The sequence below is a fragment of the Pseudosporangium ferrugineum genome (genome assembly GCF_003002065.1).
GTDB classification, from domain to species: Bacteria; Actinomycetota; Actinomycetes; order Mycobacteriales; family Micromonosporaceae; genus Actinoplanes; species Actinoplanes ferrugineus_A.
In genome coordinates this window covers 342,360-387,219 of sequence record NZ_PVZG01000007.1, presented here as the reverse complement: position 1 = coordinate 387,219, position 44,860 = coordinate 342,360, and the positions used below count along the sequence as shown (strand labels likewise).

Annotated in this window: 46 protein-coding genes and 1 pseudogene (1 of these 47 running past the window's edge); 30 read left to right on the top strand and 17 right to left on the bottom strand. The window is 70.0% G+C overall.

The features are described from left to right. The first annotated feature begins 287 nt into the window (after positions 1 to 287). The 3 genes from CLV70_RS17885 to CLV70_RS17875 all read left to right on the top strand — a co-directional run bounded on the left by CLV70_RS17885 (position 288) and on the right by CLV70_RS17875 (position 3,111). A complete protein-coding gene (locus CLV70_RS17885) occupies positions 288 to 1,142 on the top strand; it encodes a CPBP family intramembrane glutamic endopeptidase (protein WP_106127634.1) in 855 nt (284 codons plus the stop codon). A gap of 118 nt (positions 1,143 to 1,260) precedes the next feature. Continuing rightward, entirely contained in the window at positions 1,261 to 2,253 is a 993-nt protein-coding gene (locus CLV70_RS17880; RefSeq protein WP_106127633.1) for an SEC-C domain-containing protein, read from the top strand. 69 nt (positions 2,254 to 2,322) lie between these two features. Next, a complete protein-coding gene (locus CLV70_RS17875) occupies positions 2,323 to 3,111 on the top strand; it encodes an SAM-dependent methyltransferase (protein WP_106127632.1) in 789 nt (262 codons plus the stop codon). Here the strand turns inward: CLV70_RS17875 and CLV70_RS17870 are convergent. Beyond that, positions 3,081 to 3,467 (bottom strand): hypothetical protein, encoded by a 387-nt coding sequence (locus CLV70_RS17870; protein ID WP_106127631.1) that lies wholly within the window; start codon positions 3,465 to 3,467, stop codon positions 3,081 to 3,083. The two genes, CLV70_RS17875 and CLV70_RS17870, sit on opposite strands and share 31 nt — an antisense overlap. 549 nt (positions 3,468 to 4,016) lie before the next feature. Here CLV70_RS17870 and CLV70_RS17860 point away from each other — a divergent pair. The 7 genes and pseudogenes from CLV70_RS17860 to CLV70_RS17830 all read left to right on the top strand — a co-directional run bounded on the left by CLV70_RS17860 (position 4,017) and on the right by CLV70_RS17830 (position 9,033). Further along, positions 4,017 to 4,346: a YbaB/EbfC family nucleoid-associated protein gene (locus tag CLV70_RS17860; protein ID WP_106127629.1), complete on the top strand. Its 330-nt coding sequence runs from the start codon at positions 4,017 to 4,019 to the stop codon at positions 4,344 to 4,346. A 49-nt stretch (positions 4,347 to 4,395) separates the two neighbouring features. Continuing rightward, complete coding sequence (locus CLV70_RS17855; RefSeq protein WP_106127628.1) at positions 4,396 to 4,728, top strand: type VII secretion target; 333 nt, start codon at positions 4,396 to 4,398, stop codon at positions 4,726 to 4,728. Beyond that, positions 4,721 to 5,917 carry an eCIS core domain-containing protein gene (locus CLV70_RS17850; RefSeq protein ID WP_106127627.1) on the top strand — a complete coding sequence of 399 codons (1,197 nt, stop codon included), beginning with the start codon at positions 4,721 to 4,723 and terminating at the stop codon, positions 5,915 to 5,917. The genes CLV70_RS17855 and CLV70_RS17850 overlap by 8 nt, the downstream gene beginning before the upstream one ends. After that, the gene (locus tag CLV70_RS17845) at positions 5,914 to 6,174 is read left to right on the top strand and encodes a hypothetical protein (RefSeq protein WP_106127626.1); all 261 of its coding nucleotides are present in this window, start codon (positions 5,914 to 5,916) and stop codon (positions 6,172 to 6,174) included. Before CLV70_RS17850 ends, CLV70_RS17845 begins: the two co-directional genes overlap by 4 nt. A 64-nt stretch (positions 6,175 to 6,238) precedes the next feature. Further along, positions 6,239 to 7,549 (top strand): annotated as a pseudogene (locus tag CLV70_RS17840) (protein adenylyltransferase SelO); the annotation flags it as partial. A gap of 160 nt (positions 7,550 to 7,709) precedes the next feature. Then, entirely contained in the window at positions 7,710 to 8,438 is a 729-nt protein-coding gene (locus CLV70_RS17835; RefSeq protein ID WP_106127625.1) for a polyamine aminopropyltransferase, read from the top strand. A gap of 289 nt (positions 8,439 to 8,727) precedes the next feature. Further along, a complete protein-coding gene (locus CLV70_RS17830; protein ID WP_106127624.1) occupies positions 8,728 to 9,033 on the top strand; it encodes a helix-turn-helix domain-containing protein in 306 nt (101 codons plus the stop codon). A gap of 44 nt (positions 9,034 to 9,077) precedes the next feature. On the opposite strand, the gene CLV70_RS17825 is transcribed toward CLV70_RS17830, so the two are convergent. After that, complete coding sequence (locus CLV70_RS17825) at positions 9,078 to 11,324, bottom strand: MMPL family transporter (protein ID WP_106127623.1); 2,247 nt, start codon at positions 11,322 to 11,324, stop codon at positions 9,078 to 9,080. Between the two features lie 367 nt (positions 11,325 to 11,691). Here CLV70_RS17825 and CLV70_RS17820 point away from each other — a divergent pair, with 367 nt between their 5' ends. Genes CLV70_RS17820 through CLV70_RS17805 form a run of 4 tightly spaced genes read left to right on the top strand, consistent with a single transcriptional unit; the run spans position 11,692 to position 15,647 of the window. Continuing rightward, positions 11,692 to 13,446 carry a phosphatidylglycerol lysyltransferase domain-containing protein gene (locus tag CLV70_RS17820; RefSeq protein ID WP_106127622.1) on the top strand — a complete coding sequence of 585 codons (1,755 nt, stop codon included), beginning with the start codon at positions 11,692 to 11,694 and terminating at the stop codon, positions 13,444 to 13,446. Next, a complete protein-coding gene (locus CLV70_RS17815; RefSeq protein ID WP_106127621.1) occupies positions 13,437 to 14,087 on the top strand; it encodes a hypothetical protein in 651 nt (216 codons plus the stop codon). Before CLV70_RS17820 ends, CLV70_RS17815 begins: the two co-directional genes overlap by 10 nt. Beyond that, positions 14,084 to 15,106, top strand: coding sequence for an alpha/beta hydrolase (locus CLV70_RS17810; RefSeq protein WP_106127620.1), 1,023 nt, complete (start codon positions 14,084 to 14,086; stop codon positions 15,104 to 15,106). The genes CLV70_RS17815 and CLV70_RS17810 overlap by 4 nt, the downstream gene beginning before the upstream one ends. 52 nt (positions 15,107 to 15,158) lie before the next feature. Beyond that, entirely contained in the window at positions 15,159 to 15,647 is a 489-nt protein-coding gene (locus CLV70_RS17805) for a MarR family winged helix-turn-helix transcriptional regulator (RefSeq protein WP_106127619.1), read from the top strand. Positions 15,648 to 15,761: 114 nt separating this feature from the next. Here the strand turns inward: CLV70_RS17805 and CLV70_RS17800 are convergent, their stop codons facing one another. Both CLV70_RS17800 and CLV70_RS17795 read right to left on the bottom strand, forming a co-directional pair. After that, entirely contained in the window at positions 15,762 to 16,529 is a 768-nt protein-coding gene (locus tag CLV70_RS17800) for a CPBP family intramembrane glutamic endopeptidase (RefSeq protein WP_425440178.1), read from the bottom strand. An 8-nt stretch (positions 16,530 to 16,537) separates the two neighbouring features. Then, positions 16,538 to 17,143 carry a DNA mismatch repair protein MutL gene (locus tag CLV70_RS17795; protein ID WP_106127617.1) on the bottom strand — a complete coding sequence of 202 codons (606 nt, stop codon included), beginning with the start codon at positions 17,141 to 17,143 and terminating at the stop codon, positions 16,538 to 16,540. A 36-nt stretch (positions 17,144 to 17,179) separates the two neighbouring features. Between CLV70_RS17795 and CLV70_RS17790 the strand changes: the two genes are divergently transcribed. The 7 genes from CLV70_RS17790 (at position 17,180) to CLV70_RS17760 (ending at position 24,589) form a co-directional block, all read left to right on the top strand. Further along, a complete protein-coding gene (locus CLV70_RS17790; protein WP_106127616.1) occupies positions 17,180 to 17,866 on the top strand; it encodes a response regulator transcription factor in 687 nt (228 codons plus the stop codon). After that, a complete protein-coding gene (locus CLV70_RS17785; RefSeq protein ID WP_106127615.1) occupies positions 17,863 to 19,167 on the top strand; it encodes a HAMP domain-containing sensor histidine kinase in 1,305 nt (434 codons plus the stop codon). Before CLV70_RS17790 ends, CLV70_RS17785 begins: the two co-directional genes overlap by 4 nt. Positions 19,168 to 19,256: 89 nt before the next feature. After that, positions 19,257 to 20,060 carry a lytic polysaccharide monooxygenase gene (locus CLV70_RS17780; protein ID WP_106127614.1) on the top strand — a complete coding sequence of 268 codons (804 nt, stop codon included), beginning with the start codon at positions 19,257 to 19,259 and terminating at the stop codon, positions 20,058 to 20,060. A 35-nt stretch (positions 20,061 to 20,095) separates the two neighbouring features. Further along, a complete protein-coding gene (locus CLV70_RS17775; RefSeq protein ID WP_425440177.1) occupies positions 20,096 to 20,635 on the top strand; it encodes a DUF305 domain-containing protein in 540 nt (179 codons plus the stop codon). Between the two features lie 214 nt (positions 20,636 to 20,849). Next, positions 20,850 to 21,845, top strand: coding sequence for a methyl-accepting chemotaxis protein (locus CLV70_RS17770; RefSeq protein ID WP_106127613.1), 996 nt, complete (start codon positions 20,850 to 20,852; stop codon positions 21,843 to 21,845). 187 nt (positions 21,846 to 22,032) lie between these two features. Continuing rightward, positions 22,033 to 23,265 (top strand): MFS transporter, encoded by a 1,233-nt coding sequence (locus tag CLV70_RS17765; RefSeq protein WP_106127612.1) that lies wholly within the window; start codon positions 22,033 to 22,035, stop codon positions 23,263 to 23,265. Between the two features lie 151 nt (positions 23,266 to 23,416). After that, positions 23,417 to 24,589: a NaeI family type II restriction endonuclease gene (locus tag CLV70_RS17760; RefSeq protein ID WP_106127611.1), complete on the top strand. Its 1,173-nt coding sequence runs from the start codon at positions 23,417 to 23,419 to the stop codon at positions 24,587 to 24,589. A 139-nt stretch (positions 24,590 to 24,728) separates the two neighbouring features. Here the strand turns inward: CLV70_RS17760 and CLV70_RS39145 are convergent, their stop codons facing one another. From CLV70_RS39145 to CLV70_RS17745, 4 genes are all read right to left on the bottom strand, one after another. Next, positions 24,729 to 25,589, bottom strand: a complete 861-nt coding sequence (locus CLV70_RS39145; RefSeq protein ID WP_146164084.1) for a protein NO VEIN domain-containing protein — start codon at positions 25,587 to 25,589, stop codon at positions 24,729 to 24,731. A gap of 7 nt (positions 25,590 to 25,596) precedes the next feature. Then, the gene (locus tag CLV70_RS40430) at positions 25,597 to 26,187 is read right to left on the bottom strand and encodes a helicase-related protein (RefSeq protein ID WP_211303798.1); all 591 of its coding nucleotides are present in this window, start codon (positions 26,185 to 26,187) and stop codon (positions 25,597 to 25,599) included. Beyond that, positions 26,187 to 27,272 (bottom strand): SNF2-related protein, encoded by a 1,086-nt coding sequence (locus CLV70_RS40425; protein WP_211303797.1) that lies wholly within the window; start codon positions 27,270 to 27,272, stop codon positions 26,187 to 26,189. Before CLV70_RS40425 ends, CLV70_RS40430 begins: the two co-directional genes overlap by 1 nt. Before the next feature lie 154 nt (positions 27,273 to 27,426). Then, positions 27,427 to 28,836 carry a ParB/RepB/Spo0J family partition protein gene (locus CLV70_RS17745; RefSeq protein WP_106127609.1) on the bottom strand — a complete coding sequence of 470 codons (1,410 nt, stop codon included), beginning with the start codon at positions 28,834 to 28,836 and terminating at the stop codon, positions 27,427 to 27,429. 110 nt (positions 28,837 to 28,946) lie between these two features. Here CLV70_RS17745 and CLV70_RS17740 point away from each other — a divergent pair, with 110 nt between their 5' ends. Further along, positions 28,947 to 29,636, top strand: a complete 690-nt coding sequence (locus tag CLV70_RS17740) for a hypothetical protein (RefSeq protein WP_211303796.1) — start codon at positions 28,947 to 28,949, stop codon at positions 29,634 to 29,636. Positions 29,637 to 29,756: 120 nt separating this feature from the next. Here CLV70_RS17740 and CLV70_RS17735 read toward each other — a convergent pair whose 3' ends face one another. Beyond that, positions 29,757 to 30,215, bottom strand: a complete 459-nt coding sequence (locus CLV70_RS17735; protein ID WP_245908295.1) for a very short patch repair endonuclease — start codon at positions 30,213 to 30,215, stop codon at positions 29,757 to 29,759. 101 nt (positions 30,216 to 30,316) lie between these two features. On the opposite strand from CLV70_RS17735, the gene CLV70_RS17730 reads away from it, so the two are divergent. The 4 genes from CLV70_RS17730 (at position 30,317) to CLV70_RS17715 (ending at position 35,938) form a co-directional block, all read left to right on the top strand. Further along, positions 30,317 to 31,558 carry a DNA cytosine methyltransferase gene (locus CLV70_RS17730; RefSeq protein WP_106127608.1) on the top strand — a complete coding sequence of 414 codons (1,242 nt, stop codon included), beginning with the start codon at positions 30,317 to 30,319 and terminating at the stop codon, positions 31,556 to 31,558. Between the two features lie 144 nt (positions 31,559 to 31,702). Continuing rightward, positions 31,703 to 32,536, top strand: coding sequence for a phosphoribosylaminoimidazolesuccinocarboxamide synthase (locus CLV70_RS17725; RefSeq protein WP_106127607.1), 834 nt, complete (start codon positions 31,703 to 31,705; stop codon positions 32,534 to 32,536). A 205-nt stretch (positions 32,537 to 32,741) separates the two neighbouring features. Further along, positions 32,742 to 34,445 carry an integrin alpha gene (locus tag CLV70_RS17720; protein ID WP_106127606.1) on the top strand — a complete coding sequence of 568 codons (1,704 nt, stop codon included), beginning with the start codon at positions 32,742 to 32,744 and terminating at the stop codon, positions 34,443 to 34,445. Positions 34,446 to 34,456: 11 nt separating this feature from the next. Then, the gene (locus CLV70_RS17715) at positions 34,457 to 35,938 is read left to right on the top strand and encodes a calcium-binding protein (protein WP_106127605.1); all 1,482 of its coding nucleotides are present in this window, start codon (positions 34,457 to 34,459) and stop codon (positions 35,936 to 35,938) included. A gap of 48 nt (positions 35,939 to 35,986) precedes the next feature. On the opposite strand, the gene CLV70_RS17710 is transcribed toward CLV70_RS17715, so the two are convergent. From CLV70_RS17710 to CLV70_RS17690, 5 genes are read right to left on the bottom strand one after another with little or no spacing between them, the layout of a single operon-like run. Further along, positions 35,987 to 36,577, bottom strand: coding sequence for a DUF6518 family protein (locus CLV70_RS17710; RefSeq protein WP_106127604.1), 591 nt, complete (start codon positions 36,575 to 36,577; stop codon positions 35,987 to 35,989). Between the two features lie 17 nt (positions 36,578 to 36,594). Next, a complete protein-coding gene (locus tag CLV70_RS17705; protein WP_106127603.1) occupies positions 36,595 to 36,780 on the bottom strand; it encodes a hypothetical protein in 186 nt (61 codons plus the stop codon). Further along, a complete protein-coding gene (locus CLV70_RS17700; protein WP_106127602.1) occupies positions 36,777 to 37,874 on the bottom strand; it encodes an FxsB family cyclophane-forming radical SAM/SPASM peptide maturase in 1,098 nt (365 codons plus the stop codon). Before CLV70_RS17700 ends, CLV70_RS17705 begins: the two co-directional genes overlap by 4 nt. Before the next feature lie 23 nt (positions 37,875 to 37,897). Then, on the bottom strand, positions 37,898 to 38,092 hold the full coding sequence (locus CLV70_RS17695) for a hypothetical protein (RefSeq protein ID WP_106127601.1): 195 nt from the start codon (positions 38,090 to 38,092) through the stop codon (positions 37,898 to 37,900). Further along, entirely contained in the window at positions 38,089 to 38,412 is a 324-nt protein-coding gene (locus tag CLV70_RS17690; RefSeq protein ID WP_106127600.1) for a hypothetical protein, read from the bottom strand. Before CLV70_RS17690 ends, CLV70_RS17695 begins: the two co-directional genes overlap by 4 nt. A gap of 325 nt (positions 38,413 to 38,737) precedes the next feature. On the opposite strand from CLV70_RS17690, the gene CLV70_RS17685 reads away from it, so the two are divergent. Then, positions 38,738 to 39,628, top strand: coding sequence for a helix-turn-helix domain-containing protein (locus CLV70_RS17685; protein ID WP_106127599.1), 891 nt, complete (start codon positions 38,738 to 38,740; stop codon positions 39,626 to 39,628). Positions 39,629 to 39,698: 70 nt separating this feature from the next. On the opposite strand, the gene CLV70_RS17680 is transcribed toward CLV70_RS17685, so the two are convergent. Further along, positions 39,699 to 39,935: a DUF397 domain-containing protein gene (locus CLV70_RS17680; protein WP_106127598.1), complete on the bottom strand. Its 237-nt coding sequence runs from the start codon at positions 39,933 to 39,935 to the stop codon at positions 39,699 to 39,701. A gap of 250 nt (positions 39,936 to 40,185) precedes the next feature. On the opposite strand from CLV70_RS17680, the gene CLV70_RS17675 reads away from it, so the two are divergent. Both CLV70_RS17675 and CLV70_RS17670 read left to right on the top strand, forming a co-directional pair. After that, complete coding sequence (locus tag CLV70_RS17675; protein ID WP_106127597.1) at positions 40,186 to 40,428, top strand: hypothetical protein; 243 nt, start codon at positions 40,186 to 40,188, stop codon at positions 40,426 to 40,428. Beyond that, entirely contained in the window at positions 40,406 to 40,780 is a 375-nt protein-coding gene (locus CLV70_RS17670; protein WP_245908294.1) for a hypothetical protein, read from the top strand. The genes CLV70_RS17675 and CLV70_RS17670 overlap by 23 nt, the downstream gene beginning before the upstream one ends. A gap of 414 nt (positions 40,781 to 41,194) precedes the next feature. Here the strand turns inward: CLV70_RS17670 and CLV70_RS17665 are convergent, their stop codons facing one another. Continuing rightward, complete coding sequence (locus CLV70_RS17665) at positions 41,195 to 42,016, bottom strand: SAM-dependent methyltransferase (RefSeq protein WP_342750374.1); 822 nt, start codon at positions 42,014 to 42,016, stop codon at positions 41,195 to 41,197. Positions 42,017 to 42,458: 442 nt separating this feature from the next. Next, positions 42,459 to 44,051, bottom strand: a complete 1,593-nt coding sequence (locus CLV70_RS17660; protein ID WP_245908293.1) for a tetratricopeptide repeat-containing diguanylate cyclase — start codon at positions 44,049 to 44,051, stop codon at positions 42,459 to 42,461. Between the two features lie 194 nt (positions 44,052 to 44,245). Between CLV70_RS17660 and CLV70_RS17655 the strand changes: the two genes are divergently transcribed. Continuing rightward, on the top strand, positions 44,246 to 44,860 hold the 5' portion of the coding sequence (locus tag CLV70_RS17655) for a TetR/AcrR family transcriptional regulator (RefSeq protein WP_245908292.1). 45 nt of this gene lie beyond the right edge of the window; the window shows 615 of its 660 coding nt (coding positions 1-615); the start codon lies at positions 44,246 to 44,248; its stop codon lies off the right edge, out of view.

Below are 44,860 nucleotides of genomic sequence, written 5' to 3'. Positions count from 1 at the left end.
GGCCCACCACCATGCCCGGACCGCCACACCCATCAACACCGATCGATCAAAGCGGTCCGGCCGAACCAGCAGCCATCACCTGCGAATCATCGAGGTTAGGCTGAAGCCGATTCGATCTTTGCGCCCGGCCCCGGGTCCGAGGCCGCCCGCCGTGCTCGGCGCTCGATGTCCCCCGTGCGAGCTACCCGCGAATGTCCACCGCGCGGTGACGTTTTCCCGCAGCGAATTCCATAGCGTTCTCTGCATAGCCGCGGTGGTCGGGCCGCGAACTTGACGAGGGAGTAGTCATGCGTCTGTTGAAGCAGCTGGGGGCCGTCGCGGTGGTGGCGATCGTCGGAAGCCAGGCCGTCAACGCGGTGCAGGGGAACGCGTGGCTGACGCTGGTCGTCGGGGCCCTCGCCGCCGCGCTCATGGTGGTGGCGTACCGGTGGGTGGTGCGCCGCACCGAGCGCCGGGACGTCAGCGAGCTGGCCGGGCGCGGGGCCGTCGGGGGGACGTTCCGAGGCCTGCTGATCGGGTTCGCGATGTTCGCCGCGGTCGCCGTCAACATCGCCTTCAACGGCAAGTTCGACGTTCACGGGATCGGTTCGGTGTCGGGCGCGATCTCGATGCTCGGGTTCACGGCCGCCGCGGCGGTGAGCGAGGAGCTTCTCATCCGCGGTGTGCTTTTCCGCGTCATCGAGCAGCGCATCGGTACGTACCTGGCGCTGCTGGCGAGCGGTGTGCTGTTCGGCGCGATGCACCTGGCCAACGCCGACGCCACCCTGTGGGGCGCGACCGCCATCGCGATCGAGGCCGGGTTCATGCTGGCCGCCTGCTACGCCGCGACCCGGAACCTGTGGGTGCCGATCGGGCTGCACTTCGGCTGGAACTTCGCGCTGGGCGGCATCTCCGGCCTGGTCGTCTCCGGCAACGGCGAGACCAAGGGCCTGCTGGACGTCACGATCTCGGGTCCGGAGCTCTACACCGGCGGCGCCTTCGGCCCGGAGGGCGGCATCGCGACCCTCGGCGTCGGCATCCTGCTCACCGTGGTCTTCATGGTGATCGCCCACCGTCGCGGCAACATCGTCCGGCGGGGCAACCACCGTACGGTCACCGCCGCGCAGTCGGCCCCGGTCGTCGCCGTGCCGGCGGCCCGGTGACCGAACTCCCCGACCCTTCCGGGCCCGCGACGTCGAGACGTCGCGGGCCCGCTTGCTGTCCGTGTCAAGTGACGCAGATCAAGGGCCGCCGGCGTACGGGGCGCAGTACGGTTTCCCCGTGCCGTTGAAAGCCGATTTGACCAGCGCAGACCTCGACGAGATCCGGCAGTCCGCACTCGGGGCGGCCGATCCGCTCGGGGTCGCGGCCTCGCTCGCCGACGCCGTGAATTCCGGAGGGCTCGCGGACCCGGGCGACTCCGGGTATGCCCTCACCCTCGCCGCCGAGATCGCCGAGAGCCGGTCCAAGCTCGGCGCCGCCCTTCAGTACGTGGAGTCGGCCATCGACGCGTACGGGACGCGGGACGACAGCCAGGTCGCTGCCGCGCGGGCCCTGCGCGCGCGGATCCTGTTCCGCACGGGCCGCGGGGACGAGGCGACGACCGCGCTCGAGGCCCTGCGCCCGGCGCTCACGCGGTTCCCGGACGCCGCGGCGTACGTCAGTGCCGCCCTGGTCGCCGGCGGGCGCAACCGCGTCGCCGAGCAGTGGCTGAGCGAAGCGGTGCGGATGGCGCTGGCCGAGCGCGCCGGCTCGAGCGATCCGGCCGACGCCGAGGACGCCGGGCTGCTGTTCTTCCTGCTCCAGCAGCGGCACCGGATCCGGCACCTGCTCGGCCTTCCGCACGACGTACACGACAATCTCGCGGAGCGGCTCGAGACCAAGCTGGCCGACACCGCAGCGGCCGAGGCCGACGAGGATCCGCTGTTCTGGCCGCAGGCCGAGTTCGACCGGGCGCTGGCGCAATGGCCCGCGCTGGCCGAGTCCTACGGCAAGAGCTGGGACGAGCACCGCGCGCACCTCGAGAGGGAGCTCACCCGGCTGACCGGCGCCGGCCGGACCGGCCTCACCCTGCTGCCCGGCACGGTCGCCGGCTTGACGCGACACGCCGGATCCGACGGCGACCCGGCCGACCCGACGGTGCGGGCGGGCTACGCGCGGAGCCTCGCCGCCGGCCCGGGACAGATTCCCTGGCCGCCCGAGCGGAACGCACAGTGCTGGTGCGGCTCGGGCAACAAGTACAAGAAATGCTGCCTTCCGAGGTCCCGCGGATAGGTCCGGCGGGGGACGGGAGCCCCTATGCTTACGCGAACGATCGTCGCTGTCCGATGAGGAGGGTCGTCCGTGTCGAACGAGGCTCAAGAGTCCCCCAAGCTGGACACCACCGTGCCGCAGACCGCACGGATCTGGAACTACCTGCTGGGCGGCAAGGACAACTTCGCCGTGGACCGCGCGGTCGGTGACCAGATCCTGGTCGGCCAGCCCGAGCTGGCCGAGAACGCCCGGCTCAGCCGGGCCTTCCTGGTCCGGGCGGTGCGCTACCTCGCGGGCGAGGCCGGCGTACGCCAATTCCTGGATATCGGTACGGGTCTGCCCACCGCCAACAACACGCACGAGGTGGCCCAGTCGGTGGCCCCCGACAGCCGCATCGTCTACGTCGACAACGACCCGCTGGTGCTCGCCCACGCCCGCGCCCTGCTGACCAGCAAGCCCGAGGGCGTCACCAGCTACATCGACGCCAACATGTTCGACATGGACCTGGTCCTGCGCGAGGCCGGCCGCACGCTCGACCTCTCCCAGCCGGTCGCCGTCCTTTTCATGGGCGTCCTCGGCCACGTCGAGGACGACGCCGTGGCCCAGGCCATGGTCCGCCAGGCCCTGGCAGCGGTCCCCTCCGGCAGCTACCTCGCGCTCTACGACGGCACCGACCTCAGCCCCGAGGTCGTCGAGGCGGCTCGCCTCTGGAACGAGTCGGCGGCGCTGCCCTACCACCTGCGCAGCCCCGCCCGCCTGGCCCAGTTCTTCGACGGCATGGAACTGGTCGATCCCGGCCTGGTCGCGGTCACCCGCTGGCGGCCGGACACCGAAAAGCCCGAGATCGATCAGTACGGCGGCGTCGGCCGCAAGCTCTGACTCACCCGCCGGGGGCCCTCCCACGGCAGCGGGCGCGGGATGCGGCGCCACCACCAGCGATCCCCGGGAACGGGACGTCCGGTGGCCGCCGCCAGCGCCTGTCCGCCGTCGTCCACGGTCGCCTCCCGGAACCGTCGGTCCACTTCGGCCAGCGCCGGGACCAACTCCGCGTCGGCGACATCGGCCAACTCGTCGCGCGTCCCGAGGTCCTCGCGGTAGTACGTGGCCGGATACCAGCCGTCCGGCGGCCAGCCCTCGACAAGCCGGTTGACCATGCCCTCCCACGCGCCCAGGCGACCGAGAACACGCCGATCCGCGAACCCCGCGCGCAGCCGATCCGTGACGGGCGTCGGCATCCGAAACCCGCGATCACCTCCGGCAGCGGCGCGACCCGCAACCCCGGCAGCGCCGCCACCGGACGCTCCACCGCATCGATGCGATAAACGGCCCGGTCGCCGGCGTCCTCCTCGTAGATCCGCGCCCTGGTCCGTTCCCCACCCGGCCCGACCAGCCAGTACGCACTGGGCGGCAGCGGCAACGCGGCGTAGGCGACAACCGTCCGAAGCCGCCCGGCGAGCCACGCGGCGGCAACGGTTTCCGGCGGCGGGCCGGGTATGCCAGCGTCAAGGTAGACGTCAGATGCCAGTGAAGCTCGCCGCCGACGGCCCGCACGGTGCAATTGACGGGCGCCCCCAGTCGCGCTCGTCGTCACCCTCATCACCGACGTCGACCGGTTGCCGCAGGAGAGCGGACAGGGCCGCTCCGACCCCGGCCCGGTCCAGCGGGCCGCGGATCAAGAAGCCGTAACCCGGCGTCGGCATCGGTGACAGCGTATGTCGACATGCGCCCCCGAAGGTGACCGCAGCCCGCCTAGACTTGCGGGGCCATCGATGAAAGCGGGTCCCATGAACGACATCGATGCCGCCGAGGAGTGGTTGGACTCCTGGGTCGGCCAGGTCAACGCCCAGGCCCAGCGCAGCGTGGAGCTGTCGCGGCGAGTGGCGGCGTTGACCGGATCGGCCGAGGGCAGGAGCGGCGCCATCCGGGTCTCCGTCGAGTCCACCGGGCGGATGAAGAGCCTCGAGCTGGATGACCGCGTGCACGAGCTGTCCGGTATGCGGCTTGCACAGGAGATCATGGCGGTGATGCAGCGGGCCCAGGCCGCTCTGGCCGCCCAGGTCACCGAGGAGTGCAGGCCACGGTCGGCGCGGATACCGAGACCGGCCGGGCGGTGATCGACTCGTTCGAAAGCCGGTTCCCGCCTCCGCGTGACGAGCACGAGCGATGAGCGACGGCATCGAATTCCTGGTCGGGTCCGTGCTCGGCCATGCCGGGGCGGTAAGCGAGGCTTCGGGTCGGCTGGCGCAGGCCCGGTCCGCGATCGGCGAGGTGACGATGGACAGTCAGGCGTACGGACAGCTCTGCCAGTTCCTGCCGGGCCTGCTCAGTCCCGTGTTCGACGATGCCTTCGAGGTGATCAGCGAGGCGGTCGAGGCGCTGGACGAAACGGCGGCGAAACTGCGGACGACCGCGTCGGCCATGGAGATGACCGACGCCGGTAGCGCCCGCCGGCTGGAGGGGCGGCGCGACCGATCCTCGATCTGCCGCTGTGAGTGACAACCCGCTGGTCGCGGAGGCGCAGAACTCGACCACCTGGTACACGGGATTCGGGCTGGCCGAGGACGCCGCGCAGATCAGCGCCGGTATTCACGACAACAGCTGGGTCGACACCACGCTCGGTGGGGTCGGCGGCAGTCTCGATGTTCTCGGTCTGGCGCTGGACCCGCTCGGCTCGTTGGTGGCGTGGGGTGTCGGCTGGCTGATGGAGCACGTCAAGCCCTTGAAGGAAGCGCTCGACTGGCTCGCGGGCAACCCGGACGAGGTGGCCGCGCACGCTGCGACCTGGCGGAACGTCTCCGCCTCCACGGCCGCCACCCAGCAGAATTACGCGGATGCCGTCCGGTCCCAGACCGCGGGCTGGTCGGGGGCGTCCGGGGAGGCGTACCGGGCTCACGCCGCGAGACAACTCGACGCGATCGGTGGCATCGCCACGGCGTCGGCGGCGATCTCGTACGCCGTCGAAGGCGCCGGCCTGCTGGTGGGGCTGGTTCGCGGCATCGTGCGCGACCTGATCGCCCAATTCGTGGCCACCCTCGCGGCGCGGCTGCCGCAGTGGCTCGCCGAGGCCGGCTTGACGGTCGGGCTGGCCACCCCAGTCGTCGTGGCGCAGGTCGCTTCCCTGGTCGCCAAGTGGGTCAACAAGATCCAACACTTCGTGCGGGCATTGCTGACGAGCTTGCGCCGGCTGAACGGCCGGCTCGGCGACCTGACCGGCGTGCTGGGCGCGCTCAGGCAGGCGTTGCGGCGGCTCGGCCGCTCGGACCCGGTGGAGGCGGTGCCGGACTTCTTCAGCAAGAGTCCTGCGCGGAGCAATCGCGATGTGCTGGACAACGGGCCGGGCACCCCGATGACGCTGGACAATGTGCGTGACGTCGCCGGCCGGATGGACATCGACCTCGAAGACGTCGACGTAGTGATCATCAGTGACCCGGAAGAGATTCGGTATCTGGATCACATGGACGCCGGTGCCTACACGCCGTCCGAGCTGAACGGCGCCCAGATCCGGCTGGGTCCGGCCAGCTTCGCCGACGACGAAACGCTCGCGGCTACGATCGCTCACGAGCACACGCACGTCCGGCAGCAGCGTGCCGGCGAGCACCTGAACCGGCCGCTGAAAGAGCTCGAGGATCAGGCGTACGACAGCGAGATACCCGCCCTGGAACGGTATAGGAACAGGCCACCATGACCGCAGTGGAGTTTCACGTCAACGAGGTCTTCGATATTGCTGCCCGGGGCGGGCTCATCGTGGTCGGGTCGACGCGCAATGGGGACTTCGTGGGTATTCCGCGGCTGCGGGACGTGGCCAGTGGGGCGCCGATCCGGGTGCTCGGTGTCGACCATCCCACGCCGCGTACCCGCCGTACGGGCGAAACGATTTTGGTCGTGGATCGGGCCGACGGCGATCATGTCGCGGTCGGGCGGCTCTGGACCGCCGAGGCGTAGTCGTCGGGCCGGGGCGGCGAGGATAAGGCTGCCGGGGACGCCGGGCGCCGGGCTACCGTGAGGGATGGGGCCGGCGCGGGGGTGGCCGGGGCGCGTCTGGAAGGGGATCGAGATCCAGCACAGCTTTGCCGATGAGCTTTCCGAGATGGCCGTGGTGTGGGAGGCCGAGCCCGCGCCCCGGCCGGATCTTCTGGTTCTTGATGAGGGTCTTGCGGGGGAGCTCGGGTTCGAGCCCGGGTGGTTGCGCAGTGACGACGGGGTCGGGCTGTTGGTCGGGGCGCGGGTTCCCGAGGGGGCTGTGCCCGTTGCTCAGGCCTATGCCGGGCATCAGTTCGGGGGGTTCGTGCCGCGGCTCGGTGATGGGCGGGCGCTGCTGCTCGGTGAGGTGGTCGATCGGCGGGGCCGGGTGCGGGATCTGCATCTCAAGGGGTCCGGGCGTACGCCCTTCGCCCGCGGTGGTGACGGGCTGGCCGCGGTCGGGCCGATGCTGCGGGAGTACGTGGTCAGCCGGGCCATGCATGCCCTGGGGATTCCGACCACGCGGGCCCTTGCCGTGGTCGCGACCGGGCGCACGGTTCATCGGGAGGGCGCGTTGCCCGGCGCGGTGCTCGCCCGGGTCGCCGCGAGTCATCTGCGGGTCGGCAGTTTTCAGTATGCGCGGGTCGCCGGGGATCCGGGGCTGCTGCGGCGGCTGGCCGATCATGCGATCCGGCGGCATCATCCCGGTGCCGCCGGGGCGGATCGGCCGTACCTCGCGCTGCTCGATGCCGTGGTGGCGGTGCAGGCTTCGCTGGTTGCCCGGTGGATGCTGGCCGGGTTCGTGCACGGGGTCATGAACACCGACAACATGACGATCTCCGGGGAGACGATCGACTACGGGCCGTGTGCGTTCATGGAGGCCTTCGATCCCGCGACCGTGTTCAGCTCGATCGATCATGGCGGGCGTTATGCGTACGGTAATCAGCCGTTGGTCGCGCAGTGGAATTTGGCCCGGCTCGCCGAGGCGCTGCTGCCCCTGATCGACGACGACACGGACGCGGCGGTCGAGTCGCTTGGCGGCTTCCGGAGCCGGTACGACGCCGCGTGGTCGGCCGGCATGGCCGCGAAGCTGGGGCTGACCGACCTGGCCGAGGACGTGGCAGGGGAGTTGCTCGGGCTGTTGCGGGAGAGCCACGTCGACTACACATCGTTCTTCCGGGCGCTGGCCGAGGCCGCCCGCCGCAACGACGGGCCGGTGCGGCGGCTGTTCGTCGACGAGGTGGCCTTCGGCGGGTGGCTGGGCCGGTGGCGGGCCCTCGGGCCGGACCCGGACGCCATGGATCGGGTGAATCCGCTCTACATCCCGCGGAACCATCTGGTCGAGGAGGCGCTGGGCGCGGCGACCAACGGTGACCTCGCGCCGGTGGGCAGGCTCGTGGAGGCGGTGACCGAGCCCTGGGCGGAACGTCCGGGTTTCGAGCGGTACGCCGCGCCGGCACCGCAAACTTTGGCGTGTACCGGACGTTCTGCGGGACCTGAGCCGGGAGCATGGCGGCATGAGCATGCGGTTCGAGGAATTGGCGTGGCGGGACACCCCGATGGGCGAGATCAGCCTGCGCCGGCGGCGGGATCCGATGCTCGACACCGAGGTGTACGAGGTGAAGCTCGGCGACGAGTTCCTCATGTCGAGCCTGTTCCCGGTCGCCGAGATCGAGCTGGCCCGCCTGGGTCTGGCCGAGCTGGACGCCGCCGGGGACCTGGACGTGGTCGTCGGCGGGCTGGGGCTCGGGTACACGGCCCGCACGGCGCTGGAGGACGGCCGGGTGCGGTCGGTGCTGGTTGTCGACGCCCTCGAGGAGGTGATCTCGTGGCATCGGCGGCGCCTGCTGCCGTTCGCCGAGGCGGTGGCCACCGATCCGCGGTGCCGGCTGCGGCACGCCGACTTCTTCGAGGTGACCGCGGATCCCGCAGGGTACGACCCGGAGCACCCCGGCCGGCCCGTGCACGCGGTGCTGCTGGACATCGACCACAGCCCCAGCCACCTGCTGCATCCGCGGCACGCCGGGTTCTACACCGCGGACGGCCTGCACCGGCTGGCGGCGCGGCTGCATCCGGGCGGGGTGTTCGCGCTGTGGTCCAACGATCCGCCCGACGACGCGTTCACCGCGTTGCTCGGTGACGTCTTCGCTTCGGCCCGCGCCGAGGTCGTCCCGTTCGACAACCCGATCCAGCGGCGTACCTCGACGAACACCGTGTACGTGGCGCGCAGAAAATCTTCGGTCTAAGAGCTAGATTTCCTCGGCGCCGTCGGTTAACGTTCTTCTTGTCGAAGACAGAGAGACGGCAAAGACGCAGACGTACGGCCGGTAGCGACGTCATTCACGGCACCGGCTCGCGACACCAAAGCACCAGCAGGCATGGCCGAGGTGGTTTTCGGGGCTGTGCCTGATCAGCGATCCACGCACCCGGAAGCCGCCTTCCACGGCTGGTGCGCCCACAACCGCATTGGTGTTTCTGACCCGTAAACCCTGGGCCCCGGCGCTGAGCGCCGGGGCCCTCGACCTGGATGGTGGTATGGCCCAACCCGACGACATGCTGGACGATGACGACTACCCCGCCTACACGATGGGCCGCGCCGCCGACATCATCGGCGTCTCGCAGGACTTTCTCCGCCGGCTCGGCGATGCCGAACTGATCAGCCCGCTGCGCTCCGCGGGTGGGCACCGCCGCTACTCCCGCGCTCAGCTCCGGCTCGCGGCCCGGGTCCGGGAGCTCTGCGACCACGGTACGGACATGGCCGCCGCCTGCCGGATCATCACCCTCGAGGACCAGCTGGCCGCGGCGCTGCGGCAGAACGAGCAACGCCCCTCCACCGACTGACCGGCCGGGAGCCCAGTGACTCCCGGCCGATCTCGTCTTCTCCGCTACCTCACGCCGACGAGCTCGCCGGTGGGTTCGTCCGCGTCCTCCGCCGGGAGGTCGTCCCGCTTGCCGGCGGCGTGCTTACCGCTGCCCCGCAGCAGGCGCGGAGCCCACCAGTTCGCCGCGCCGAGCAGCGTCATCAGCGAGGGCAGCACGACCGCCCGGATCAGCGTGGCGTCCAGCAGGATCGCCGCCGCCAGGCCGACGCCCAGCTGCTTCATGTCGATCGTGGACAGCGTCGCGAAGATCGAGAACACCGCGACCATCACGATGGCGGCGCTGGTCACCACGCCCGCCGAGCCGGTGATGCCCTCGGCGACCGCCTCCCGGTTCGGCACGCCGCGCTGGACCGCCTCGCGGATCCGGGTGACCACGAAGACGTGGTAGTCCATGGACAACCCGAACAGCAGCACGAACAGCAGCAGCGGCAGCCAGGTGACGATCGCGCCCATCGAGGTGAAGCCCAGCACGCCCTCGGCCCAGGTGTTCTGGAAGATCAGGACCAGCAGCCCGTACGCGGCGCCGGCGGACAGCAGGTTCAGCAGGATCGAGGTCAGGGCCACCACCACCGACCGGAACGTCCACGCCATCACCAGGAACGTCAGCAGCAGCACGAACCCGACGACGAGGGGCAGCTTCTTCCAGACGTTCGCGGCGTAGTCGTCGCTCTCCGCGACACCGCCGCCGACCGCGTACGACGCGCCGCTCAGGCCGCCCAGCGCCGCCGGCACCAGGTCGTCGCGGAGCCGGTTCAGGGACTGCTCGGCCTCGTCGCTGCGCGAGGAGAACGGGGTGGGAACCGTCAGTACGCTCACCCGCCCGTCCGGCGACACCTTGAGGTCCGGGCCGGTCTGCTCCTCGGCGGCGAACAGACGGTCGCCCTGGGTGCTGGCGGCGAGCCGGGTCAGCGCGGCCTTCACGGCGGGCGCCTGGTCGGCGGGGGCCTCGACGGCCACCAGGTGGGTGGTGCCGTTGCTCGGGTACGCCGCGGTCAGCCGGTCGTACGCCTGCATCGCCGGCGTGGTCCGGGGCAGGTCCTCGGTGCCGGGGAACTTGAGCTGCATGCCGAGCGCGGGTGCCGCCAGGCCGAGCAGCAGGGCGACGCTGACCAGCAGGGTCGGCAGCGGCCGGCGCAGCGCGGGGCGCAGGACGAACGACCAGAAGCGGCTGGGCACGACCTCGCCGTTCGCGTCGGTGCGCCGGGCGGCGAGACGCCACAGCAGCGGCACCCGCGGCCGGTCCACCCAGCGGCCGAGCTTGGCGAGCAGGGCGGGCAGGACGGTCAGCGAGCCGATCACGGCGACCGCGACGACGAGGATCGAGCCGACGGCCATCGAGGAGAAGATGACGTCGTTGGCCAGGAACAGGCCGGCCATGGCGATGATGACGGCCGTACCGGAGACGACGACGGCGTGCCCGGAGGTCTCCGCGGCGATCTCCACCGCGTCGACGTGGTTGCGGCCCTTGGCGCGTTCCTCCCGTTCCCGCCGGACGTAGAAGAGCGAGTAGTCGACGCCCACGGCCATGCCGATGAGCAGGATGACGCTGGACGTGGAGTCACTGGCGGGGACGAGGTGCGACGCCAGCGTCGACAAGCCGAGCGCGGCGGCCACCGACGACAGCGCCAGCAGCACCGGGATGCCGGCGGCGATGAGCGCGCCGAACGCGATGATCAGGATCACCAGGGTCACCGGCAGGCTCAGCAGCTCGGCGCGCTGGAAGTCCTTGCCGAGGGTGTCGTCGAGCGCCTTGTTGATGGACGGCCCGCCGACCTCCTCGACGCGCAGCCCCGGATGCTGTTTCTGCACCTCGGCGGTGGCCGCGCGGAGCGGCTCCACCCGGTCGGACGCGGTCTCCGGGTCGCCGCTCATGGTGATCGGGACGAGCAGCGCGGACTTGTCGGTCGCGGGGACCGGGTCGCCGACCTTCGCGACGCCGGGCACGCCCTGCAGCCGGGCGGCGGCGGTCTTCGCGGCGGCCTCGGCGGCGCGCTGGTCGAGCGCGCCGGACCGGGCGGTGATGAGGACGTTCTCGACCGCGGGCTCGTCGCCGAACTTCCCCTTCTCCATCATGACGCCGGCCCGGCCGGACTCGCCCACCGACATGTCCTGCGCCGTGGCCTCCTTGAGGCCGGCGGCGTTGCCCCCGACGAAGCACAGGGCGACGAACACCACCCACAGCGCCACCGCGCGCCATGGGTGCTCGGCGCTCCACCTCGCTACCCGTACCGTGACCGGTCGCCTGTTCATCGTCGTCCCCCTGCGTTGAAGTCTGTGTCGAAACTGAACCTAGGCAGGGCGCGAGCTGGGAACATCCGGGTCCGACCCGTGCTCGCCCCCCATCACGCACGGCGTACGCCGGGGACACGAAGCGGTGCTCGCAAGCGGCGAAACGGCGGAATCGGGCACGTCTCCGGGTCCGATCTCCACCTGGCGAAGGAGGCGCGGCGCTCCCACCCCTGACCGGAGTCAGGGTTTCTCCGGGTGAGATCTCGGTGAGGTGGCGGCAATCTCCGTCGAAAGTCGTAGCGCGGCGACGGCAGATCCGGCTTGTAGACCGACGCCCCGACGTCGCGGTGCCTTCAGGATGAGTGCGCTGCGAACAGGGAGGTCGACGATGTCGGTGGACGCGCGGGGCGGCGTGGCTACGGTGGAGCGTGGTGAGTCCAAGGGCGCCGGGCCTCAGGTCTCCTGGCGGCCACCGCCGATGCGGGCGGTGGTGGCACGGTGCGTCCAGGTCGTCGGCCTTTTCGACGCGGTGACCAGCGTGCTGCCGTCGTGGCACCACCGGATGGCGGCGCTGGCGCACCTGATGCCGACCGCCGGGATGGTGACCGCGCGGGCCGCGACCGGCGTCGTCGGGCTGCTGCTGGTCTATCTCGGCGCCGGTCTCCGGCGCGGCAAGCGGCGCGCATGGCAGCTGACCACCGTCCTGTGTGCGCTCAGCGTGGTGCTGCACCTGGCGCGGGCGACCCCCGGGCCGGCGCTGATCGCGGCGGTGCTGCTCGGCGTCCTCCTCGTCGAACGCGACCGGTTCTGCGCCAGGGGTGATCAGCGCAACCGCTGGCAGGCCCTCGGGGTGTGCGCCGGCTTCCTCGGCGCGGGCTTCGTGCTCGGCTTCGTCGAGGTCGCGCTCCGCGCCCGGGAACTCACCGACCCGGCCGGTCCGATGCGGTGGGCGGAACACGTGGCGCTGGGGATGATCGGGATCAGCGGCCCGCTGCACTTCGAGCGGGCGGTCACCACGACCACTGTGGACCTGACCACGGGCGCCTTCGGGTTGCTCGCGTTCGTCGCCGGCGCCGTCGTGCTGCTGCGGCCCGGCACGCGGCGCGCCCGGTGGGAGACCGGCGACGAGCCTCAGGTACGGGCGCTGCTCGACCGGCGCGGCGACGGCGACTCGCTCGGCTACTTCGCACTGCGGCCGGACAAGTCCTTCATCTGGGCGCCCTCGCGGCGCGCGGCGGTGGCGTACCGGGTGGTCAACGGGGTCAGCCTGGCCTCGGGCGACCCGCTGGGGATCCCGTCCGCGTGGCCGGAGGCGATCACGGCGTGGCTGGCCGACTGCGCCGCGCACGGCTGGACGCCGGCCGTGCTGGCCTGCGGTACGGCCGGCGGCACCGCGTACCGGCGCTTCGGGCTGGACGCGATCGAGCTCGGCGACGAGGCCGTCCTGGACGTTCCGGGCTTCTCGCTCCAGGGGCGCAGCATGCGTACGGTCCGGCAGGCCGTCGGGCGGGTGCGCCGGGCCGGGTACGCCTGCCAGGTCGTCCGGCAGCGGGACCTGGACGACGCCACGCTCGCCGAGGCGCGGCACTGCGCGGTCGCGTACCGGCAGGGGACCGTCGAACGCGGCTTCTCGATGGCGTTGTCGCGGTTCGGTGACCCGGCCGACGGCGACTGCCTGCTGGTGCTGTGCCGCGACGGCGACGGCCGCCTGCGGGGACTGCTGCAGTTCGTGCCGTGGGGCACCGACGGGCTGTCGCTGGACCTGATGCGCGGCGACCGTACCGCCGAGAACGGCCTCACCGAGCTGATGATCGTGAGCGCCGTCGAGGCGGCCGGGGAGCTGGGCGTGCGGCGGATCTCGCTGAACTTCGCCGTGCTGCGCTCGGTGCTCGCCCGCGCCGAGCAGCTCGGCGCCGGTCCGGTCGTGCGGATCTGGGCCCGGCTGCTGCGGGCGATGTCCGGGCTGTGCCAGATCGAGACGCTGTACCGCGCCAACGCGAAGTACCAGCCGGACTGGCAGCCGCGGTTCCTGTGCTTCCCCGCCGGGCGTGACCTGCCGCGGATCGCCGTCGCCGCGCTCAGCGCCGAGGCCTTCCTGCCGTCGGGGCGCCGCCGTCTCGCGGAGCCGGACCCGTGCGCCTGATCGGCCTGCCGCTGATCCTGCTGTCCGCGGCGGCGACGGTGGTCGCCCTGGTCGCCACGGTGCGCGGCTGGGGGCGGCGACGGCTCTTCGCGCGTACGGTCGCAGCCCTCGGAGTGGAGGTCCTGCTCGTCCTCACGGTCGGCCTGATCGTGAACCGTTACCAGGCGTTCTACCCGTCCTGGCGGGACCTGGCCGGAGCCCGGGCGGAGGCGGTCGCCGCCGTGCCACCGAGCCTGGCGCCCGCCGCCGGGCCGCCCGGAGACGACGTCGTGCTGCCACCCGACTATGCGGCGCGCGCCGGGATCACCTTCCCGATCATCGTCGTCCTCTGTGGACCAGGCGAGCTGGCCGGCGTCCGTGAGCTGGCCCGGCGGGTGCCCGACGTCGTCACCGTCGCTCTCGCCCCACGAACCGCGGCCGACGTCACCGGGATGATGGCAGGGCTGCCGCGAACCGTCCGCGTCGCCGAGGCGATCGCGCTGGTGACCGACGCATCGCACCGTGGCCTCGCCGATCGGCTGCACGACACGCTGCCGGCCGTCGCGACCGTGACCGCCGCCGGCCCGCGCGGCTGGGAGACCGCCCTCGGCGAGGCCGCGGACCGGCTGCCGTTGCCCCTCGCGCACCCGCTGCGGTCATGACCATCGACTCCCCGGCGACGCTCGGGCTGGCGGTGGTGGCCGTGATCGCGGCGACGGTGGCGCTCGCGTACCTGTGGAACGGCCGCCGGATCCTCGGCCGGGCGCTGCTCGTCACGCTCGTCGTCGCGCTCATCGCGGCGGCGTGCGCGGTGCAGATCAACCGGCTCACCACGACGTATCCGTCCTGGTCGTCCCTGGTCCGGGAGCCGGCGAACGGGGGCTCGCTCTCCGCCGGGGTCGAGCGCCGGCCCGGCGGTGGCCGGCTCACCACGGTCACGGTGCCCGGCCGGGCGAGCGGCCTGACCCTCACGATGGGCGTCTACCTGCCCGCCGCGTACGACCTCCCGGGCCGGCGGTTTCCGGTCATCGAGGTGTTCCACGGCTTCCCCGGCTCGCCGAGCACGTGGATCCGGCGCCTCGACGTGGTGCGCCACCTCGACCGGGAGATCGGCGCGGGGCGGATGGCACCGACCGTGGTGCTGTTCCCGTACCAGACGCCGCGGCGGCTGCTCGACACCGAGTGCACGAACCTGGCCGGCGGTCCGCAGACCGAGACGTTCCTGACCGAGGACGTCGCCGCGTACGCGACCACCCACCTGCGGGTCCGCGCCGACCGCGCCGCCTGGGGGCTGATCGGCTACTCGGCCGGCGGCTTCTGCGCGATGAACCTGGCGTTGCGCCACCCCGGCCGGTACGCCGCCGCGGCCTCGCTCTCCGGCGACAGCGGACCGGCGATCACGATCGGCGACGGCAGCGAGCACACCACCAACCACGTCGCGTGGCGGCTGCGCCACCTGCCGCAGCCGCGGGTCGACCTGTACGTGGCCTGGGCCGCCGACGACACCGAGTCCCGCGACGGCTCCCGCGACGTCGTCCGACTGGCCCGGCCACCGTTGCGGGTGACCGCGGTCGAGCTGCCGCACGGCGGTCACAGCCCGGCGCTGTGGCGGCGGATGGAGGGTCCGGCCTTCGACTGGCTCTCCAGCCGCCTCGCCCGCAGCGTCCCGGACGGCTCCTGAATCGACCGCCTTCAGTTAACGTTGCAAGTTAAACGCCGGATATGATCGGGCCATGGAACCCGGCGAGGAGCCCCGCTGGCTCGATCCCGACGAGCTGCAGACCTGGCTGGCGATGGCCGGCGTGCTGGGCCGGCTCCCGGGCGTGCTCGACTCCCAGCTGCAGCGCGAGGCCGGCGTCACGACCTTCGAATATCAGGTGCTGGCGGCGCTGTCCGAGGCGCCCGGGCGCACCCTGCGGCTCAGCGACCTGGCCGCCCGGGCGGACGGCTCCCTACCCCGGCTGTCCCAGGTCGTCAGCCGCCTCGAGAAGCGCGGCTGGGTGCGGCGCCGCCCCGACCCGACCGACGGCCGCTACACCCTCGGCATCCTGACCGACGACGGCTGGGAGAAGGTCGTCGCCACCGCCCCCGGCCACGTCGAAGCGGTCCGCCGGCACGTGCTCGACCCGCTGACCAAGGCCCAGCAGCGCCAGCTTCGCGCGAGCGCCCAGCGCATCCTCCGCGCACTCGACCCCGGCACCGTCTGCGGCGCGGGTTCCTGACCGGTCAGTCGGTGCGCAGCAGGACGTAGGTGTAGACGCCAGCCCCACCTTGCCGTACGCCGTTCCCGCCGGTGAGCTCCATGGTCACCATTCTCCGCCGCGGTTTCCGGTGGCTCAGAGCCAGTTCAGCCAGTCCTTCGGCAGCAGCGTGTAGCCGACGAACGCGGCGATGTCGAGCAGGGCGTGGGCCACGATCAGCGGCATCACCCGGCCCTTGCGCAGGAAGAACAGGGCGAACACCACGCCCATCACCGCGTTGCCGACGAAGGCGCCGAAGCCCTGGTAGAGGTGGTAGGAGCCGCGGAGCACCGCGCTCGTCGCGACCACCCAGCCCAGCCGCCAGCCGAACGAGCGCAGCCGGGTGATCAGGTAGCCGACCACGATGACCTCTTCGAGGACCGCGTTCTGCACCGCCGCGAGGATCAGCACCGGGACCGCCCACCACACCGGCTGCAGCGCCGCCGGGACGATGCGGGCGTTCAGGCCGAGCTGAGCCGCGGCGAAGACCAGGAGCAGGCCGGGCAGGCCGATGCAGGCCGCGAGCGCCGTGCCCCAGCCCGCGTCCGGGACCGGCCGGCGCAGGTCCAACCCGAGCGTGCGGACCGGGGAGAGCCGGTCGCGGTGCAACAGATACAGGGCGAGGAGTACGGGCACGAGCGCGAAGAAGATCCCGAGCAGCTGGTACGTCAGATCGAGGTACGGCCGCGGCGACTGGGACGCGTTGAGCGTGGCGGTCTGCTGCGACAGCGGCTTGCCGGCGGTCAGCTTCGCGATCAGGGACACCACCGCGTAGACGGCGGACTGGCCGAGGGAGAGCAGCAGCACGACGGCGATCTCGAGGCCGAGCTCGCGCCGGGTGGCCGGCGGCCGGTCGACGGTCACGCTCACGCCTACGAGCCGATCTCGCTGACCTGGGCGAACGGTTCGTCGTCCCGCCACACCACGTGGATGATGAAGCTGTGGTTGACCTCGTTGAAGTAGACCGCGAGGTTGTCCGGGGTGTCCTGCACGGTCGCCACCGAGTAGCCGTCCCGCGGCGTGGCCGTGACCAGCTTGATCACCCCGTCGGACGCCCGGATCACCGTCTGGCCGCCCTCGACCCGGAACGACCGTACGTAGGTACGTTCGCCGTTGCTGTCGGTGACCGTCCAGCCGTCCTTGGTGGTCGTGGTCGGCGCGGCGGTGGTCCGGGTCGGCGTGGGAGCAGATGAGCTGCGCGGCGGTTGCTTCGACTTGGCCCGCGACGGGCTCCGGGCCGCCGAGGGTGACCGGGATGCCGGGGCCGAGGTCGGCTGCGCGGAGGGCTCCGGCGCCGGCGGCATCGGGCTCGGCGTCAGCTCCCCCGACTCGCGCAGCTGATCGACCGAGATGAGCGCGCTCTCGTTCGCCGTCGCCGTCCGCAGTACCGGCAGCATCGCCACGGAGGCGAGCGCCACGCTGCTCAACGTCGCCGCGCACCAGCCCAGCAGCGGGAACCAGCTTCGGGGAGATCGCACGTTGCCATCGTCTCACCTGAGCCTAGGGTGTTGGCCATGGCGTTGATCCTGCTGGTCGAGGACGACCGGAACATCACGGCCGCGCTGACCCGGGCGCTGTCGGACGCCGGGCACGTCGTCCGGCCGGTCGGGCAGGCGGGCGAGGCACTCAAGATCCTCACCGAGGAGCAGCCCGACCTCGTGATCCTCGACCTCGGCCTGCCGGACATCGACGGCACCGACGCCCTGCGGATGATGCGGTCGGTGTCCGCGGTGCCCGTCATCGTGGCCACCGCGCGGCGCTCCGAGGCCGACATCATCACGCTGCTCAGCGCCGGGGCCGACGACTATGTGACGAAGCCGTTCTCCAGCGGGCACATCCTGGCGCGGATCGCCGCGGTGCTCCGGCGTACACGGGCCGCTGTGGACACCGCACCCAGCGTGATCACCGTCGGTGAGCTGGAGATCAATCCCCGGCAGCGGCGGGCCGCGCTGCGCGGTCAGCCGCTGCAGCTCACCCGCCGCGAGTTCGACGTCCTCACCTACCTGGCCGAGCGGGTCGGGCAGGTGGTCAGCCGCCGCGAGCTGCTGACCGAGGTGTGGAACCAGTCGCGGATCGGCGAGGAGCAGACCATCGACGTGCACATCTCCTGGCTGCGGCGCAAGCTCGGCGAGACGGCCGCGGCGCCGCGGTTCCTGCACACCGTACGCGGGGTCGGCGTGATGATGGTCGATCCGCGGTGAGATGGGAGCTGAACCGCCTGGCGCTCGCCATCACCTCGATGGTGGCGCTGGCCTTCCTCGTGCCGCTGATCTACGCGACCGGGAAGATCGCGCACGACCGGGCCATCGGCGACGCGCGGCAGCAAGCGGCGGCGATGGTGGCCGCGATGGCGGTCAACGCCGACCCGCAGCTGCTGACCAGCGCGGTGGCCAGCACGGTCGCCGGCAGCGCGGGCCGGCTCGCGGTGCACCTGCCCGGCATCGCGCCCGTGGGTACGACCCACGTCACCGGCGCGGAGGTCCAGCAGGCCAACCTGTACCGGCGCCCGGTGACCGCGCAGACCGCCGGCGGGCTCGCGTACCTGCAACCCAGCGTGCTCAGCGACGGCCGATCCGTGGTCATCGAGGTGTACGTCCCCGACGAGGACATGCGCGAGGGCGTGTGGCCGGCCTGGCTGGCCCTCGGCGCGCTCGCCGTCGTGCTCGTGGCCGGCTCGGTGCTGCTTGCCGACCGGCTCGGCAGCCGGATGGTCCGCGCCACCGCCGACCTCGCCACGTCCAGCCGCCGCCTCGGCGCCGGCGACCTCGCCGTCCGGGTGGAGCCGTCCGGGCCGCCCGAGCTGCGCGACGCCGCCACCGCGTTCAACGTCATGGCCGCCGACCTGCGCCGCCTGCTCGACGCCGAGCGGGAACTGGCCGCCGACCTGTCGCACCGGCTGCGTACCCCGCTGACCGCGCTGCGGCTGGACGCCGAGACCATGCCGCCCGGGCCGATCGGCGACCGGATGCGGCAGGCCTGCGACATGCTCGACGAGGAACTCGAGGCGATCATCGCGGGGGCGCGGCTCGGCGTGGAGGCCCGCAACAACGAGCAGGCGGACCTCGTCGAGGTGCTGGCCGACCGGCTGGCGTTCTGGTCCGCGCTGGCCGAGGACCAGTTCCGGCCCTGGGAGGTCGTCGGCGGGCAGGACCCCGTGCTCGTCCCGTTGCCGCGCAGCGAACTGATCCTGGCCGTGGACTCGTTGCTGGGCAACGTCTTCGCGCACACGCCCGAGGGGGTGGCGTTCCGGGTCACCGTGTCGGCGGCCGGGCTGCTCGTCGACGACGCCGGCCCCGGCATCGCCGACCCGGCCGCGGCGGTCCAGCGAGGGGTGAGCGGCGCCGGCTCCACCGGGCTCGGCCTGGACATCGTGCGGCGGGTCGCCGAGGCCGCGGGCGGGCGGTTGGAGATCTCGCGGGGGCCGCTCGGCGGGGCGCGGATCGGGCTGCTTCTTCCCGTACGCGAAAGGCCGGTTGCGGGTCGTCGCCATGCCGCTTCATGAGTCTTTCCGGATCCTTTAAGGCTCCGTTATGGAACGCGTCGTTACGGTCCTCGCCGTAAACCACCGGACGACACGTCAGGAGCTCGAAGATGCGCAGGTCGATCGCATATCCGCTGGTGGCACTCGGAGCGGTGGGATCGACGTTGGCGGTCACCTCGCCGGCCCTCGCACACGGGTACGTCTCCGCGCCGGCCAGCCGCCAGGCGCTCTGCGCGTCCGGTGCGGTCAAGGACTGCGGGCCGATCCAGTTCGAGCCGCAGAGCGTCGAGGCGCCCAAGGGCAAGCGCTCCTGCGACGGCGGCGCGACCCAGTGGTCGGTCCTCGCCGACGAGAGCCGCAACTGGCCGGCCAAGGCGGTCGGCACCAACGTGACGTTCACCTGGGTCATGACGGCCCGGCACCGCACCAGCAACTGGGAGTATTTCGTCGGTGGCAAGAAGGTCGCCACCGTCGACGGGGGCAACCAGCAGCCGGACGCGGTGGTCACGCACAAGGTCGACCTCAGCAACTTCCCCGGCCGGCAGACGGTCCTCGCCGTCTGGAACATCGGCGACACCCCGATGGCCTTCTACAGCTGCGTCGACCTCAACGTGGGTGGAGGCTCCGGGGGTACGCCGGGCACCACGCCGACGACCGCACCGACCACCGCGCCCACGACCAAGCCGCCGTCGACGCCGGTCACCGCCCCCAGCTCGGCCGTCCCGATCAGCAAGCCGCCGGCGAGCAGCGGGAAGCCGGGCAAGGCCGCCGGCGACTGGGCTCCGGGGGTCGCGTACCGGACCGGTGACGAGGTGACGTACGAGGGCAAGAAGTTCAAGTGCCGCCAGGGTCACTCGTCGATCCGCAGCTGGGAGCCGTCGATCTACACCCTCGCCCTCTGGCTGCCGCTGTGAAGCGCCTCGTCGTAGCCCTCTCCGCCGCCCTGCTGCTGGGCGCGTGCGGCACCGCCCCGGAGACCTCCGCGCAGGTGTCCGACGCCAAGGCCGTGGTCCAGGCCGACGGCAAGTTCAACGACACCGACGTCATGTACCTGCAGATGATGGTGGCGCACCACGAGCAGGGCCTGGAGATGGTCCGGCTCGCCGAGAAGACCGCGAAGCGCGACGACGTCAAGATCCTCGCCCGGGCGGTCGACGCCACCCAGTCCGACGAGGTCACGCTGATGAAGTCGTGGCTGACCCAGTGGCGGAAGCCGACCACGGTCGACCACGCGCCGAGCGCCCACGCCGACCACGGCGGCCTCCCGGCCACCGGGCCGGAGGAGATCGAGGCGCTGCGGAAGGCGAAGGGCGCGGCGTTCGAGACGGCGTTCCTCAACCTCTTCGTCGCACACCAGCACAACGCGGTCGAGATGACACAGGTGGAGAAGACCGGCGGCGTCAACGCCGAGACCAAGGCCTTCGCCGACCGGGTACACGACAGCCGCACCGACCAGATCAAGCAGATGCTCACGATGATGAACGCCTGATCCCCCACTCACCCGACCTGGCATCCCCGGCTGGATCGCACCCCCGGCCGCCGGTCGGCGAGACGGGCGCAACGGTCTCCCCCTTCATGACCGGCGAGCCCGGCAGCTCCGGTCGGCCCGTACGCGGGCCGGCCGGAGTCTGTTGCCCCGGTTTCTCAACTGGCCACCCGGCCTGCCGATCAAAGGGCCAGTCGAAACTCCGGGGGAGCAGAAAATGGTCATTGGCATCGTCGCCGCAGTCGTCGGTCTCATCGTCGGGTACGTGGTAGCCCGCAGCACGCGGCGCCAGGACCCCACGGTCGAGGTGCTCGAGAAGGCCGCGGCCGGTGATCTCACCGTACGCGTGGAGCAGGGCAACCTCACCCCCGCCGGCGAGAACCTGAACTCCCTGCTCGACCGGTTCGCCGAGGTCGTACGCCTCTCCGAGACGACGAACACCAAGCTCAACGGCGCCACCGAGCGCCTCGGCGCGCTGGTCGCCGAGATGGTCAGCGGCGCCCAGGGCTCGGTGCAGTCGGCGGGCGAGATCCTCCGCGCCTCCCAGGAGGTCTCCGAGAACATCGCCACCCTGGCGGCCGGTGCCGAGCAGATGGGCGCCAGCATCCAGGAGATCTCCCGCAGCGCCTCCGAGGCCGTCACGGTCGCGGCCGACGCGATGGAGGTCTCCTCCGACGCCAGCCGCACGATGACCAAGCTCGGCGACTCGTCCGCCCAGATCGGCGACGTGGTCCGGGTGATCACGGCCATCGCCGAGCAGACCAACCTGCTCGCCCTGAACGCCACCATCGAGGCGGCCCGGGCCGGCGAGATGGGCAAGGGCTTCGCCGTGGTCGCCAGCGAGGTCAAGGACCTCGCCCAGGAGACCGCCAAGGCCACCGACTCGATCACCACCCAGGTCGGCACGATCCAGTCGGACACCACCGGCGTGGTCGACTCGATCACCCAGATCGGCGAGGTCATCGGCAAGGTCAACGGCTACCAGACGACCATCGCCTCGGCGGTCGAGGAGCAGCACGCCACCGCCGAGCAGATGACCCACAGCATCGCGGCGGCGGGTGCCCAGGCGGCCCAGATCGCCGAGTCGATGACCCGGATCGCCGACACCCGCGAGCGGGCCAGGGCGACCGTCGAGCAGACCGACGAGGTGGCCCGCGAACTCCGCGACGCCGGCGGCGAACTGGCGGCGGCCCTGCGCTCCCTGCGGGTCTGACAGCTCTTCACCTCCCTCACGAGACGCCCGGCCTGCCACAGGCCGGGCGTCTTCGTGTCCCGCAACCGTCGCGGTTGCCATTGCGGTGTTCCGGCACCGCAGCACGAAGCAGGCGAGAAGCGCTTCCCGATAGGGCCTGTGGCGCCGAGATGCGGCGCCGCTCTGCCGTGGAGGTGCCGCCACCGTGATGTTCGCCCCGCTCCGTGAGCGCAACTATCGGCTCTGGGCCGCCGCCGACCTGGTGTCGGTGGCCGGCACGTGGATGCAGGTGCTGGGCCTCAACTGGCTGGTCCTCACGGCGACCGGCTCGGCCGCCACCATGGGCGTCGTGGTCATGCTCCAGGCCCTGCCCGTGCTGCTGCTCGGCGGCTGGGGCGGCGCCCTCGCCGACCGCCTCCCGGCCCGGCCCACCCTGATCGCCTTCCAGGCGCTGCGCGCCCTGCTCGCCCTCACGCTGATCGCCGACACCGGCCGGCTGTGGCCCGTCTACGCGATCGCGCTGGCCTCCGGGACGATCAGCGCCGTCGAGGGCCCGTGCCTCGGCCGCTTCGGCTCGGCCCTCGTACCCCCGTCGGCGCTGGGCTCGGCGCTGGCGCTGGGCTCGGTCCTCAGCTCGGCCGGCCGCATCGTCGGCATGTCGGTCGGCGGCGTCCTGGTCGGCATCACCGGGCCGGGCTCCCTCTTCGCGATCAACGCGGCCACGTATGTCGCGGTGATCGTGGCGCTGGTGCTCATGCGGACGGAAAAGATCCGCACCCTGGCCGCACCACCCCCGGGAGAAGGCGGAGTCCGGGCGGGCCTGCGCTACCTGGCGGGCCGCCCGACCATCCTGGTGATCCTGGCCCTGTCGTTCGTCCTCGGCTCCCTCGGCCGCAACTACCAGGTCACCATGGCGGCGATGGTGACCGGCCCGCTCCACGGCGGCCCGGCCGCCTACGGCCTGCTCTCCACGGTCTTCGCCGTCGGCGCGGTGGCGGGCGGCCTGCTCCTGGCCGGCACGGGCCGCTCGACGCTCCGCGTCCTGCTGGCGACGGGCCTGACGATCAGCCTGCTCCAACTGTGCGCGGGCTTCGCCCCGAACATCCTCGGCTTCGCGGCCCTGATCCTGCCGATCGCGGCGGGAGCGGTCATCCTCGACACCATCATCGCGACGAGAGTCCAACTCGACACCCGCGAGGAAATGCGCGGCCGGATGCTCGCCACGCTCGGGGTAGTCTCCTCGCTGTCAGGAATCGTGGGAGCGCCGCTGATCGGCTGGCTCTGCGACGCGGCGGGGGCACGCGGGGCGTTGGTGCTCGCCGGAGCGGTGACGTCGCTGGCGGCGGTGGGCGGTGGATATGCGCTGGCCAGATTGAAGGGGCGGTCGCTGTCGGCGGTATTGCCGGGATGGGGACGGCGCCTCGCGGACCAGCCCGCCTGATCGGGCATAGACATGATTGACGCCTTGGTGAAGTTCCGGCCGCTCCGTGGGTCCGCGTTCTCTGCCCGGCGAAGGCAGGCATACCCGGAGCACGAGGGGAGCCGGGCGCGCCTGATTGAGGCGCCGGGGCGCGGCTGGCACGCTCGATCGGATGGAGAGCCGACGGAACGCCGAACCGATCTTTGAGCCTGATGATGACGCAGCGAGTGCTTCTACCGATGACGAGTCGCTCCCAGTCGTCGACGCCCCTGAGGCGGCGCATGCTGTTGTGGCGTCCGCGCACTTGAGTACTGATCCCGATCTCGAGGTCGCATACGAGTACTTCAAAGAGCGAGCTGCAGACTTCGGTCCTGCCATCCGTCAAGCCCTGGACGAGGTGATCGCTTCAGGCCGCACGCGTCGCTGGAACCTGGACCAGTGCAACAACCAGGAGAAGGCGTACGTCGGCGTCAACCTCGAGAACGTGCTACGGCAGAAGTTCGATCTTTCCCACGGGTTGCTGGGAATGGACTTCGATATTAGTGGCATTGATGTTGACTGCAAATGGTCCCGGAACTACGGAGGATGGCAGATCCCGAAAGAGGCCACGGGGCACATTTGCCTGCTGGTTCATGGTGATGATCTCGCGAACACCATGGCCGTGGGCGTCATACGGATCCGGGAAGACATTTTGGTCGGTGGTAACCGAGACCTCAAAAGGACCATACAGCGGCCAGAGGGTCTGTCGTCGGTGCGCTGGATCATCGCCGACGGTGAGAGCGCCCTGCCGGAGAACTTTCTCATGAGTATCAGTAAGGCTGATAGGGAGGCAATTCTCGGTCCGCGAGGCGGAAACGCTCGAGCGATTGAGCTGTTCAGGCGGTGTGAAGGACTGATCATTCATCGAAGGGTGATTGAAGCGATCGGTCAACAGGTTGACGACGCCCGCCGATTCCGGGGAGAGGTCAGAGCGGAGCTTGCCCGGCAAGGATTTGAGGTGTTGAACGGTCATTGGAAAAGCCATCGGGCCCGTGCCAGGGAGCTCGGTGGTCTGGATATCGCAGGACATACGCAATGGGTCGCCCTCCGGACCGATGGCAGTACGCCCGCGCGCCGTGCTGAGCTCGATCCGGTCCGGCGCCGGGAGGCGGACGCCTTCAGAAGGGAAATGATTGCCGGCCTGGCAGAGATCAGCCGTCGGCGGTCAGCCCAGCGCAAGGCCGCAAAGGCAGCCCGCGTGACCCTCGCGGAAGCGGTAGCCGAGGCCGCTGCAGTTGAGCGCGAGGTTAGGGCTGCGTTTGCGATCGCTGAGAGTGCAGCGACCTCTCTTCCGCAACGCGAGTGACCCCGAAACCCGGCAAGCCGTCTGTCGGATGGCAGGATCTCGGCCGCTTTACTCACGAGAACTCCTCCAGAGTGAGGGAGGCGGCCTCGATACCAGATATCAAGGAGCCATCCGCAATACGGGCGGCTGCTGGCGATTCTCACTCAATGGGGTTCGGGCGGCTCGCGGCCGCTCCGGGCCAGGGGACTCTGCCTGCCAGCATGGGCGTATTGGGCCGGAGAACCGGCCCCAGCTCCAGTACACCGGGAGACAGAGCGCTGAGCGGCACGTCGAAACGGCATGACTCCCACCGGCCGGACAACCCGCGGTCGGCTGGCGCCTCAGCCACCATCCATTCACGGTTAACCGTTGCAATCGCGGCGATCGAGTCGTCAGGATTAAGTCGGACGGCCACCAATCGCCATACCGGGTCACGACGCATCGTTTCGTACTCGTTCCGCGAGAGGTGGATCGTGAGGCGGCTCCGCCGGAGGGTCGACTTTATTTCGAGGTGCAGTGTGCATCCGCTGCCGTGCACGGCGATGTCGTAGCCGTACCCGTCCGCCACGGCCGCCACGTGGTCGACAACTGCATCCACTCCGTCGTGTAGCAGCGTCAGGACAGCCGCTTCTCCGGCCATTCCTACCCGGACGCGTTCGGCCGCATCCACCTTGCCCCATGCTGTGATCACATGGGCGAACGCGGCTTCCGTTGTCAGGCCGGCGGCTTCGGCTGCGCGAACAGCGTCGTCCGGCAGCTCATCGGGAGAGCGCACGAGGTCACCGGCGTCTTTAAGCCAGTGGCTACCGCCATGCGTGATGGTGGCGGTGAAGACGCGCTCGGCCGCGGGGACTGGCGTATGCAGGTCACTCAGCAGGCCGACGTCTCCCAGCCAGGCATATGCGGCTTCGTATTGTGTGGGAGTGAGATCGCTGAAGTCCCGGTGATTCGTGAACAGAGCGCGGGAGCGCGCCGGGCTGGACCGCGGAAGCCGGTCCAGCCATCGTATGGCCGCGCGCAATACCGGCCTAGGTGGTATTGGCACGGAGATGACCCATCAGCGCCTGCAAATCCCGGTTATCCAGACCAGCACCGACCGGCGGCTCTTCCTCGAGATCGGCCAGCCGCTGGACCGCTGGGTCGTCGAGGATACGGCCCATGAACGTCAGCTTGTCGCTTAGCCGCTGCTCCACCACCTCATCGATCGTGCCCTGAGTCGCCAGGATGGTGATACGAGTCTGGGCGTCCGGCGCCAGCCCTAGACGGTGAATGCGATCGAGGCTCTGCAAGAAGCGGCCGGCGGCGAAGTCGCGGTCGACATATACGGCGTCGTGACATTCATGATGAAGGCTGATGCCTTCCCCTAGAGTTGCCGGGTTAGACAGCAGCACGGCGCACGACGGGTCGGCCCGGAAGCGCTTGATCTCGGTGTCGCGGTCCTCCGTGCCGCCATGGACGACGGCCGGCCCAAACTCGCGTAGCACCTCGCGCAAAGTGTTCAAGCTGCGGACGAATGTCGACCAAACCAGCGTCTTCCGTCCCCTGCTCGCATTGGCGGCGACGATAGCCAGCGTTTCCTGATATTTGGGTGACATCTCGTAGCTGGGGAGGTCGCGCATCAGCGCCTCGAGGGGGGTGCCGTCCGGGACTGTGAGCGGGGGACTTGATACATGAGTGGCTCGTAGCGTGTTGTGCCCACGGATAGCAGGGCGGGTGAGGTGGCGGCCATAAGCATATAGACGACGATCTTACCAATGGCCTGAAGATCGTCTGCGGCGTCCGCCACTCGCCCCGAAAAACGCCCGAGTAGCGCCTGGTAAATCTCCTGATGAAGCGGCGGCATAGCAAGCTGGCGGAGGGTGGTAGTCGCAGGCGGCAGACCGAGCTCAGTCTTCGTCGTGCGGGAGAATAATGGTTTGAGCACACGGCTGGCTTCCGCCAAGTCGCCACCGGCTAGCGCTTGGATGACCTTCTGCCGGCCGTGGCCGGGCCAGACGAAGCTGAAGAGATTCTCAAGGTCTTTTACGCCGTTTGGCGCCGGGGTGCCAGTCAAGATCAACCGGTGCTTTGCCCGCGGCCCAAGAGCCAGGCAGGCGGCACCATAGGTGCCTTCAGCCCCCAGCTTCATCCGGTGAGCCTCATCGAGGAGAAGCATCGAGGGACGGTCCGCAAGCCAGGCACCGAGCTCGTTGAGGGCGCCTTCGAGGCGCTCGTAATTGATGATGAGTGCGTCGGCAGCGGGATCGAAAGGCCGGGCGAAAATGCCCATCTGGAGTGGTTCTGCCAAACACTCCTCGTTCTCGTCGTGCCATGCGTCGTAGCAGGACTTTGGGCCCACGATCAGAAGTCGCTGAACTCGTCCGGCGTGCCGTAGCGCTTCGAAGATTGCGAGCCCTACCCGGGTCTTGCCCGCACCTGGTACCGAAAAGTTGGCTCCGTGGCGCAGCGCCAGAAGTTTTGAGATGTCCCTCCGCTGGAAGCCGGTCAAGTTGCCGACCCAGTTTGGTCCGAGCCTGTCAGGAATACCCCAGGGTCGCACCTCATCCTCAGAGGCGTCGCCTGAGTCCAGACGGCGGGCAACAGTCTGAGCATCGGCCGCCGAGTCAGCCGCTAGGGCTGCAAGCTGAGGATCCCAGGTGACGCTCTGTATAGCGGGCCACGCGGCGAGAGCCACGAGATTGGTGAGCAGATCGTCAATCTCCACATCCATAGTGGATGGGGAGCGCTGGATGCTCGAGCGGAACCGCAGAGCCAGCCGGCGCAGATCAGCCTCGTACCCGCGGTCCGCACGCAGTCGCGCCGTCATCACTGTGTCGCCGAATTCGACGCGGAGGCTTGGCACTTGACCGCTTGTCACGTCAGCGCTCCTGAGCGGTGTCCAGCAGCCAGGCGACGCCATCACCGGGCGACCCGAAGGTGCGGCCAGCCTGCTTCGCCAGCCTGGTGAGGCTGGCCCGGAGGGTCAGCAACGCGTCATCAAACGCGTCCTCGTCGAGTGCCCTTTTTGCCCTTGCCTCAGCGAACTCCGCAGCGCATTGATTGACATAGTCCGCGGCGTCGGTGAGCCGCTCAGTTACGACGACCTGCCGCTTATGCAGTTGCGCATTCTGCCCGGCCAGCTTCACCGCGGCATCGAACGTCTTGCGAGCTGTCTTCATCAAGCCGTCGGCCTCATCCACGTCTGAGGACCCCAGTTTGTTGCGGGCTCGTGTTTTAGCACTCGCTTGAAGCAAGGAGTCAGTCAATGCCCGGGTGGTCTTCACAGTTGCGGTGGCGTCTGGCATCGAGACGCCGGGAAGTCCGGGGATGCTCACTGAGGCACTTTCTTGAACAGCCGGCCGCAGGACATCCGGCAGTCGCTCGCTGAGATATCGCGTGTGGAAGTCGGCCTCGGCAAGTCGTACCGAAGTCTTCGGGTAGTTGAGTACGACCATGGCGAGGCGCGTTTCTTTCAACTGCTCTGCGGCGTCGGGATCAGTTCTCGCCATTTTGGTGTAATCGCGGTAAAGCTCCCTGAGCTTTTCTTGATGGTCCTCGAAGTCGATTTCGCGCAGGGCGACGTCGTCGCCCGTCGCACTGCGGTCGATAGCGTCCCTGATCAGTTGGTAGACCCAGCGATCTTGATGGAGGGTCGTCGTCTTGATGTTGAAGTCACGCGCGACATCCTCCTCCCGGCGTCCGCTTGCTAGCTCGTCCTCTATGGCGATAAGGCGGTTGATGTAGGAGTACTCGCGTCGCTTATCGCGCCGTAGCTGCAAGAAGAGTTCAACGGCGTTTATGTCGCGATGAGACGTGTCTGCCGGAAGGACGCCGACGCGGATGCCCGCAATGCCAAGGTCGCGGAGAGCGGCGCAGCGAGTATTTCCATCAACCAGAATGCCGGTCGGGCTGATGATTCCAGGCTCCTTCTGCCCGAAGTCCTCAAGCTCCTCCTTCAGTGCGGTGTAGTCCGGATCAATCTGATCGGGATTTGAGGGCTTGCGCGTCAGCAGATGGTGCAGGTATTGCTGGGCCGTCTCGCTCCAGGGGTCTTCCTCGAGCATCCGGTTGCGTTGCTGGTCCAGCGCCCGCTGCGCCCGAATCCGATGGGTGCCGGGGTTGAAATACAGCATGTCGACCGGCATTGAGATGACATGAAGGTGCCGCTGTTCGCCCCGCCAATCGACCGTGACCTTGGCGCCGTTCTCCGCCATCACCTGCCGAAACCGCTGCTCCACAAGAGAGCGGATGCTGTCGCCCTCCGGCGGAGTGCCGAAATCTGCCGACATGTTCGAGCCTCCCGGACCTATGCTGCCTGCCTCGTGCATGATGGCAGGACCCACCGACATTCCGCGACGACGCACGACCGATCCGATGCCGTGTTTACGGGAGGGCAGCAGTGGATCTTCCGGCCTGGAACGACCCGGACTTCAAGGGCGGCACGATGGTACGTGCTGCGCTGTGGCTCATGCAGGAGGTCGGGGAGGGCAACACCTTCACCAAAGAGCAGCTGCGGCTAGCGTTTCCTGGCGTCAGCCAGGCCGATCGGAGGTTACGCGACCTTCGTAAGTATCAATGGTCGATCCTGACCAGCACGGAAGATGCCTCGCTCTTGTCGGAGGAACAGCGTTTCCTGCAAGCCGGAGTTCCCGTGTGGGAACCAGCGGCTCGTCGCGCCGCGGCATCGCAGGATGCGGTGTCTGCGAAGGAGAAGCAGGCTGCGCTCAGCCGGGACGACTTCATGTGCACGACATGCGGCATCTCGGGTGGCGAGCCTTACCCCGACGACCTGACGCAGGCCGGCGTGCTTTCCGTAAGCCGCCGTCTGACCGTGCTCCCTGACGGCCGGGAGCGTGTCCTCCTGGTCACTGAGTGCAAACGTTGTCGTGCGGGTACGGATGGGAGCCCGGCCCGAGCCGATGACGTGCAGGCGGCAATCGACGCCCTGGACGACGACGGTCGCCGCCAGCTCCAGCGCTGGATCGCAAGAGGGCGGCGCGTCCTCACGCCACTAGACCGAGCATGGAGTTCCTACCGGCGGCTACCGCCGGACGCCCGCGATGAGGTTCGGGCTCGCCTCGATCGGTAGTGCGCTGGTCCGTGGTCCCTGGGCCTGGCTGTAGTGATCGATCGGGCGTGGCGTGGAAGCCGTAAGAAGATCGTAATGCCCTTCCGTGGCGCATCGGGCTAAGGTCGAACGCATGTTCGATCAAGGCAGGGCGTTCTTGACGCGCGTCAACGCAACCTCGAGTGGCTCATGCTCCCAAATACGGACCACTTGCCACCCGGCCGCTGTGAGGGCGGCGTTCGCTAACCGGTCGCGTTCCATGTTCCGGCGCAGTTTAGGGGCCCAATACCACTCGTTGGTGGTGGGCTGCCGTCCATGCTGCGGGCAGACGTGCCAGAAGCAGCCGTCCACGAACACGGCAACCTTACGTGCAGTGAAGACGATGTCCGGCCGCACGCGGACATCCGTGAGGCGGATGAGGAGATCCTTGCGGTAGCGATAGCCCAGCCTGTGCAGCGCAGAGCGAAGCGCAACCTCCGGCTTCGTGTCGGCCCTCCGGTTGGCCTGCATGTTGCGCGAACGTCCCGCATTCAGCGGGGCAGGATAAAGACCCTTCGCGTGGGCAAGGTCCCGTCCCTCGGCCGGGTCGCGCCTAGACACGCCGGAACCATCCTGGTGCGGTGCCCGCGGGGCGTCGCTTCACCTGAGGCAAGATACTCGGCAGCGGCGGGGCCACGTGCCCAGCCCCGGAAGGAGGCCCCGTGGCCAGCTTTGATGTAGTGGAAATCTGCGCAGGAGCAGGCGGCCAAGCCCTAGGCCTGGAGAAGGCCGGCTTTGAGCACGCGCTGGCCGTCGAGCTAGACCAAAACGCATGTACCACCCTTCGCGACAATCGTCCTTCCTGGAAGGTTGCTCAGGGGGACGTGGCAAGCCGGGAGACGTGGAACCCCGCTGACTATGAAGGCGTCGCTTTGCTTGCCGGAGGGGTGCCGTGCCCGCCGTTCACCATCGCCGGCAAGCAACTGGGTGCTACCGACGAGCGCGATCTCTTCGCATGGGCGATTGAGCTTGCAGGGATCGTGCGTCCGAAGGCAGTTCTGCTGGAAAATGTGCGCGGACTGAGCATGCCGCGATTCGCGGGATATAGGCAGCACGTCCTAGATCGCCTGACCTCGCTCGGTTATGTGGCTTCGTGGCAGCTCCTGCATGCGTCGGATTACGGCGTCCCGCAACTCCGCCCTCGCTTCGTGCTCGTAGCTATGGGGCCCGAGGATGCCGCCTACTTCTCGTGGCCTGATCCGCTGCAGCGCCGGGTAACCGTCGGGGAGGCGATTGGCGACCTGATGGGTTCCAACGGCTGGGAGGGTGCCAGTTCCTGGGCCGCGGGCGCTCAGAAGATCGCCCCGACCATTGTTGGCGGCTCCAAGAAGCATGGAGGCGCTGACCTCGGTCCCACGCGGGCGAAGAGAGCATGGGCAGAAATGGGAGTCGATGCCCTTGGTGTGGCGGACGAGGCTCCTCAGCGGGGTGCCAAGTTTGCAGTTGGCCCCAAGCTCACTACCGAGATGGTGGCCAGAATTCAGGGATGGTCGGATGAGTTCGACTGGGAATTTAGCGGGCGCAAGACGTCTCGGTACCGGCAGATCGGGAATGCCTTTCCTCCGCCCGTGGCCGCTGCTGTGGGGACAGCCATCATGCGAGCGTTCAAGCACCAAGGTGTGCCAGCGCAGCGCGAGTCCATCGAGCACGATGCCATCTACAAGGCTCTCCGAGCCGAAGATGATTATGTGAGCTTCAGTCAACTCGTACGAGCGGTTGGCCGTCCTATCGAGGCCCCAGAGCTTGAGCGACGGATCAGTCTCTTGAGCCGCGACTTCAATATTGACGTGCGCGAGGGGAAGTCCGGCCCTGCCTATAAGCTTGGGAAGTTCAGAGCTTTCGTTGGTCAGGAGGACCACGACCGGCACGAACTTTTCGTCAAGCACCGGGCGCGGATTAGCTGACAACCCTCACCCCGGGCAAGCCTGACTACAGCGTGGCTTGCCGACCGCACATCGATGGCGAGGGTCGCGAGGGCCTCGGCGCGGCAACTTCCCAGGTGTCGGATACCGTGAGCGGGTTCGGCGGACTCGGCGCTAGGGGAACACGTGGAGCTGTTGCACTCGGGCAAGGTCAGGGATGTCTACGCCGACGGGGACGACATTCTGCTCGTCGCGTCGGATCGGGTGTCCATCTATGACGTGGTGCTGCCCACTGCCATCCCTGACAAGGGCAAGATTCTCACTCAGCTGTCGCTGTGGTGGTTCGAGCAGCTTGCCGATGTGGTGCCTAACCATGTCATCTCCGCGACCGATGTGCCGGCCGAGTGGGCCGGGCGGGCTGTGCGGTGCAAGCGGCTAGAGATGGTCATGGTCGAGTGCATTGCCCGGGGGTATCTGGCCGGTTCCGGGTTGAAGGAGTACGAGAAGTCCGGGGCGATCTGCGGGGTGGAGTTGCCGGCCGGGCTGATCGAGGGGTCCGCGTTGCCCGAGCCGATTTTCACGCCGACCACGAAGGTGGCGCCGGGTGAGGGGCATGACGAGTTCATCACGTACGCCGAGGTGGAGGCTTCCGTCGGGGCCGACGTCGCGGCCGAGCTGCGGCGGATCACGTTGGAGGTGTACCGGCGGGGGTCGGAGATCGCCGCTCGGAACGGGATTCTCATTGCCGACACGAAGATCGAGCTGGGGTTCGCCGGGGGGCGGTTGGTGCTCGGGGACGAGCTTCTGACGCCCGATTCGTCGCGGTTCTGGGCGGCCGACGAGTGGCGGCCCGGCGGGGCTCAGCGGTATCTCGACAAGCAGTTCCTGCGGGACTGGTCGGCGCAGTCCGACTGGGACAGGACCGCGCCGGGGCCGGAGATTCCGGACGAGGTCGTCGAGGCGACCCGGAACCGCTACGTCGAGGTGTACGAGCGGCTGACCGGGAACCGCTGGGTCTAGGAGGTTTCGCCGGCCGCCGCCGAGTCCGGGGGGCTCGGCGGCCACCGCGACCACCTCCAGCAGCGGTCGTCTATCCGGCTGCGGTGCGCCGAAACGCGCCGGCGGCCGAGCGATTGTTGTGCTCCTGTGTCCTGCGGTGTGCGGAACGGGACAGCGCGGACGGAGACGATCTTCTACTCTGCTGCTCCTGACTTCTAGGAGCACAGTGAAACCCGTACGCATCATCGTCGGGGTCCTGACCGCCGCAGCGGCTTCCGGGACCCTTTTTCTGACCGCGCCCGCCGACGCCGCGCGGCTCACCCTCCCCGTATCCCCGTCGGGGCAGAACGCGCCGCCCGGGTCTCCGGAGCGCACCGCCCGGCAGGCCGGCCGGGCCGCCGCGGCCGACGTCCCCGGCGCCGTGAAGATCGTGCGGGACGGGATCACGCTGCTGCACCAGCGCACGGCCGTGTCGCGGACGCCGGTGACCGGGCGGGGCGCGACCCGGTCGGACTTCGACGGCGACGGCCGGGACGACATCGCGGCGGACAGCGGCGGCGGCGTGCTGGTCTCGTACACTTCGGCGCCGGTGCGCGACCGGCTCACCGCCGAGATTCCCGGCGGCTCCGGGTGCACGTGCTTCGGCGACGTGATGGTCACCGGCAACTTCAACGGCGACAAGTACGACGACCTGGCCGTCGGCGACAACGACGAGCCGGACCTGAACGTGATGGGTTACCACGCGGGCGCCGTGTGGGTGTTCCTCGGCGGGCCGTCCGGGCTGCGGCCGAACGAGGTCAAGCACTTCAACCAGAGCACGTCCGGGGTGCCCGGTACGTCCGCCGAGGCCGACCGGTTCGCCGGCGCCCTCGCGGCCGGCGACATCACCGGCGACGGGCGCGACGAGCTGGTGGTCGGCCTGCCGCTGAAGAAGGTGGCTGGCAAGAAGGAGGCCGGCGCGGCGATCGTGCTGAAGGGCAGCTCCAGCGGCATCGTGACCGCCGGCGCCAGGTGGATCGACCAGAACACCGGCGGCGTGCCGGGCGGCGCCGAGACCGGCGACCACTTCGGCGGCGGCCTGGCCATCGGGAAGATCAACAAGGACAAGTACCAGGACCTCGTCATCGGGGCGCCGCAGGAGAACGACGGTCAGTCGTGGGGCGGCAGCGGCTCGATCACCCAGTTCTGGGGCACCGGCGGCGGCGTCTCCTTCAACAAGGTGACCGCTGTCGGCGGCGACGCGACGTTCGCGGTGGCCGAGCCGAAGGACGCGGTGGTCTGGTACATCGGCGGGCAGGCGATGGCGATCGCCGACACGAGCGGCGACGGGTACGGCGAGATCATCGTCGGCGCCCCCGCGGCCCAGGCGAACTGGAACATCAACGGCGGCGTGGTCGTCACGTTCCCGGTCGGCAGCAACGGCGTGACCGCCAAGGGGATCAAGCTGATGTCCCAGCGGGACAAGGACATCGCGGGCGCCTCGGAGAGCGACGACTACTTCGGCGCCTCCATCGCGGCCGGGGACATCACCGGTGACGGCATCGCCGACGTGCTGGTCGGGGTGCCGGGCGAGGATCTCGGCAGCGCGGTCGACGCCGGCTCCGTGGTGCTGCTGCGCGGTTCCCGGCAGGGCCTCACCGCCGTACGGTCGATCACCCTCACCCAGTCCTCGAACGGCGTACCGGACGCGCCGGAGCGCAACGACACGTTCGGCGCGGCGGTGGCCGTCCTCAACCTCAACGGCGCGAACGGGATGGACGCGGCGATCGGCACGCCCGGCGAGACGGTCTCCGGCGACCAGAACGGCTATCCGTCCGGCACGGTCACGCGACTGTACGGCGGCAGCAACGGCATCGGCGGCGGCAACAGTGCGAGCGGGCGCTCCTTCGGCGTCACCGGCGAGTACTACGGCTACCTGGCACACCAGTGAGGACAGGACACATGCGTAATCTCCCGTTCGCCGTGGCGGTGGTGGGCCTGGTGACGGCCGGCGCCACCCTCGCCGGTTCGCCCGCGTCGGCCGCCGGCACCGGGGTCGCCAAGGTCGTGGACAACACCCGGGTGCAGTTCAACGCCGCGTCCGGCAAGGTCAACAAGATCATCGTGACGCGCTCCGGGCGTACGTTCACGATCGACGACACCAACCCGATCAAGGCCGGCAGCGGTTGCAAGGCCGTTTCGGGCGACCGGACGAAGGTCCGGTGCACGACGCCGAGGAATCCGACCTGGTTCATGGTCTACCCGGGCGACAAGAACGACTCGGTCGCCAACCGGACGGACCTGGGGATGACCGCGCGCGGCGGGTCCGGCAACAACACGATCTACGGCGGACCCAAGCACGACGAGCTGTACGCCGACGACGGCAACGACACGATCTACGGCAACGGCGGCGCCGACTACATCTTCTCGGCCGGCGGCAAGGACGTCATCTACGGCGGCGACGGCGAGGACACCCTCAAGGCCGGCTACGGCAACGATACGATCTACGGCGGCGCCGGGTTCGACCGCATCGAGCCCGACGCCGGCAACGACGTGGCGCACGGCGGCACCGGCGACGACTACTTCGAGGAGAGCTCCGGCAGCGACACCCTGTACGGCGACTCCGGCATGGACGAATTCCACCAGAACGAGATCGACGGCCGCGGCGCCCAGCTGATGTACGGCGGCGCCGATTACGACCGGGTGGAGTACTGGACGCGGACCAAGCCGGTCGTCGCGGACGCCGACGGCAAGCGCGGCGACGACGGCCAGCAGGGCGAGGGCGACTCGATCGGTGCGGACGTCGAGGGCATCAGCGGCGGCAAGGGCAACGACTGGATCGCCGGCACCACCGGGGACAACTACCTGGCCGGCAACGAGGGCAACGACAAGATCTACGGCTACAGCGGCGACGACCAGATCGACGGCGGCCTGGGCAACGACCGGCTCGAGGGCGGCAACGGCAAGGACTCGCTGCGCGGCGACTTCGGCAGCGACGTCATGCTGGGCGGCGCCGGCGTCGACGACGTCACCTACTACGACCGGCTGGTGACCGTGGTCGCCGACCTCGACGGGCAGAGCGGCGACGACGGCTCGCAGGGCGAGAAGGACACGATCGGCGCCGACGTCGAGATCCTCTGGGGCGGCTGGGGCGCCGACACGCTGACCGGCAATGCGGGCGACAACCACATCGACGGCGGGCACGGCGCCGACGTGATCCGCGGCGGCGCCGGCAACGACACGCTCGACGCCGGCGAGGGCATCGCCGGCGGCGTCGACAAGGTCTACGGCCAGGCAGGCGACGACGTCCTGCGCGGCGGCGACTACAGCGAGGACGACCGTTTCGTGCTCGACGGCGGCGAGAACACCGAGGTGGGCGACAACTGCCTGCCGGGCACCCGCGGCAGCGGCGACCTGGTCGGTTGCGAGCGCTCCGACGGCTGACGGAACAGCGTCACAAGAGGCCCCGCCGGGCGCGCTCGGCGGGGCCTCTCACGCGAAGCCGCCGACCTGATAACCCACAAAACCGAGCAGCGCCAACGGTACGGCCACAGCCAGGCCGATCGCCCGCTTCCGCCAGGTCCGCCCCGCCGCCGCGATGACCACGATCCCGAGCACCGCCTCGAGCACCGCGGTCGCCGCCTCGCCGCGTCGCGCCAGCCGTACGGCCTCGGTGAACAGCACCGCACCGGGCAGCGCGAGCCCCACCGCGCCCCGCCACCCGGCGAGTCGCGCCCACACCCCGGCCGGGCCGAACACGGCGCCGGCGAGCACCCCGAAGAACATCCACAGCAGCGCGGTCGGCGCCCACGCGTTGGCAAGGTTGTCGTCCTGCCAGACGGTCGCCGTCACGTAGTACACCGGCACCGCCACGACCAGCAGCACGATGGCGGCGACGGCCGCGCGCAGAACGCCTCCGCGGACCCGGTAACCCAGGGCAAAGGCCGCGACCGCCCAGACCGCCGCCGAGTTGGCCAGATTCGCCCACGGGTACCCGAGCAGCTTCTGCAGCGCGAAGTCCACGGCCCCGAGCAGGATTCCGCCGAGCACCGCCACCGCCGCCAGCCTGCGATCATCAGTCACGGTCGCCGAGCGTACGGTCAGCCGCCGAGATCCTCGAGGTGCCCCGCCCAGGCCTCCGCGAGCGCCGCGCCGGACCGGCGGGACCCGCAGCTCCACCGGCCCGCGACCGTACGCCCGGCCGCCGTGGCCGCGATGTCGTTGCCGTAGTTGTCCCGGAAGTAGCCGGTCTGGCTGCCGTCCCAGGTCAGCACGAACGTGCTCACGCCCGTACCCGTCCATTGAGGTCGGCGGCCACCCGGGCGCCGATGTGGTCGATCAGCCGGCGCAGGTCGGCGCAGTAGACGGAGGGGTTGCGGAATCCGCCGCCGGGACGCCACCGGTGTGCGTAGTGACCGGCGCCACAGATGTCGTGCACCGGGCAGGCGAGGCAGGACGCCGCGAGCGCGTCGCGCCCGGACTGCCGCGCGACGATGCCGGGGTGCCGCGTCGCTGCGTCGAAGTCGTGGTCGAAGACGTTCAGGCCGGTGGCCGCCGCCCCCGGGTACGCCGACTTCAGCGAGTCCACCTGCTCGATCGCGCCGTCCGACTCGATCACCGCCACCGCCACCGGGCTGAGTCCCACCTGGTCGGAGCGGCTGGTGCCGCCGAGGATCAGGCTGATCAGCTCCTCGAAGAGGCGGATGCCGGTCTCCCGCCGCGGGGCGCCGTACCAGCGGTCGAACACGGCGATCAGCCACTCGGCCGCGCCGGGGGCGGGCGGCCGGGCCCAGTTCGCGTGCGGGAGCAGGAGGTCGATCATCGGGGGGCGGTGCGCGAGCAGCGCCTCGTAGACGGCCACGGGGTCGGTCGCCGGATCCACGGTGCACAGGATCCCCGCGTACGCCGGATGCCCCGCGAGCCGCCGCAGCGCCCGCTCCGCCAGCAGATGGCTGCCCCGGCCGTTGCGGTGCCGCCGGTGCCGGTCGTGCTGCTCGGGCGGGCCGTCGAGGCTGACACCGATCCGCACCCCGTACGCCCCCAGCGCCTCGAGCATGGCGTCGTCCAGGAGGGCGCCGTTCGTCTGCGTACTGAAGCGGGCCGTGGGGACGACGGCTCGCACGTCGGTGATCAGCTGGACGAGCGCGGACCTGCCGGCCAGCAGCGGCTCCCCGCCGTGCAGCACCACGTCGACCCGGTCGAGGCCGTGGCGCGTGGCGTGGTCGCCGATGCGGCGCGCGGCCGCCCGCCAGACCTCGGGGGCCATCGCGGCGGGCCGGTCACGCCAGCTCTGGTCCGCGAGCTCGTAGACGTAGCAGTAGTCGCACGCCAGATTGCACTGCTGGTGGACCTTCAACACGAACTCGCGGAAGGCCGGCACCCCTCAAGTCTGCCTCACGCCCGTCAGTGCCGGTCGAGGCTCAGCTCCGGCTCGCGTCGCCGGGGCCAGTTCGCCCTGGTCCCGCACGCGTCACAGCTCAGCTGCTCGCCGCAGTGCGCACACCAGTCGTTGGTCCGGCGCAGATACCAGCCCAGCGCCACGCCGGCGAGAAGGCTGGCCAGGCCGACCAGCGCTGCCAGCAGCACGGCACCGGTCATCGGTGCGGTCCGCCCAGCGCCGATGCGCCGTCGCCGCCGCGGGGGCGACGGATCGCCAGCGCGTTCTCCTGGCGACGGTCCAGTGCCGGGTCCTCATCGGCACGGGAGGTCACATAGGAGGCGGTGAACGTGTCGACGCCGGTGCCGAAGTGCGCGCCGGGACGATAGGTGACGGTCACGGCACGCGAGGACGAGGCTTCGATCACTCCCGCTCGCCAGCCGTCGCGATAGACCCACACGGGGTCCGCCTTGTGGTAGCTGTCGGCCGGGGCCACGTCCGCGGGATTTCGCAGCGGTGGGGCGATGGTGGGGGTCGACATCGAGAGCCTCCTGGATCCCGGTTTGACTCGGGCGTCGGGCGGTCCAGCGACGCCGGCCGAGCTGTGACTGTCGAAAAAGACATGCTTTCCGACACCCACCGTCAGCAGCCAAGCAACCGCCTGTCAGATATCATGCTCGGGATCAAGTGCGTTCGCAAGGCCGGATGCACGTGCATCCGCAACGTGCGTCCCGGTGAGGGGTGTCCGAACGTTCGGTTTTCTGCCGGAGGACCTCACCCTTAGGATGCAGTGGGCAACGGATCTGCAACTTGCAGTTTCCGCGGAGGCGTCGAAGTTTCCGCGGACCAGTCGATTAAGGAGCCACGTGACCACGGGTACGCAGGAGGAGGCGCCGAACAGCGGCCCCACCGTGCTGCGCATCCTGCTCGGTGCGCAGCTCCGCCGGCTCCGCGAGGGCAAGGGCATCAGCCGCGAGGACGCCGGCTACGAGATCCGGGCGTCCGGCTCGAAGATCAGCAGGATGGAGCTCGGCCGGGTCAGCTTCAAGGAGCGCGACGTCGCCGACCTGCTCAGCCTGTACGGCGTCAAGGACGCGGCCGAGCGCGAGGCGCTGCTGGGCCTGGCCCGGCAGGCGAACAACCCCGGCTGGTGGCACCACTTCGGCGACATCATGCCGTCGTGGTTCCAGTCCTATCTGGGGCTCGAGGCGGCCGCTTCGCTGATCCGGACGTACGAGATCCAGTTCGTCCCGGGTCTGCTCCAGACGCCCGAGTACGCCCGCGCCGTGATCATGCTCGGCCACGCCGGTGCCACCGCGGACGAGATCGACCGCCGGGTGGAGCTCCGCCGCCAGCGTCAGCAGTTGCTGGACCGGGCCGAGGCGCCGCAGCTGTGGGCCGTCATCGACGAGGCCGTGCTGCGCCGTCCGATCGGCGGCCCCGATGTCATGCGCGGCCAGATCGAGGCGCTGATCGAGGCCGCGAAGCGCCCCAACGTCCGGCTGCAGATCATCCCGTTCCACGCCGGCGGGCACGCGGCCGCGGGCGGCCCGTTCGCGATCCTGCGCTTCCCGGAGCCGGAGCTGCCCGACGTGGTCTACGTCGAGCAGCTCACCAGCGCCATCTACCTGGACAAACGAGACGACGTCGACCACTACGCGATCGCGATGGAACGCGTGTGCATCGACGCCGAGCCGCCGAACCACACCCAGGAGATCCTCGGCAAGCTGCTGCACGAGGTCGGCCGGCTCGGCTGAAGCCCGGGTTGCGGTTCGCTTACTCTCTGTAGTTATTTTCCTCGGGTGTCACCTGAAGCGGTGAAGCGATTCACCCGAGCAGGTGATCGAAATCCCCGTCGCGAACTCCGCCGAGGAAGGCCTCGATCTCGGCCGGCGTGTAGATGAGCGCCGGACCCTCGGGGTCCCGCGAATTCCGCATCGCCACACCACCGTCCGGCAGCGCTGCGCACTCGACGCAGTTGCCGCTGGGGTTGCTCCGGCCGCTCTTGCGCCAGGTCACACCCTCCAGCTGCCCAGCGGGCATGCCGTTGAAAATGCGCGTCATTCCTAGGCTCCCTAACGGTGAGACCGGTCCGGGGACCGGCAATGTGTGTCACGCCGGCTACCTGCTGTGCAGATGCACGTGCATTTGGCCTTGCGTTCTCACATGATTGTGAGCATGATAACGCACGTACCCCCAACAAAGTGGGTCACGGAGGGTGACATCTTTGAGTGACGGGTCAGTCGCGGAACGGCCGCTGCGGCCCTCGACGCGGGGCTCTCTGGCGGGAGCGCCCGAGCGGGAGGAAAAGCACATGTCGGTACCGAACATCGGCCCGGAACCGTTCGATGCCCCGGAAACGGACGGCATGGACACTCCGCGACGCGGCAACCCGGCCCTCGTCTACCGCGACGAGATGGTCACGGACTGCATGCATGCGGCCACCACCCGGGCCACCATGGTGTCGCACCGGTTCGGCGGTGTCCGCTATGCGCTGACCAGGAATCCCTCCGGCCCCACCCCGGACGACGGCGGTGATCCCCACGCGAGTCACTGAACACGTCCACTGCGCCCGCCGGCGCCGGCCGCAGCGCGCGACCGGCCGGCGGGCCTGGTCCCTCGCGGCGCCGATCATCCGCAGTGGACGACTCCAGCTCAGCGTCGCCCGCTGGCCGATCCACGTCTTCCAGGAGCAGGACTACTGCTACGGCATCGGCCCGCTGGCGCTGCGGCTCCAGCGGGTCGAATGGGCCAAGCCGATCCCGTACGAGGGTGACACCTGGTTCGAGGTCGAGGGGACGGTGGTCGACCGCCGGACCGGCGAGGAGGGCAAGAACCGCCAGGTCCTGGTGCGCGCGGGCCTGCTCCCGAAACCGCCGCTGCGCAAGCGCACCCGATTGAGGCACTGAAACGTCATAGAAGGTGAGCGGCGCCGCCGCTCGACGCGCACCCGCCGAAGGGTGCGCTGCCCGGACCCCGGCCGGGCGGTCCGGTTCCCCCGTGCTGGATCGCTCGGCCGGCCGAGCGGGCGCCGGCTAACCGGGCGAGCTCCGGTTGGCCGGGCGGGCTGCGGTTGGCCGGGCAGGCGCCGGGTGGCCGGGCGGGCGCCGCCTAACCGGGCGGGCGCCGGTTGGCTGGGCGGGCCTCAACCGCTTGGCTGGGCGGGCCTCAACCGCGCCCGGGTGGCCGGAACCGCGCCCGGGTGGCCGGAACTGAGCCCGGGCGGGCCGGGGTGGCGTCGGGAGTCTGCCCGTCGGGGCGTCGCCGTGGCCCCTTCGGGCGGCCGGTTCGACGTGCCGATCGCCCCGGCCGGGCGGGTCGGATCAGGGTTTGCGGGCCACTCCGGCCCAGTAGTAGGCCGCCTCGGGGTCGTCGACCGGGGTGTCCGGGCGCCAGGCCGAGACCGGCACCACGCCCGGCTCGAGCAGCTCCCAGTCGCCGAAGAAGCGGGCGACCGCCTCGCGCCCGCGGTCCACGAAGGTCATTCCAGCTCCGCGGGCCGCCCCCACCGCCTGGTGGACCGCCTCGGGGTTGAAGTCCGCCGTGGGGTGGGTGATCGCCATGACGCTGCCCGACGGCAGGGCGTCGCGATACTGGGCGACGAGGTCCCAGGGGTCGTCCTCGTCGGCGATCAGCATGAGGATCGCGATCAGCGTGAGGCCGACCGGCTGGGTCAGGTCGAGCGTGTCCCGCAGCACCGGATCCTCGAGGATCGACTTGGGGCGGCGGATGTCGGCCTCGATGTACTCCGAGCGGCCCTGCTCGCTGCTCATCATCAGGGCGCGGGCGTGCACCAGCACGATCGGGTCGTTGTCCACGTAGACCACCCGGGTCTCCGGGGCGATCTTCTGCGCGATCTCGTGCAGGTTGGGGCGGGTCGGTATGCCCGTACCGATGTCGAGGAACTGGCGGATGCCTTCCTTGGCGACCAGGTCGCGGGCCGCGCGGTGGACGAACTTGCGGTTCTCGCCGGCCATGGCGCGCATGCCGGGGATCGCCTGCATCATCGCCTCGCCGACCGCCCGGTCGGCGGCGAAGTTGTCCTTGCCGCCCAGCCAGTAGTCGTAGATGCGGGCGGAGTGCGGCACGTTGGGGTTGACCCCGGGTGGTGCCACCTCTACCGGTGTCGATCCCTCGTCCGTCACGTCGACCGCCTCCTGATCGGGCCACCCCTGGCCGGGACTCCGGCCGTCCAGGCCGGACTGCCCCGGACACCTGAAACCGGGAGGCCGCGACCGAACGCCACGCCACCCGGCTTCCGGGAGCCGTAGCGCATCGCCACGCCACCCGGCTTCCAGGGAGTCGCGGCACCGCCACGCCACCCGGCTCCGGGAGCTGTAGCGCATCGCCACGCCACCCGGCTTCCAGGGAGTCGCGGCACCGCCACGCCACCCGGCTCCGGGAGTCGTGGCACGACGCCGCACTCCCCGGCTTCCGGGAGGCCGAGGCGGTGCCGCGGCGTCCCCGGCTCGGTGCCCGGGTGGATCCCGGCCCGGTTGCGGGCGAGATCCTCGGCCAGCCTAGCCGTTGAAGATGATCAAATTCAGCCCTGTCGCTCGCCGGAACCGTGACGCAGTGCAGCGATCCTCAGGCCGCGGTGGCGCCGTTGCGGTAGGAACGTACGTGGCCGTCGCGGGGCTTGCCCGATATGACCCGATCGCGTCCGGCGTGCTTGGCGACGTACAGGTTGCGATCCGCAGTGGACAGAAGGTCCGATTGGGTCGTTCCCGGCGAGTCGCACAGGTCGGCGACGCCGATGCTCACCGTCACCGGGAGGCCGTGGGTCAGCGCGCTCCAGTCGTACGAGCGGATGGCGCGGCGGATGGCGTCGAGCTGACCGGTCGCGACCGGTGCCGTGGTGCCGGGCATGGCGATGAGGAATTCCTCGCCGCCCATCCGGGCCACGAAGCCGTCCGGGGCGACCGCGGCCAGCTCGGTCTCCAGCACCTTCGCCACGAGCACCAGGACCTGGTCGCCGACGTCGTGGGACAGCTGGTCGTTGACCCGCTTGAAGTGGTCGAGGTCGACGATCGCCACGGTCAGGTCGTCGCCGGAGCCGACCAGGCGGGGCAGCTGTTCGTCGAGGTAGCGGCGGTTGCGCAGGCCGGTCAGCGGGTCGCGGCGGGCCTGCTCGCGGAACCGCTCCGCCTCCTGCCGGGCCTCGGTCGTCTCGAACATCGCCTGCCGGGTGCGGGCCCGGGCCTCCCGCTGCGACGAGTGCAGGGCGTTGTGGGCGGCGAAGAAGACCTTGTGTACGGCGAAAGCCTCCGCGAACTCCCCCCGCGCGGCGTGCAGCTCGGCCTGCTCCTGGTGGACCCGGACGAGCACGTCCCCGAGTCCACGTTCGACGCACAGCTCGCGCGACGTGTCGAGGCTGACCTGGGCGCGGTCGGTGGCGCCCAGGAACCGTTGGGCGCGGGCGAGGGTGAGCATGAACTCGGCGAGCGCGTCGGCGTCCTCGTACCCGCCCTCGTGGTGGCGGCGTACGGCCTCGCGCAGCGTCTCCTCGGCGCGCCGGTAGTCGCCGTTCTCGATCTCGATGGCGCCGATGGTGTCGAGCACCGCCGGGTCGAGGGTGAAGTTGTGCTGCTCCGCGACTTCCTGGAGCCGCTGGGCGACGGCTCGGGCGCGGGCGTGCTCGCCGGCGGCGTACTCGGTGTAGGCGTAGTTGTTGAGCATGCCCATGAGCAGGCGGGGCAGGCCGAGCTCGACCGCGAACTCCTCCGCCTGGGCGTAGCGCTGCCGGGCGGCCTCCATGGAGCCGGCCGCGCCGAGGGCGTCGGCGAGCTTGGCCCGGTGCCAGACCTGCATGTGGGCGGTGGCGGTGTCGTCGAGCAGTTCGACGGCGAGGACGGAGTGTTCGAGGGACTGGGCGGCGTCGCCGAGGTGGCGGTGGATGTTGGCCCAGACCAGGTGCGTACGGGCCTGCACGAGGGTGTCGCCGTGGTCGGTGGCCCAATGGTGGATCTTCCAGATGCGGTGCGCGGCGGCGGCGATCTCGCCCTTGCGCATGAGCATGTTCGCCTGCACGAGGCGTGCCCGGGTCGCCAGCCGCTCGTCACCGAGGCGGCGGGCCTGTTCCTCGTAGTCGACCGCGGCCGCGTACGTGGCGTCGGCATCCCAGATGTACTGGTCCTCGAGCTCGGTCAGGGTGGCCGACAGCTGCTCCGCGTCGTTCACGCGTTCCTCCACGCCGGCTGCCCCCTTTCCGTCCGTTCACCGCGTTTGATCGACACTTTCGGGCCCGGCTGTAGAACAAACGCGTTCCGTGTTCCTGAGGTTAGCCGTGAGTGAACATTCGATCCCAGAGTTGCACGCGTGATCCAGCTCGCCGTCCGAGATGTCGCACACCCTGTACGTCGTAGAGTTGAGGGATGGCCAAGCGAAGCGTGCGTCTCAGCCGGGACGTGATCATCGACTGCGCGATGTCCCTCGCCGACGCGGAGGGGCTCGAGGCCGTGACCGTCCGGCGGCTGGCGCAGGAGAACGGCGTCACGCCGATGGCCATGTACTGGCACTTCAACGACAAGGACAGCCTGCTCGACGCCCTGTCCGACCACCTGCTCGCCGCGGTGAAGCTGCCCGAGGCCGACGACGCGCCGTGGGACGTGCAGCTCCGTCTGCTGTTCGGCGCGGTGCTCGACGCGCTCCAGCCGCATCCCGAGGTGGCGGGGCTGGTGCTCCGGCGCATTCTGCTCGCCGAGTCCGGCCTGATCCTGGCCGAGCGCGCGCTGGAACTGCTGGGGCGGGGTGGCTTCGGGCCAGACCGGGCCGCGCAGATCGGCACGTTCCTGATGTGCTCGGTCGTCGCGCTCGCCTCCGCGGAGCCGGGCCCCGGTCCGACGGTCGGGGCCGAGGAGCGGGACGGGATCATGCGCCACAAGAGGGCGATGATCGAGGCCCTGTCGCCGGCCCGGTTTCCGACCGTCATCGCCGGCGCGCCCGCGCTGATCGGCTGCCGGGACAATCAGGACTTCTTCGCCCTGAGC

Coding starts and splice junctions, on each gene's coding strand:
- CLV70_RS17845 (WP_106127626.1), top strand. CDS start 5,914: ATGACCGCAGTGGAGTTTCACGTCAACGAGGTCTTCGATATTGCTGCC.
- CLV70_RS17690 (WP_106127600.1), bottom strand. CDS start 38,412: ATGTCGACCCCCACCATCGCCCCACCGCTGCGAAATCCCGCGGACGTG.
- CLV70_RS17790 (WP_106127616.1), top strand. CDS start 17,180: ATGGCGTTGATCCTGCTGGTCGAGGACGACCGGAACATCACGGCCGCG.
- CLV70_RS17820 (WP_106127622.1), top strand. CDS start 11,692: ATGTCGGTGGACGCGCGGGGCGGCGTGGCTACGGTGGAGCGTGGTGAG.
- CLV70_RS17675 (WP_106127597.1), top strand. CDS start 40,186: ATGTCGGTACCGAACATCGGCCCGGAACCGTTCGATGCCCCGGAAACG.
- CLV70_RS17715 (WP_106127605.1), top strand. CDS start 34,457: ATGCGTAATCTCCCGTTCGCCGTGGCGGTGGTGGGCCTGGTGACGGCC.
- CLV70_RS17695 (WP_106127601.1), bottom strand. CDS start 38,092: ATGACCGGTGCCGTGCTGCTGGCAGCGCTGGTCGGCCTGGCCAGCCTT.
- CLV70_RS17885 (WP_106127634.1), top strand. CDS start 288: ATGCGTCTGTTGAAGCAGCTGGGGGCCGTCGCGGTGGTGGCGATCGTC.
- CLV70_RS17745 (WP_106127609.1), bottom strand. CDS start 28,836: ATGTCGGCAGATTTCGGCACTCCGCCGGAGGGCGACAGCATCCGCTCT.
- CLV70_RS17870 (WP_106127631.1), bottom strand. CDS start 3,467: ATGCCGACGCCCGTCACGGATCGGCTGCGCGCGGGGTTCGCGGATCGG.
- CLV70_RS17835 (WP_106127625.1), top strand. CDS start 7,710: ATGAGCATGCGGTTCGAGGAATTGGCGTGGCGGGACACCCCGATGGGC.
- CLV70_RS17825 (WP_106127623.1), bottom strand. CDS start 11,324: ATGAACAGGCGACCGGTCACGGTACGGGTAGCGAGGTGGAGCGCCGAG.
- CLV70_RS17805 (WP_106127619.1), top strand. CDS start 15,159: ATGGAACCCGGCGAGGAGCCCCGCTGGCTCGATCCCGACGAGCTGCAG.
- CLV70_RS17860 (WP_106127629.1), top strand. CDS start 4,017: ATGAACGACATCGATGCCGCCGAGGAGTGGTTGGACTCCTGGGTCGGC.
- CLV70_RS17765 (WP_106127612.1), top strand. CDS start 22,033: ATGTTCGCCCCGCTCCGTGAGCGCAACTATCGGCTCTGGGCCGCCGCC.
- CLV70_RS17680 (WP_106127598.1), bottom strand. CDS start 39,935: ATGACGCGCATTTTCAACGGCATGCCCGCTGGGCAGCTGGAGGGTGTG.
- CLV70_RS17810 (WP_106127620.1), top strand. CDS start 14,084: ATGACCATCGACTCCCCGGCGACGCTCGGGCTGGCGGTGGTGGCCGTG.
- CLV70_RS17780 (WP_106127614.1), top strand. CDS start 19,257: ATGCGCAGGTCGATCGCATATCCGCTGGTGGCACTCGGAGCGGTGGGA.
- CLV70_RS17830 (WP_106127624.1), top strand. CDS start 8,728: ATGGCCCAACCCGACGACATGCTGGACGATGACGACTACCCCGCCTAC.
- CLV70_RS40430 (WP_211303798.1), bottom strand. CDS start 26,187: ATGCGCGACCTCCCCAGCTACGAGATGTCACCCAAATATCAGGAAACG.
- CLV70_RS17855 (WP_106127628.1), top strand. CDS start 4,396: ATGAGCGACGGCATCGAATTCCTGGTCGGGTCCGTGCTCGGCCATGCC.
- CLV70_RS17770 (WP_106127613.1), top strand. CDS start 20,850: ATGGTCATTGGCATCGTCGCCGCAGTCGTCGGTCTCATCGTCGGGTAC.
- CLV70_RS17760 (WP_106127611.1), top strand. CDS start 23,417: ATGGAGAGCCGACGGAACGCCGAACCGATCTTTGAGCCTGATGATGAC.